Source organism: Novosphingobium sp. HII-3 (genome assembly GCF_002916655.1).
Lineage (GTDB): Bacteria > Pseudomonadota > Alphaproteobacteria > Sphingomonadales > Sphingomonadaceae > Novosphingobium > Novosphingobium panipatense.
On the sequence record NZ_PPSM01000057.1, the window covers coordinates 114511 to 158431 of the forward strand.

Annotated in this window: 40 protein-coding genes, 2 other RNA genes and 3 pseudogenes (1 of these 45 cut by a window edge); 18 read left to right on the forward strand and 27 right to left on the reverse strand. The window is 64.7% G+C overall.

All coding sequences use genetic code 11. The annotated features are described in order from the left end of the window. Positions 1-188, forward strand: the 3' end of a protein-coding gene (locus tag C2R25_RS17005; RefSeq protein ID WP_103730343.1) for an FAD-dependent oxidoreductase. 1117 nt of this gene lie to the left of the window's left edge; only the last 188 of its 1305 coding nucleotides appear in the window; the start codon falls outside the window, past its left edge; its stop codon occupies positions 186-188. A gap of 93 nt (positions 189-281) precedes the next feature. On the opposite strand, the gene dnaN is transcribed toward C2R25_RS17005, so the two are convergent. The 4 genes from dnaN to C2R25_RS17025 all read right to left on the reverse strand — a co-directional run bounded on the left by dnaN (position 282) and on the right by C2R25_RS17025 (position 4345). Then, positions 282-1400, reverse strand: a complete 1119-nt coding sequence (gene dnaN, locus C2R25_RS17010) for a DNA polymerase III subunit beta (RefSeq protein WP_103730344.1) — start codon at positions 1398-1400, stop codon at positions 282-284. A 225-nt stretch (positions 1401-1625) separates the two neighbouring features. Further along, on the reverse strand, positions 1626-2390 hold the full coding sequence (gene fabG / locus C2R25_RS17015) for a 3-oxoacyl-[acyl-carrier-protein] reductase (protein WP_103730345.1): 765 nt from the start codon (positions 2388-2390) through the stop codon (positions 1626-1628). A gap of 80 nt (positions 2391-2470) precedes the next feature. Next, a complete protein-coding gene (gene fabD / locus C2R25_RS17020) occupies positions 2471-3406 on the reverse strand; it encodes an ACP S-malonyltransferase (RefSeq protein WP_103730346.1) in 936 nt (311 codons plus the stop codon). A 117-nt stretch (positions 3407-3523) separates the two neighbouring features. Continuing rightward, positions 3524-4345 carry an LD-carboxypeptidase gene (locus C2R25_RS17025; protein ID WP_103730385.1) on the reverse strand — a complete coding sequence of 274 codons (822 nt, stop codon included), beginning with the start codon at positions 4343-4345 and terminating at the stop codon, positions 3524-3526. Positions 4346-4401: 56 nt separating this feature from the next. Between C2R25_RS17025 and C2R25_RS17030 the strand changes: the two genes are divergently transcribed. Continuing rightward, positions 4402-5814 (forward strand): Mur ligase family protein, encoded by a 1413-nt coding sequence (locus tag C2R25_RS17030; RefSeq protein WP_103730347.1) that lies wholly within the window; start codon positions 4402-4404, stop codon positions 5812-5814. Positions 5815-5824: 10 nt separating this feature from the next. Here the strand turns inward: C2R25_RS17030 and C2R25_RS17035 are convergent, their stop codons facing one another. Together C2R25_RS17035 and C2R25_RS17040 are read right to left on the reverse strand one after the other, a co-directional pair. Beyond that, complete coding sequence (locus tag C2R25_RS17035; protein ID WP_103730348.1) at positions 5825-6769, reverse strand: DUF808 domain-containing protein; 945 nt, start codon at positions 6767-6769, stop codon at positions 5825-5827. A gap of 214 nt (positions 6770-6983) precedes the next feature. Next, positions 6984-9644: a M1 family metallopeptidase gene (locus C2R25_RS17040; RefSeq protein WP_103730349.1), complete on the reverse strand. Its 2661-nt coding sequence runs from the start codon at positions 9642-9644 to the stop codon at positions 6984-6986. Between the two features lie 266 nt (positions 9645-9910). Between C2R25_RS17040 and rpsF the strand changes: the two genes are divergently transcribed. The 4 genes from rpsF (at position 9911) to C2R25_RS17060 (ending at position 12735) form a co-directional block, all read left to right on the forward strand. Then, positions 9911-10273 (forward strand): 30S ribosomal protein S6, encoded by a 363-nt coding sequence (rpsF, locus tag C2R25_RS17045; protein WP_103730350.1) that lies wholly within the window; start codon positions 9911-9913, stop codon positions 10271-10273. A 5-nt stretch (positions 10274-10278) separates the two neighbouring features. Beyond that, positions 10279-10503: a 30S ribosomal protein S18 gene (gene rpsR, locus C2R25_RS17050; protein ID WP_039284546.1), complete on the forward strand. Its 225-nt coding sequence runs from the start codon at positions 10279-10281 to the stop codon at positions 10501-10503. 15 nt (positions 10504-10518) lie between these two features. After that, the gene (rplI, locus tag C2R25_RS17055) at positions 10519-11115 is read left to right on the forward strand and encodes a 50S ribosomal protein L9 (protein ID WP_103730351.1); all 597 of its coding nucleotides are present in this window, start codon (positions 10519-10521) and stop codon (positions 11113-11115) included. 189 nt (positions 11116-11304) lie between these two features. Next, complete coding sequence (locus C2R25_RS17060) at positions 11305-12735, forward strand: AMP nucleosidase (RefSeq protein ID WP_103730386.1); 1431 nt, start codon at positions 11305-11307, stop codon at positions 12733-12735. 105 nt (positions 12736-12840) lie between these two features. Here C2R25_RS17060 and C2R25_RS17065 read toward each other — a convergent pair whose 3' ends face one another. From C2R25_RS17065 to hrpB, 9 genes are all read right to left on the reverse strand, one after another. Further along, positions 12841-14664: a M2 family metallopeptidase gene (locus C2R25_RS17065; RefSeq protein WP_103730387.1), complete on the reverse strand. Its 1824-nt coding sequence runs from the start codon at positions 14662-14664 to the stop codon at positions 12841-12843. An 85-nt stretch (positions 14665-14749) separates the two neighbouring features. After that, entirely contained in the window at positions 14750-15508 is a 759-nt protein-coding gene (locus tag C2R25_RS17070; protein WP_103730352.1) for an alpha/beta fold hydrolase, read from the reverse strand. Between the two features lie 81 nt (positions 15509-15589). After that, positions 15590-16615, reverse strand: a complete 1026-nt coding sequence (locus C2R25_RS17075) for an aspartate-semialdehyde dehydrogenase (RefSeq protein ID WP_103730353.1) — start codon at positions 16613-16615, stop codon at positions 15590-15592. 149 nt (positions 16616-16764) lie between these two features. After that, on the reverse strand, positions 16765-19173 hold the full coding sequence (lon, locus tag C2R25_RS17080; protein WP_255400475.1) for an endopeptidase La: 2409 nt from the start codon (positions 19171-19173) through the stop codon (positions 16765-16767). Positions 19174-19502: 329 nt separating this feature from the next. Next, complete coding sequence (locus tag C2R25_RS17085) at positions 19503-19838, reverse strand: YbaB/EbfC family nucleoid-associated protein (RefSeq protein ID WP_103730354.1); 336 nt, start codon at positions 19836-19838, stop codon at positions 19503-19505. A gap of 1 nt (position 19839) precedes the next feature. Further along, positions 19840-21777, reverse strand: coding sequence for a DNA polymerase III subunit gamma/tau (locus C2R25_RS17090; RefSeq protein WP_103730355.1), 1938 nt, complete (start codon positions 21775-21777; stop codon positions 19840-19842). Positions 21778-21921: 144 nt separating this feature from the next. After that, positions 21922-22018: signal recognition particle sRNA small type (gene ffs / locus C2R25_RS17095), an RNA gene on the reverse strand. Positions 22019-22096: 78 nt separating this feature from the next. Then, positions 22097-22375: an ETC complex I subunit gene (locus C2R25_RS17100; RefSeq protein ID WP_103730356.1), complete on the reverse strand. Its 279-nt coding sequence runs from the start codon at positions 22373-22375 to the stop codon at positions 22097-22099. A gap of 45 nt (positions 22376-22420) precedes the next feature. Next, positions 22421-24874 carry an ATP-dependent helicase HrpB gene (gene hrpB / locus C2R25_RS17105; protein ID WP_103730357.1) on the reverse strand — a complete coding sequence of 818 codons (2454 nt, stop codon included), beginning with the start codon at positions 24872-24874 and terminating at the stop codon, positions 22421-22423. Between the two features lie 164 nt (positions 24875-25038). Between hrpB and C2R25_RS17110 the strand changes: the two genes are divergently transcribed. Beyond that, positions 25039-26985: a bifunctional diguanylate cyclase/phosphodiesterase gene (locus C2R25_RS17110; protein WP_103730389.1), complete on the forward strand. Its 1947-nt coding sequence runs from the start codon at positions 25039-25041 to the stop codon at positions 26983-26985. On the opposite strand, the gene C2R25_RS17115 is transcribed toward C2R25_RS17110, so the two are convergent. Further along, positions 26982-27746 carry a hypothetical protein gene (locus C2R25_RS17115; protein WP_103730358.1) on the reverse strand — a complete coding sequence of 255 codons (765 nt, stop codon included), beginning with the start codon at positions 27744-27746 and terminating at the stop codon, positions 26982-26984. The genes C2R25_RS17110 and C2R25_RS17115 overlap by 4 nt on opposite strands. Positions 27747-27815: 69 nt before the next feature. Continuing rightward, positions 27816-28832, reverse strand: a complete 1017-nt coding sequence (locus C2R25_RS17120; RefSeq protein ID WP_103730359.1) for a polyprenyl synthetase family protein — start codon at positions 28830-28832, stop codon at positions 27816-27818. A 107-nt stretch (positions 28833-28939) separates the two neighbouring features. On the opposite strand from C2R25_RS17120, the gene C2R25_RS17125 reads away from it, so the two are divergent. Then, positions 28940-29254, forward strand: a complete 315-nt coding sequence (locus C2R25_RS17125) for a chorismate mutase (RefSeq protein ID WP_103730360.1) — start codon at positions 28940-28942, stop codon at positions 29252-29254. Positions 29255-29326: 72 nt separating this feature from the next. On the opposite strand, the gene C2R25_RS17130 is transcribed toward C2R25_RS17125, so the two are convergent. The 4 genes from C2R25_RS17130 to C2R25_RS17145 all read right to left on the reverse strand — a co-directional run bounded on the left by C2R25_RS17130 (position 29327) and on the right by C2R25_RS17145 (position 32068). Further along, complete coding sequence (locus C2R25_RS17130; RefSeq protein ID WP_103730361.1) at positions 29327-29530, reverse strand: hypothetical protein; 204 nt, start codon at positions 29528-29530, stop codon at positions 29327-29329. 85 nt (positions 29531-29615) lie between these two features. Continuing rightward, on the reverse strand, positions 29616-30932 hold the full coding sequence (locus tag C2R25_RS17135) for a HAMP domain-containing sensor histidine kinase (protein WP_103730390.1): 1317 nt from the start codon (positions 30930-30932) through the stop codon (positions 29616-29618). A 61-nt stretch (positions 30933-30993) separates the two neighbouring features. Beyond that, the gene (locus tag C2R25_RS17140) at positions 30994-31671 is read right to left on the reverse strand and encodes a response regulator transcription factor (protein WP_103730362.1); all 678 of its coding nucleotides are present in this window, start codon (positions 31669-31671) and stop codon (positions 30994-30996) included. A gap of 91 nt (positions 31672-31762) precedes the next feature. Continuing rightward, on the reverse strand, positions 31763-32068 hold the full coding sequence (locus tag C2R25_RS17145) for a PepSY domain-containing protein (protein WP_103730391.1): 306 nt from the start codon (positions 32066-32068) through the stop codon (positions 31763-31765). 139 nt (positions 32069-32207) lie between these two features. Here C2R25_RS17145 and C2R25_RS21345 point away from each other — a divergent pair. The 5 genes and pseudogenes from C2R25_RS21345 to C2R25_RS17160 form a co-directional block, all read left to right on the forward strand. Further along, positions 32208-32639: pseudogene (locus C2R25_RS21345) on the forward strand (ATP-binding cassette domain-containing protein); the annotation flags it as partial. Further along, positions 32625-33491: pseudogene (locus C2R25_RS21350) on the forward strand (ATP-binding cassette domain-containing protein); the annotation flags it as partial. The pseudogenes C2R25_RS21345 and C2R25_RS21350, both read left to right, overlap by 15 nt. 255 nt (positions 33492-33746) lie before the next feature. Then, complete coding sequence (locus C2R25_RS21355; protein ID WP_369825719.1) at positions 33747-33989, forward strand: ABC transporter C-terminal domain-containing protein; 243 nt, start codon at positions 33747-33749, stop codon at positions 33987-33989. Positions 33990-34066: 77 nt separating this feature from the next. Then, complete coding sequence (locus tag C2R25_RS17155; RefSeq protein WP_103730364.1) at positions 34067-34639, forward strand: helix-turn-helix domain-containing protein; 573 nt, start codon at positions 34067-34069, stop codon at positions 34637-34639. 5 nt (positions 34640-34644) lie between these two features. Beyond that, positions 34645-35874, forward strand: coding sequence for a glycosyltransferase (locus C2R25_RS17160; RefSeq protein WP_103730365.1), 1230 nt, complete (start codon positions 34645-34647; stop codon positions 35872-35874). Positions 35875-35913: 39 nt separating this feature from the next. On the opposite strand, the gene C2R25_RS17165 is transcribed toward C2R25_RS17160, so the two are convergent. Further along, positions 35914-36687 carry an SDR family oxidoreductase gene (locus tag C2R25_RS17165; protein WP_103730366.1) on the reverse strand — a complete coding sequence of 258 codons (774 nt, stop codon included), beginning with the start codon at positions 36685-36687 and terminating at the stop codon, positions 35914-35916. Positions 36688-36776: 89 nt separating this feature from the next. Next, positions 36777-38882 carry a malate synthase G gene (locus tag C2R25_RS17170; protein WP_103730367.1) on the reverse strand — a complete coding sequence of 702 codons (2106 nt, stop codon included), beginning with the start codon at positions 38880-38882 and terminating at the stop codon, positions 36777-36779. A 288-nt stretch (positions 38883-39170) separates the two neighbouring features. On the opposite strand from C2R25_RS17170, the gene C2R25_RS17175 reads away from it, so the two are divergent. After that, a complete protein-coding gene (locus C2R25_RS17175) occupies positions 39171-39488 on the forward strand; it encodes a hypothetical protein (RefSeq protein WP_103730368.1) in 318 nt (105 codons plus the stop codon). An 11-nt stretch (positions 39489-39499) separates the two neighbouring features. Here the strand turns inward: C2R25_RS17175 and ssrA are convergent. Both ssrA and mscL read right to left on the reverse strand, forming a co-directional pair. After that, positions 39500-39904: a transfer-messenger RNA gene (ssrA, locus tag C2R25_RS17180) on the reverse strand. A 5-nt stretch (positions 39905-39909) separates the two neighbouring features. Beyond that, a complete protein-coding gene (gene mscL / locus C2R25_RS17185; protein WP_199183867.1) occupies positions 39910-40374 on the reverse strand; it encodes a large conductance mechanosensitive channel protein MscL in 465 nt (154 codons plus the stop codon). Between the two features lie 177 nt (positions 40375-40551). Between mscL and C2R25_RS17190 the strand changes: the two genes are divergently transcribed. Genes C2R25_RS17190 through C2R25_RS17205 form a run of 4 tightly spaced genes read left to right on the forward strand, consistent with a single transcriptional unit; the run spans position 40552 to position 43203 of the window. After that, complete coding sequence (locus tag C2R25_RS17190; protein ID WP_103730369.1) at positions 40552-41154, forward strand: LemA family protein; 603 nt, start codon at positions 40552-40554, stop codon at positions 41152-41154. Positions 41155-41160: 6 nt separating this feature from the next. Continuing rightward, positions 41161-41973: a YgcG family protein gene (locus C2R25_RS17195; RefSeq protein WP_103730370.1), complete on the forward strand. Its 813-nt coding sequence runs from the start codon at positions 41161-41163 to the stop codon at positions 41971-41973. Position 41974: 1 nt separating this feature from the next. Then, complete coding sequence (locus C2R25_RS17200; protein ID WP_103730371.1) at positions 41975-42658, forward strand: TPM domain-containing protein; 684 nt, start codon at positions 41975-41977, stop codon at positions 42656-42658. After that, on the forward strand, positions 42655-43203 hold the full coding sequence (locus C2R25_RS17205; protein WP_103730372.1) for an NUDIX hydrolase: 549 nt from the start codon (positions 42655-42657) through the stop codon (positions 43201-43203). The genes C2R25_RS17200 and C2R25_RS17205 overlap by 4 nt, the downstream gene beginning before the upstream one ends. A 242-nt stretch (positions 43204-43445) precedes the next feature. Here C2R25_RS17205 and C2R25_RS21075 read toward each other — a convergent pair. Next, positions 43446-43631: pseudogene (locus C2R25_RS21075) on the reverse strand (NAD(P)-binding domain-containing protein); the annotation flags it as partial. 93 nt (positions 43632-43724) lie between these two features. Then, positions 43725-43921, reverse strand: a 197-nt coding sequence (locus tag C2R25_RS17220; RefSeq protein ID WP_233204099.1) for an enoyl-CoA hydratase-related protein, incomplete at its 5' end; no start/stop codon positions are given.

Genomic DNA, 43921 nt, shown 5'->3' on the forward strand with positions numbered 1-43921 from the left:
CCGCTCCCGCCGGGAAGCCCGGACGAAAGGGGTTTGACGAACTCGCGGCCGAGCGCGGCATCCAGGTCGTTCGATTCGCCGACTGGCAGAAGATCGACGAAGCGGAAGTCGCGGCGGCCCGGGCGGGGTCGCCCCGCGAGAAGTTCGTCGCGGTGGAAAAGATGATCGAGGCGGCCGGCCGAGCCTGAGCCTTGTGACCGGCACTTCCTGCCGCTAGCCTACGATGCACAAAGGCCGGAGCTTCCGCCCCGGCCTTGTCATCACTTCGCCTGAATTTGACCTCAGACGCGCATCGGCATCAGCACGTAGAGCGCGGGGCTCTTGTCGTCCTGCCGGATCAGCGTCGGAGCGGCAGCATCGGCGAGGTGCAGTTCAACGGTGTCGCCGTCGATCTGTCCAAGAATGTCCTTGAGGTAGTTCGCGTTGAACCCGATTTCGAACCCGTCGGAGGCATACTGCGCCGGCACTTCTTCCGCCGCCGTACCATTGTCCGGCGAGGTGACCGAAAGCGTCACGCGATCGGTTTCCAGAGCCATTTTCACAGCGCGGGTCTTCTCGGTGGCGATCGTCGCCACGCGGTCCACGCCTTGGAAAAAGGTCTTCGGATCCACCTTCAGGAGCTTGTCATTCGCGGTGGGGATGACTCGGGTGTAGTCCGGGAACGTTCCGTCGATCAGCTTGCTGGTCAGCACGACACCGTTCTCACCGCCAAGCGTGAAGCGGATCTTGCTGGCCGAGAGATCGACCAGCACGTTGGTGTCGAGCGATTCCTCCAGCAGCTTGCGCAGTTCGCCGACGCACTTACGCGGCACGATAACGTCAGGCATGCCTTCCGAGCCATCCGGGCGCGGCAGGGTGAAACGGGCAAGGCGATGGCCATCGGTGGCGGCCGCCTTCAGTTCCTCATCCGTGACATGGAGGAAGATGCCGTTCAGGTAGTAGCGAGTCTCTTCCGTGGAGATCGCGAACCGGGTCCGGTCGATCAGCTGCGCCAGCGTGGCGGCCGGGACTTCGAAGCTGGTGGGCAGTTCGCCCTCGGCGATCATCGGGAAGTCGTCCCGCGGGAGCGTCGGCAGCTGGAAGCGGCTGCGGCCAGCCTTCACCACCATGCGATTGTCCGCCGAGTCCAGGCTGACCTGGCTGCCCTCCGGAAGCTTTCGGGCGATGTCGAACAGCAGGTGCGCCGATACCGTGATCGCTCCCGCCTGCTCAACAGAGACAGCACCGAGCGTCTCGACGACCTGAAGATCAAGGTCCGTTGCCATGATCCTGAGTGAGCCTCCGGCGGAAGCTTCGATCAGGACGTTCGACAGGATCGGGATGGTATTGCGGCGCTCGACGACCGACTGCACATGGGAAAGACAGCGCAGCAGCGTGGAACGTTCGATAGTGGCCTTCATGACAGCCTCAAGTCCCCCTTGGTCGGGCACGGGATGCGGACATCCCTGAAATTCGGACGACTATCTCTAACGGGAGTCGGAAGCGCGGCAAGTTGCAACGAGGGCAGAAACCGCGAATCTGGGGATAAATGAAGGGTTCTTATGGAGAACTTCGGCCTGACGTCCCCGGGCGGGGCTCCGACGCGGTCCTATGCCTTCGCCCGAAGCCCCGCCTGGACGGTCACGTCAGACCATCACCATGCCGCCGTTCACGTGGATGGTCTGGCCGGTGATGTAGCCGGCTTCCTTGCTGGCCAGGAACACGGCAGCGGAGGCGATGTCGTCGCCCTCGCCCATGCGGCCCATGGGGATGCGGCCGTTCAGCGCTTCCTTCTGCGCATCGGGCAGGACCTCGGTCATGGCGGTGCGGATGAAGCCGGGCGCAATGCAGTTCACCGTCACACCGCGGCTGGCGAGCTCCTGCGCAAGGCTCTTGGACATGGCGGTGATGCCGCCCTTCGCCGCGCAGTAGTTCATCTGCCCGGGGTTGCCGGTGGTGCCGACCACGGATGTCACGTTGATGATGCGGCCGAAGCGGGCCTTCATCATCGGCTTGGTGGCGGCGCGCATGAGGCGGAAGGTGGACTCAAGATTGATCCTGATGACCTGGTCCCACTCCTCGTCCTTCATGCGCATGGCAAGATTGTCGCGCGTGATGCCGGCGTTGTTGACGAGGATGTCGATCTTGCCCAGCGATTCCAGCGCAGCCGGAACCAGCTTCTCGACCTGCTCTGCCTCGCCAAGATTGCAGGCGATCGCGACATGGTCGACTTCCTGCAGGTGCTGCGGGGTATGCTCGTCGAGCTCTTCGCGGAAGGCGCGCAGCTTGTCGGCATTCGATCCCGAAATCGCAAGGCGTGCGCCCTGCGCCGCGAGAGCCCGGGCGACGGCCGAACCGATGCCGCCGCTCGCGCCGGTCACCAGAGCAGTCATTCCGTTGAGGTTGAACATGGCAAAACTCCTAGATCGCCATCCGGCGATGCTTCTTCGAACGGCTGGCAGTCCCGGGTCAAGCCCGGGACGCGACGGCTTTACAGGCTCTTCGCCAATTCCTCGATCTCCGCCATCGTCGTGGCGGCGGTGACATCCACCTCTCCGGCCGAGCGCTTGATCATCGGGCCGACGACCTTGCCGCCGATCTCGAAGAAACGCTCCACCCCGGCTTCGCGCATGGCGATCGCGCTCTCACGCCAGCGAACGCGGCCGGTGACCTGCTCAACGAGGAGGCGCTGGACTTCGGCCGGATCGGTCACGACCGAAGCGGTGACGTTGGCGAAGAGCGCCACTCGCAGCGTGCCCGGCGGGGTTGCGGCAAGCGCCTCGGCCATGGCGTCGGCGGCGGGCTGCATCAGCGGGCAGTGGAACGGCGCCGAGACGGGCAGCGCGATGCCGCGCTTGATGCCATGCTCCTTTACGAGCGCAATGGCGCGCTCGATCGCTTCCTTGTGACCGGAGATGACGACCTGGGTGGGATCGTTGTCGTTGGCGACGGTGCAGACCTGATCCTCAGCCGCTGCTTCGGCGAGGGCGGTTGCCTTTTCAATATCGGCGCCGAGCAGCGCCGCCATCGCACCCACGCCCACAGGGACGGCCGCCTGCATTGACTGGCCGCGCAGCTTCAGGAGGCGCGCGGTGTCGGCGAGGCTGAAAGCACCGGCTGCGCAGAGCGCGGTGTATTCACCCAGAGAGTGACCAGCAACGAAGTCCGCCTTGTCTGCAAGGCTGATCCCGCCTTCCTTCTCAAGCACGCGCAGCACCGCAATGGCATTGGCCATGATCGCCGGCTGTGCGTTCTCGGTGAGGGTCAGCTGGTCCTCCGGGCCCTCGGTCATGATCCGAAACAGGCTCTGGCCGAGCGCATCGTCGACCTCCTGGAAAACCTCACGCGCGACGGCGCTCGCCGCGGCGAGTTCCGCACCCATGCCGACCTTCTGGCTGCCCTGTCCGGGGAAAACGAATGCACGCATCTTGCGACCGCTCCTTGCTCAAACGGCGGGCTGGAGCCACGCACCGCTTTTGAAAATTCGAATGTGGCGCGCGGTTATTGACCTTGGCCTTGAACCGCAAGCCCGGAATGCCGTCCTTCAACCGAAAGGCACGATCCGGTTTGCCGCGTCGTGGCCGATATCGGCCGTCCCGAGAAACGGGATCGCATGTCGTTCGCACCAGTACCGGGCTATTTCCTCAACGTCCGCGCCGAACGGGCGATCGTTGTCCGGAACGTCGCTCACTCGCCCGAGGCGCAACCCGGCAATGCCGTTAAGATGAGCCGTGGCATGGAAGAACAGCCGATCTACGGCATAAAGATATTCGGACACCTCCTCCACCATTACGACATGGCTGGCCAATCCGGGCATGAGCCGGGTACCGGACAGCATCGCGAGCGTCATGAGGTTGAAGGCGACCACCGGATGCCGCCCCCGTCCCAGCGAAGGCTCCAGTCCCTCCTGCGCCCCTGAAAGGAAGCCAAGGGCCCGGCGAACGGCATCCTCGCCGCCTTCGCGCCGGATGTCCGCCAACATGGGCCCGTGAACGGGGCGTCCGATCCGCGCACGATAGAGGCCACCCAGAAGATAGCCCGCGTCGGAATAGCCGAGGTACGTCTTTTCTCCGGCCGCATGCTCCATGCGTGCGATCGCGCCTTCCGCCACGCGGCAAGCGCCGTACCCTCCGCGTGCGAACCACACCGCATCGAATTCGGGATCGTTCGCGCAGTCGACCAACGCGTCCAGCCGGCGCTGGTCGGCGCCCGCGAAATGGCCGTCCGCTTCGAAGCACTGCTCGTGGATAACCAGTTCGACCTGCGGGAACTCGGCGGCGGCGAGTTCCCGCACAGCTCGGGCATCCTCTCGCGTTATCGGAGTGGATGGCGCGCAAACGGCTACCCGGATGGAAGAGCGTGTCATGCCGTCCATTCCTATCGAGGTTGTCATGACGGGCAAGGCCGCATACGGCTTGGCCCATGAACGACGCCCGCGACCTCGCCACTCATCCCTGGTTCTTCTGCGGCATCGGCGGCTCGGGCATGTTGCCGCTGGCGCTGATCCTCAAGGGGCATCGTGCCCGTATCGGCGGCTCCGACCGTAGCCGCGATCAGGGCCGCAGCGCCGACAAGTTCGCCTGGCTCGAATCGCTCGGCTTCGAACTTTTCCCGCAGGACGGCAGCGGCATCACCTCGCGCGAACAGGTGCTGGTCGCCTCCGCCGCCGTCGAGGATACCGTTCCCGAGGTCCTTCGGGCCCGGGAGCTGGGCTGCGCACGGATGAGCCGCGCCGAACTGCTCGCCACGCTCTTCAACGCGGCGCCTGAAGGGATCGCCATCGGCGGCACGTCCGGAAAGTCGACCGTCACCGGAATGACCGGGTGGATCATGACCGCCGCCGGCCGCGACCCGACGATCATGAACGGCGCGGTGATGAAGAATTTCGTGCGCGAGGATGCCCCCTTCGCCAGCGCGCGCGTGGGACAGGGCAGCGCCTTCGTTTCCGAGGTCGATGAAAGCGACGGCTCGATCGCGCTCTATCGCCCGAAGGTGGCGGTCCTCGGCAATGTCAGTCTCGATCACAAAAGCCTTGAGGAACTGCGCCAGCTCTTCGGTGATTTCCTTGAGCGCGCAGAGCTTTGCGCCCTTAACCTCGACGATGCCGAGACCAGCGCCCTCGCTGCAAAGGCGCAGGCGTTCATCTCCTTCGGCATCACCTCATCCGAAGCGCAGATCGGCGCCACGGACATCGTTGAAGGCCCAACCTCCCTCACCGCCACGATTGTCGACAAGCGCGATGGCGGCTCTCATGCGCTCACGCTCAAGGTTCCGGGGCGGCACAACCTCTACAACGCCCTCGCCGCCATCGCAGCCGCCAACGCAGCCGGGGTGCCGATCGCCGATGCGGTCGCCGCGCTTACCTCGTTCGAAGGCTTGGCCCGTCGCTTCGACGTCATCGGCACATCGGCTTCCGGCACCGTCGTCATCGACGACTTCGGACACAATCCGGACAAGGTATCCGCAACGCTTGCCACCTTGCGCGCGCATCCCGGCCGGATTATCGCCTTCTTCCAGCCCCACGGTTACGGCCCGTTGCGCCAGATGGGTGCCGAACTGGCCGAGGTTTTCGCCACACGACTGGGCGCGGACGACGTCACGATCCTGTGCGATCCGGTCTACTTCGGCGGAACGGTGGACCGGACGCACGGCAGCGAACGCATCGTGAGGCTGATCGAAAGCCATGGCGGCACGGCCGAATACATGCCGTCCCGCGATGACTGCGCCGCCCGCATCGTACAGATCGCCCGCCCCGGCGACCGCGTGGTCGTCATGGGCGCGCGCGACGACACGCTGACGATCTTCGCCCGCGACCTCCTTGCAGCCCTCGACTGACCGCAGCCGTTCAGTGCGCCTTGCCGCGGGCTTTCGCGACGAGGTGAACCACCAGTGCGACAATCGCGCCGAGGACAAGCCCGACGATCGCTGAAGCCACGGCGTAAGCCAGCCACCCGGTCACTCCTCCAAGCGGGCCGGTGGCCTCGGCAACGGCATGCTGGATTGCGTGGGCGACGTGAGCGGGACCCGGCAATCCAAGCTCCTCCAGGCCGTGCAGGATAATGCCGCCGCCGACCCACAGCATCGCCACGGTTCCGACGCTGCCGAGGAAAGTGAGGACCGCCGGCATCGCCCGCAGCAGCATCCGTCCGGACGCCTGAGCGGCCGAGCCGGGCTTCTTCGCCAGATGCAGGCCCACGTCGTCCATCTTCACGATGAGCGCGACGGCCCCATAGACAGCGGCCGTGATGGCAATGCCCACCAGCGCAAGCGTAACAGCGCGGCCGACCAGCGACTGCTCGCCAATTTCGGCGAGCGCGATGGCCATGATTTCAGCGGAGAGGATGAGGTCGGTCCGCACCGCCCCGGTCACACGCTCTGTCTCGAAGGTGGCGACGTCCTGGATAGGATCTTCCAAGGTCTCCCCGTGCTTCTCGCCACCCAGCTTTTCCATGATCTTCTCTGCGCCTTCGAAGGCGAGATAGAGGCCGCCGATCATCAGGATCGGCGTTATCGCCTGGGGCAGGAAAGCGCTCAGGAGCAGGGCGATCGGCAGCAGGATCAGCAACTTGTTTCGGAACGAGCCCTTGGCGATCTTCCAGATGATCGGCAGCTCACGTTCCGGCGTGAAGCCCGTGACATAGCCCGGCGTCACTGCCGCGTCGTCGATCACCACGCCGGCCGCCTTGGAGCCCGCCTTCGCGACACCCGCTGCAACGTCATCAAGGGATGCGGCCGCGGCTCGGGCTATGACCGCTACGTCGTCAAGCAGGGCAACTAGGCCGGAGGGCATCAGGGAACCTCTTGAAAGTGAACGGAACGGTCGTCAGCCATGCGGGCTAAACGACCGTCGAGCAAGAAAAAGCAGAAGGCGGCTGATGGCTGCACTGCCGGCAGGCGATTCGCTATCACCTTCTAAAGGGCGCAGAACGCAAAGGCCCGGCGACCGTGACGATCGCCGGGCATCGCATGGCATGCTGTTCCGCCGAAAGACGGGACAGCTTCGGTCAGTACCCGGCCTTCGCCAGCCAGGCGTCCACTTCAGGCAGGCGCGTCTGCGCAACCTTGATGCGGTCCTGGATCTTGGCGATCGCCTCGTCCACGGGACGGCGCGAACCGGCGGCAAGACGCTGCTTCGCATAGGCATCGAGCTTGCCGACCATGGCCGGATCGGCGCTCGTCGCGGACAGGCGCGCTACGTAGCGGGTTGCACCCGACACGTCGACGCGGCCCATGACGGCATCGTAGTTCGCCATCACGAAGTCGAACGTCCTTTCCGGATGTTCCGCACCCACCGAGCTGACGATGACGGGGCTGGTCGTCAGCCCCGGCTCATCCGTGAGCGACAGGGCGAGCGCCTTGTCGGCCAGTGCGGGATCGGCCGCCCGGCCGAGGAGCGAATAGAGGGTGGTGCGAACCTGCGCGGAGGTCTCATCCTTCGCCATCGCATGGAGGGCATCCCAGGTGGCGGCATCGGCGTTCTTTGCGACGACGCCAAGGATGGCAACCTTGACCGAAGGATCGATCGCCGCCGGATCAGCGAAACGGCGGCGGGCCTCAGCCACCACCGTCTTTTCGCCAAGATCGCCCAGCACCTCGATGAGCGTTGCGCGCAGTTCGCCCGCCGTCGCAGGCTCATCTGCCTTGGGCGTCCAACCCAGGCCCTTCAGCACCGGCAGAAGGCGCGCCGTTGCGAAGCGGGTCAGGGCCGCCTTGCGCTTCGGATTGGCTTCGGCATAGGGCGCCAACCCTGCGATGACGCTTGCCGCGCGTTCCATCACCTGCGGCGATGCGTCGGCCGGGAGGTTCTTCACCAGGTCCAGCATATCGGCCATCGGCTGATTGCCAGCGTAGCCCAGCGCAACCGCATCGTTGAGGATGCCGAGCTGGTCGACCGGCTTCACCGTTGCGATGTTCTTGGCGATCCCGGCAAAGGTGCGGGGATCATAAAGCACACGGTAGTAGCCGGTCTGGCCTGCATTGACGATCACGGGGCTGCAGCCCGCAACCTGGAGTGCGCCCTTGCCCTGGAGCAGCGTCTCGGCCTGAGCTGTCCCACCGACCTGGGCCACGCGCACTGGCACTCGCCAGGCCAGCGGCTGCTTGCCGGCGCGATCGCGGGTGAACTCGCCCTGCTCCAGCGCCACTGCCGTGGAGCCGGCGTTGCAGGTGGCCGTTACCTTCACCAGCGGAATTCCGGGCTGGAGAGTGAAATCGTGCGCGATTTCGCTGATCGGCTTGCCCGAAGCCTTGTCGATCTCGCGCCACAGGTCGTCGGTTACCGTGTTGGAGTGGCTATAGCGCTTCATGTACGCCTGTACGCCCGCGCGCCACTCGTCGGAACCGGCATAGGCCTCCAGCATCCGAATGACCGCCTCACCCTTGGAGTAGGTGATCGAATCGAAGGCCTGGCTGGCTTCCTCCACCGTCTTGATGGGGTGGATGACCGGATGCGTAGTGACGTAGGCATCCTGACCCATCGCGGACTCGCGAGAGCCGAGCGCGGTCAACTCGGGATGCCATTCCGGATGGAACTTTTCCGTCGCGCGGCTTTCGAGCCAGGAGGCGAAGCCCTCGTTCAGCCAGAGGTCGTCCCACCAGGACATGGTGACGAGATCGCCGAACCACTGGTGCGCCATTTCATGCGCGACGACGGTGAAGATGCGTTCGCGCAGGCTGTTCGACGCGATCTTCGGGTCCAGCAGCATGGCGTTTTCGAAGTAGAAGATGCCGCCCCAGTTCTCCATCGCGGAGAAGAACTGGCTCCGCCCGGGCGCTGCGATATGGTCCAGCTTGGGCAGCGGGTACTTCTCGCCGAAGTACTCGTTCATCCACGGCAGCATGTCGGCCGAGGCTTTCAGCGCATAATCCGCCTGTGCGAGATCGCCGCGCTTGGTCAGGACACCCACTTCGGTGTCGCCTACCATGACGGTCTTGCGCTCGAAGTCGCCCAGGCTGAAGAACAGCAGGTATGTCGACATCCGGGGGCTGGTGCCGAACGTCACCAGCGTCTTGCCCTGCCCCAGATCCTTCCGGCTCTCCACCGGCAGGTTGCCGACAGCAACCTCATCGGTGGGAACGATCGTCTTGAGGCTGAACGTCGCCTTGTAGAACGGCTCGTCCCAGGAAGGCATGAAACGGCGCGCGTCGGAGTTTTCGAACTGCGTGAAAAGTGCGCGCTTCTGCGATCCGTCTGCGGCCTTGTAGTCCAGCGCGAAGAGGCCGAACGCCTGCGTGTTGATCTTGCCCGCATAATCGATCGAGAGCACGTAGCTGCCTGGCGCGACCGGCTTTGTGAACGTGAAGGTCGCCGTCTGCGCCTTGGTGTCCAGCGTGACGGTCGGCGCACCTGCCTTCCTGCCGGTCTTGGTCGTCAAGGCTGCTTTCGCGATGGCCAGGTCGGCCGCATGCAGGGTTATCGTCCTGGTCGCTTCGACCACGTCGATGGTGATCGCAGCCTGCCCCTCGAATGTCATGGCCTGCGCATCGGGGGTAATGGTCAGGTCGTAATGACTGGGACGCACCGCGCGCGGCAACTGAGTCGTCACCGTTTCAGCCGTTGCCCCTTTCGTCGTCGAGGCGTTGCCGACGCCCTGCGCCCCGGCCGACATCGGGAGCGCCACGCTTGCCAGCAGCGCCAGTGCGAAACGACGATATGTTCTTTTCATATAGCTCGACTCTCGACTGAAGGATGTGCCTAGCTAACGCCCTGTCCCTCATGCGCAACATTTTAACGCCATGTGGCAATTTTTTCTTGTTCCCGAGGAGGGGCGCGCGGCGCTTTGCAGAGTCCCGGGTTGCAATCTCCCCCCAATAGGCTAAGGGCGCCCCTTCCTCGAAGTCATGAAACTTCGCGGAACACTGAAGAAAGCCGGAGGGGCCCCGCAATCCCGCGGGTAGCCAGCGATCGGTTAGACAAGATAAGGAAGCTGCCGTGGCTCTATATGAGCACGTGTTCCTGGCGCGCCAGGACCTTAGCCAAGCGCAGGTTGATGCGCTGGCTGCCGCCGCCACCGAGATCGTCGAGTCGAACCAGGGCAAGGTCGTCAAGACCGAGACCTGGGGCCTCAAGAATCTCGCTTACAAGATCAAGCGCAACCGCAAGGCGCACTTCGTGATGCTGAACATCGAAGCTTCGGGCGACGTCGTCGCTGAGCTCGAGCGTCAGACTTCGATCAACGAAGACGTCATCCGCTACGTCACCATCCGCGTTGACGAGCATGAGGAAGGCCCTTCGGTCATGATGCGCAAGAGCGACCGCGAGCGTACGCGCCGTCGCGAACGTGAAGGAGCCTGATCCACATGGCACGTGCATTCTTCCGCCGCCGCAAGTCCTGCCCGTTCTCGGGCAAGAACGCGCCGAAGATCGATTACAAGGACGTTCGTCTGCTCCAGGGCTTCATGTCCGAGCGTGGCAAGATCGTCCCCAGCCGCATCACCGCGGTTTCCGCCAAGAAGCAGCGTGAGCTGAGCCAGGCCATCAAGCGCGCCCGGCACATCGGCCTGCTGCCCTTCATCGTCAAGTAAGGGAGGGACCTACCCATGCAGATCATCCTCCTGGAGCGCATCGAGAAGCTCGGCGCCATCGGCGACGTCGTCTCGGTCAAGGACGGTTACGCTCGTAACTACCTGCTTCCGAACAAGAAGGCCCTTCGCGCCAACGACGCGAACAAGAAGGTCTTCGAAGCCAACCGCGCCAAGATCGAGGCCGACAACGCAGAGCGCCGCACGGCCGCCGAAGCGCAGTCGGGCGACGTCGAAGGCAAGCAGATCGTCCTGATCCGCGCCTCGTCGAACTCGGGCCAGCTCTACGGTTCGGTCTCGGTCCGCGACATCGTCGACGGCCTGAACGAACAGGGCGCGAACGTGTCGAAGCAGATGATCGTGCTTGAGCGCCCGATCAAGACGCTCGGCATCTTCGACGTCAAGGTCAACCTGCACCCTGAAGTGTCGGTCAACGTCAAGGTGAACGTCGCGCGTTCGCCGGACGAAGCCGAACTGCAGTCGCAGGGCGTGGACGTGATGGCCGCGATGTTCGAACAGGACGTCTCGGGCTTCACCGAAGCCTACGACCCGAACGCCGAACCCGGCGAGATCGCGGTCGAGGAAACCGAGGAAGAGGGCGAGGCTCAGGCCTGATCCCTTCCCTTTCGGTACCGAAACGGATCAAGAGCCCTCGCTTCCTCGTGAAGCGGGGGCTTTTCCGTTCCGCCCTCGACAACTGCGGACGGCGGCAGACCGGCGAAGCTCACATGAGGGCGCAGGCGTCAGCACCGCGTCGTACTTTGTCCCTATTGCGCCCCAGTACGGAATGCGTAATAGATGGACATGCAGAACATGAAAGCAACCCTCGCGGAATTGGTCCGCGTATATGAAGCCGCCGTTTCCACTCTCAAGGCCGACATCGCCGCCTTCGTTAAAAACGGCACTCTTCCCCCCGACGATCGCCGCGCTGACCGCCTCTGGACTTACCCTGAGCTGCGCATCACCTATCGCGGTGTCGAACGTGCAGCCCCCGCATCGCGCGCTTTCGGCCGGCTCGAGGCGCCGGGAACCTACGTCACGACGGTCACACGCCCTCACCTCTTCGCCGATTACCTCGAGGAACAGCTCGCGCTGATCGAGGCGGAGTACGAGGTGGAATTCCAGGTGACGCGGTCGGCGCAGGAAATCCCCTTTCCGTATGTCCTTGAAGGGGTGGCGGTCGGTGCCGTCACGCCGCAGGAATTGGCCGCTCACTTCCCCAGTACCGAACTGGCGATGATCGGCGATGAGATCGCGGACGGCACCTTCCAGAGCGGTGAAGGCGAGCCGCATCCTCTGGCGCTGTTCGACGGCCTGCGTACGGACTTCAGCCTTGCGCGCCTTGCGCACTACACCGGCACCAGTCCGGAGCATTGCCAACGCTTCGTCTTGTTCACCAACTACCATCGCTACGTGGACGAGTTCGTCGATTGGGCCGGAAAGCAGGTCGGATCGGACGGCTACGTTGCCTTGTCGGGCGCAGGTGGCCTCTATCTGGACGCGCCGGTCGACAACGCTCGTGCACGCCTCTCCGACACGGCATGGCGTCGGCACCAGATGCCGGCTTACCACCTGATCCGTGAGGATCGCTCGGGCATCACACTGGTCAACATCGGGGTCGGCCCCTCGAATGCGAAGACGATCACCGATCACCTCGCGGTCCTCAGGCCCGAAGCCTGGCTGATGATCGGCCACTGCGGCGGCCTGCGCGACAGCCAGCGCATCGGCGACTACGTGCTGGCGCACGCCTACCTTCGCGACGATCACGTTCTGGATCCGGTCCTGCCGCCGGAGATCCCGCTGCCCGCCATTGCCGAAGTCCAGCAGGCACTGGCACAGGCGGCAGAGATGGTCAGCGGCGGCGGTGGGGCAAACCTCAAGAAGCGCATGCGCACCGGCACCGTCGTCACGACGGACGACCGCAACTGGGAGCTGCGTTACACGGAATCTGCCAAGCGGTTCAGCCTTAGCCGGGCCATCGGCATCGACATGGAAAGCGCCACGATCAGCGCTCAGGGGTATCGCTTCCGCGTCCCTTACGGCACGCTGCTCTGCGTCTCGGACAAGCCGCTTCATGGCGAGCTCAAGCTTCCCGGCCAGGCCAACCGCTTCTACGAGGAAGCGATCGCAAGCCATCTGAAGATCGGTCTCATTTCCTGCGACCTGCTGCGTGAACAGGGCGATCGGCTGCATTCGCGAAAGCTGCGCGCCTTCAACGAACCGCCGTTCCGTTAAGAGCAGAGCCGCTGACAGGAAAAGACCCGCTCCACGAAAGTGAGGCGGGTCTTTTCGCAACCGAGGCCAGTGCGCGGTCAGCGCACGCCGGCCGTTCGGCTGGTGTTACCAGCCGGAAGTCTCGCCCTTGTTCTGGGCGTCCAGCCACTTCTTGAGCGGTGCGAAGTAATCCAGCATCGGCTTGGCGCTCATCTTCGGCGATCCGGTGAAGACCTTGAGCGCTTCGGGCCAGGGCTTCGAACCGCCCATCTCCAGCATGGCATTCAGGCGTTCGCCCACCTTCTCGTCGCCATAGAAGCTGCACCGGTGCAGCGGGCCCTTCCACCCGGCCTGCTTGCACGCGGCCTGGTAGAACTGGAACTGCAGGATGCGCGCGAGGAAGTAGCGGGTGTACGGCGTATTGCCCGGGACGTGGTACTTGGCGCCCGCATCGAACGCGTCATCCGGCCGCGCGGTCGGCGGGGTGATCCCCTGGTAATCCAGCCGCATCTTCGTCCAGGCCTTGTTGTAGTCGGCGGGCTGGATGCTGCCATCGAAGATGTCCCAGCGGTAGCGGTCAATCATCAGCCCGAACGGGAGGAAGGCCACCTTGTCCAGCGCCTGGCGCAGGAGCAGGCCGATATCCTTGTCCGCAGACGGCACCTTCGCTTGATCGAGCAGTCCGATCTGAACGAGGTACTGCGGCGTGATCGACAGGGCCACGAAGTCGCCGATAGCCTCATGGAAGCCGTCATTGGCGCCGCTCTGATAAAGGAACGGCTGCCGGTTATAGGCGCGCTGGTAGTAATTGTGTCCCAGCTCGTGGTGAATGGTAACGAAGTCGTCCGCATTCACCTTGGTGCACATCTTGATGCGGATGTCGTCCTTGTTGTCGACGTTCCAGGCCGAGGCGTGGCAGATCACCTCCCGATCCGCGGGCTTGGTGATCATCGAGCGCGTCCAGAACGTGTCCGGAAGGGGATCGAAGCCGAGCGAGGAGTAAAACCGTTCGCCGGTCTTCACCATGTCGACGGGCGTCCTGTTCTGAGCCTTTAGCAGATCGCCGATGTCGTAGCCCAGGTCACCCGCCCCAGCCGGAGCGACGAGCGGGTAGATATTACCCCACTCCTGCGCCCACATATTGCCGAGCAGGTCCGCGCGGATCGGGCCGGTGCGGGGCTGCACGGCATCGCCGTACTTCTCGTTCAGCTTGCGTCGAACGTAGGTGTGAAGCGCGAGGTAGAGAGGCTTCGTTTCGTTCCAGAGGCGCTGCGTTTCGGCCGCGAAGGCTTCTGGCGTCATGTCGTAGCCCGAGCGCCACATGGCGCCCACGTCCGCGAAGCCGAGCTCCTTCGCGCCCTGATTCGCCATTCCCACCATCTTGACGTAGTCCGCCTTCATCGGCTTGCCGACATTGTCGTGCCAGCTGGTCCACATCTCCGAGAGCTGGGCGGGCGTCCGCTCCGTATTGCCCATTTCGGCTTCGATGTCCGACCCGTTGATCGGCTTCCCGTCCAGCGTGCCCCGACCCTTGCCGTAAGTGGAGGAGAGGCGAGTGGTGATTTCGCTCAGTTCGGCAGCGGCCCCCGGTGAGGAGGAGGCGGGAACGACGATGCTCTGCTGCAGGATGTGCAGCTTGCGCGCCACATCCGCGTCCAGTCCGCCCACTTTGGCGAACTTCGCTGCGTCCACCGCGTACTGCACCTGCTTTTCAGTCATCAGGCCGTTTGCCTTGGCGGCAAGGGCGTCCGTGTCCTCATTGATGTAGGTGGCGTTCACCCAGCTCGCGCGGGCGGTGTCGATGGAAAAGTCGAACAGGTCTTTTTCGGCAGCGGCGACGAACTGGGCAGCACCCTCGGCCGTCAGCGGATATTCTTCGGCGTGTGCCGGCAGAGCGGCAAAGGACAGGCCGGCAGCAAGCGCGGCCAGGGCAATTGAAGCGAACTTCATGATGGGGACCTTCTCGACTTCGTGATGGCCGCAGACTAGCTTCTCGTCCGTGCCGATCAACCGGGCGAGCCGGTTTCCCAAACACTTATTCGAGAAAGTTCGCGATTGCCCGGCCGAAGTCCTTGAAGGTGACCGACGACATATGGTTTCCGGGCACCTGGGCATAAGTGCCCGAAGGAAGCGCTGCGGCCAGTTCGGGTGCGGAACCGTTGTCCTGGTCGTCGGCACCGCAGACACAGAGCGTGGGCATGCCGATCTGCGCCAGGGCCTCCTGCTTCGTGTCGTCGACGGACCCGAGGAGGAGCCGCGCGGCAACCCGGTCGATCTTCATGGACTTCATGAACGCCTGCGCGACGAACGCCTTGTCGCCACGCTCGATGGTGCCGAACCGGTCGATGGCATCCACGAAGTGAGCACTGCGCCTCGCCCAGCCCGACAGGCCGGTAAGCCCCATGCCGCCCAGGACGAGCCTGCGCGGCGTCAGACCGGCCAGCACTCCGCGAACGGCCGTTCGCGCCCCCAGTGAGAACCCGCCGAGGTCATAACTGGAAAGGCCCAACTCAGCGACGACCACCTGAAGGTCGCGCACAAGGACATCGGACGGGTAGGCCGCAGGATCGTGCGGGGCGTCGCTCTCCCCATGTGCCCGCAGGTCAGGCATGATCACGTCGAAGCCGGCGCCGGCGAGAATGGCGGCGTTGCCGAACTTGATCCAGTTCACCTGCGCGCTTGAGAACAGGCCATGGAGGAGCAACAACGGCCGCCCACCCACGTCGCCCGTTCTGTGCACGGCGAGCTTCGCGCCGCCGAAACCCTCAACGAAGGTGGTCTGGATGTCTGTCACGGAAAACTCACTTGCGCGGCGTCATCGGAAACGAAGAAGGCAAAAGGCGGCGGCCCGCAGCGGACTGTACGCCGCGAGCACTCAACCCTTCTGGAGGTGCCGGCGCCCGAGCAACTCGGCAATCTGCACCGCATTGAGCGCCGCGCCCTTGCGAAGGTTGTCCGACACGCACCACAGCGCGAGACCATTCTCCACGGTGGAGTCTTCCCGCACGCGGCTGACATACGTCGCACCATCGCCCACCGCCTCGACCGGGGTGACGTAACCACCGTCCTCCCGCTTGTCGATCAGCATCACGCCCGGAGCCTCGCGCAGGATTTCCTGCGCCTCCTCGGCGCTGATCTCCTCCTCGAACTCGACGTTAAGCGCTTCGGAGTGGCCGACGAACACCGGCACCCGCACGCAAGTGGCCTGGACCTTGATCTTGGGGTCGAGGATCTTTTTCGTCTCGACCACCATCTTCCACTCTTCCTTGGTGGAACCGTCGTCGAGGAAGACGTCGATGTGCGGGATCACGTTGAACGCGATCTGCTTGCTGAACTTGCGCGGCTCCACCTGATCGCCCACGAAGATGGCACGGCTCTGCTCGAACAGTTCGTCCATGCCGCCCTTGCCCGCGCCTGAAACCGACTGGTACGTGGCGACAACGACACGCTTGATCCGCGCCTTGTCGTGCAACGGCTTCAACGCGACGACCATCTGCGCGGTGGAGCAGTTGGGATTGGCGATGATGTTGCGCACGGTGTATCCGTCAATCGCTTCCGGGTTCACTTCCGGCACCACCAGCGGCACGTCCGGGTCCATGCGATAAAGCGAAGAGTTGTCGATCACCACGCAACCCTGCGCTGCGGCTTTCGGAGCATAGACCTTGGTCGCGGCGGATCCGGCGGCGAAAAGAGCCATGTCCCAGCCGGTGAAGTCGAAATGCTCGAGGTTCTTGACCTTGAGCATGCGGCCGGTTTCCCCATACTCGACTTCCGAGCCGACCGAGCGCGAGGACGCGACAGCGGCAATCTCATCGGCCGGAAATTCCCGCTCAGCTAGGATGTTGAGCATTTCGCGCCCGACATTTCCCGTCGCGCCGACGACGACAACCCGGTAACCCATGATCAATTCCTTTGAAAACGCGCCCTGAAGCGACGGGCAAGATTATGCGAGGGTGCTATCCCGCTCCCCCGGTCCGGGCAAGAACCCGGATCCCGGAGCTTCGTCCCGGGGGCGGGCCTTCTCCTTGCAGGAGAAGGCCCGCCAGCCGGTCAGTGTGCAGTCGCAGCCGGCGAATGGGCGTGAGCCGGCGCCGCGGCAAGTTCGTCCGCTTCGGTCCACTCGATCGCGGTGAGCGGTTCCGTCAGCGCCTTGGCGAGAACCTCGTCCACGTGCGCGACGGGAATGATCTCCAGACCCTGCTTCACATTGTCCGGTATCTCAGCGAGATCCTTGCGGTTCTCTTCGGGGATCAGGACCGTGGTGATGCCGCCACGGAGCGCCGCCAGAAGCTTCTCCTTCAGGCCACCGATCGGCAGGACGCGGCCGCGCAGGGTCACTTCACCCGTCATCGCCACGTCCTTGCGGACGGCATTGCCGGTCAGCGTGGAGACGATCGAAGTGACCATGCCGATTCCCGCCGAAGGACCATCCTTGGGCACCGCGCCTTCAGGCAGGTGGATGTGGATGTCCTTCTTGTGAAACACGCTGGGCTTGATGCCATAGGCCGGAGCCCGGGCGCGCACGAAGCTGAACGCGGTCTGGATGGACTCGTTCATGACGTCGCCCAGCTTGCCGGTCGCCTTGATGTTGCCCTTGCCGGGAACGGTGACGCTTTCGATGGTGAGCAGTTCACCGCCCACCTCCGTCCACGCGAGGCCAGTTACGGCGCCGACCTGGTGCTCTTCTTCGCCCACGCCGTGGCGGAACTTGCGCACACCGGCGAACTCCGCCAGATTCTCCGGCGTGATCGTGACCTGCGTAGCCTTACCCTCGAGGATCTGGCGCAGCGACTTGCGGGCCAGGCGCGCGATTTCGCGTTCAAGGGTCCGTACGCCGGCTTCCCGGGTGTAGTAGCGGATGAGATCGCGCAGGCCCGCTTCCGTAAGCGTGAACTCGCTGGCCTTCAGTCCGTGCGCCTCAACCTGTTTGCGGATCAGGTGGCGTTCGGCAATCTCGACCTTCTCGTCCTCGGTGTAACCTTCGAGGCGGATGATCTCCATGCGGTCCAGCAGCGGCTGCGGCAGGTTCAGGCTGTTCGCGGTGCAGACGAACATCACGTCCGACAGATCGATGTCGAGTTCCAGATAGTGGTCCTGGAACTTTGCGTTCTGTTCGGGGTCCAGCACTTCGAGCAGCGCCGACGCCGGATCGCCGCGGAAGTCCTGGCCCAGCTTGTCGATCTCGTCGAGCAGGAACAGCGGGTTGGACTTGCCCGCCTTGCGCAGGTTCGTCACGATCTTGCCCGGCAGCGAGCCGATGTAGGTGCGGCGGTGACCGCGAATCTCGGCCTCGTCGCGCACGCCGCCCAGCGACTGCCGGATGAACTCGCGGCCCGTCGCCTTGGCGATCGACTTGCCCAGCGAGGTCTTGCCGACGCCCGGAGGGCCGACGAGGCACAGGATCGGCCCCTTCAGCTTGTTGGTTCGCGCCTGCACGGCCAGATACTCGACGATGCGGTCCTTGACCTTGTCGAGCGCGTAGTGATCGGCGTCCAGAATCGTCTGCGCTTCGGAAATGTCGCGCTTCAGCTTGCTCTTCTTGCCCCAGGGTAGGCCGAGCAGCACGTCGAGGTAGTTGCGGATGACCGTCGCCTCGGCGCTCATCGGCTGCATCGACTTGAGCTTCTTCAGCTCGGTCGTCGCCTTTTCCTTGGCTTCCTTGGAGAGCTTGGTCTTCTCGATGCGTTCGGCCAGTTCCTGAAGCTCGTTGGCCTCGTCGCCCTCGCCGCCACCCAGCTCGGACTGGATCGCCTTGAGCTGCTCGTTGAGGTAATACTCGCGCTGGGTCTTTTCCATCTGGCGCTTTACGCGGCCGCGAATCTTGCGCTCTACCTGCAGGACACCGAGTTCGCCCTCCATGAACGAGTAGACCATTTCCAGGCGCTTGAGCGGGTCCGTCTCGGAGAGGACCGCCTGCTTGTCGGACACCTTGGCCGAAAGCTGCGCGGCGACAGTATCGGCCAGCTTCGCCGCATCCTCGATGTCGCCCAGCTGTTCGCCCGCGTCCTGGCTCAGCTTCTTGTTGAGCTTGGCGTATTCGTTGAACTGGTCGACGACTGTGCGCATCATCGCCGCGACTTCGGTGCCCTCTGCTTCGGCCGGCTCGATCGGCTCGACGCCGGCCACCAGCATTTCGCCGTCTTCGGTCTGTTCCGGGCGCAGCGTTTCGAGCCGGGCGCGGTCCTGCCCTTCGACAAGCACGCGGACGGTGCCGTCAGGAAGCTTCAGCAGTTGCAGGACACTGGCAATCACACCCGTATCGTACAGGTCATCCCGATCGGGATCGTCGCAACCGGGATCAAGCTGCGCCAGCAGGAAGATGTCCTTGTCGCCCGCCATCGCGGCTTCAAGCGCGGCGACCGATTTTTCACGACCGACAAAGAGGGGCACGACCATGCCCGGAAAAACGACGATGTCACGCAGCGGCAGAAGCGGAAGCAGGTTCAAAGCGGTATCCAGTTCATCACGCACAGGGGACTGCTTGAAGCCTCCCCCGGCTCTTCGGGCAGGATATGGGGTGTTTGAGCAGCCTTGCAATCTCTTCTAGCCGAAAGGAGGTGGAAACCGGTGCGCCCGCTGCAGGTATTTCTGCAGTGCCTTTACGGAAGGCATTCTCCCAACTGGGAAATACGGTCCGTTTTCCTGTACTTGCCTCCATCCCGCGGGACCCCGCTCGTCTCCGGCTCCGCAGCGTACGCCGAGCCCGACAACCGGCATCGCCGGTACGAACAAGCCCGACCCGGACAATGCCGGGCGGGCTCGTCGCATCACAGTCCAGCCCTCAGCGATCAGAAAGGCATCTTGAAGCCCGGCGGCAGGCCCATGCCCTGCTGCGCCTTGGCCATCTCCTCGTTGGCTACGGAGTCGGCCTTCACGCGCGCATCGTTGTAAGCGGCAGCGACAAGGTCCTCCAGGATCGGCTTCTCGCCGGGAACCATCAGGCTATCATCGATCGAAACGCCGATGACCCGCCCCTTGGCCGAACAGCGGATCTTGACCAGGCCGCCGCCCGAAAGCCCTTCCACCTCGATCTGGTCGAGCTTGCCCTGGGTTTCGGTCATCTGCTTCTGGATGGTCTCGGCCGCCTGCTGCGCCGCCTTGATCATCTCTTCCATGGACTTCATCTCAACGTCTCCAACTACGACCGCCGCCGATAGCGACCTGGCGATCATCCTCAATCAGTTCGGCGCCCGGAAAGGCGGCCAGAGCGGCTTCGACCAGCGGCGACGTCCGCAGCGCCTCGGCATCGGCCGCCTTCTTCACTTCCGCTATCTCCACCAGAGTGGGCGCGCCTTCGGCGGACACGCGCTCCACTTGCCAGCGCTCTCCGGTGGCCGCCTGGAGGCCGTTGCGCACCACTCCGACGATATCTTCGTTGAAGCCCGCAGGCTGCGTGTAGCGCAGGAGCCCCGGCGCCAGTTCCACCACGCGGACCTGCATCCGCATGGTATTGGCCGCCGACATTTCTCCGGCATACTCCACGTCGTCGACGAGGGCTTCCCAGCGCGGCGCTACGGCCGCAGACCCGGCGGCGGCGGCTCCAGCGGTTGCCGGCGCGCCGCCTTCAGCCGGCATGGCCGCAGGAGCGGGAGCGCGGGCCGCGATCTCCTCGAGCTTGCGCACGAGGGAACCAGGGTCCGGCATGTCCGAGGCGTGCATGATGCGAAGCAAGGCCATCTGCGCGGCCACCAGCGGATCGGGGGCCGACTTCACTTCGTCGAAGCCCTTCAGCAGCAACTGCCACAAGCGATGAAGCTGTCCTGGGCGAAGCGATTTCGCCCAACCCTCGATCGCTTCGCGTTCCTCGGCCGAATGGGCCTCTGCGGCTCCGCTCACCTGCGCGAGTGTGATACGATGGGTAAGATCCATCACCCCGCGCATGAGCGCGATGGGTTCGACACCCAGCGCGAACTGCCGGGCGACGAGGTCGAGGAGATCGCCCCCCTTGCCCTCGAGGACGGCGGCGATGAGCTTCCTCTGCACGCTTTTGTCGGAAAGCCCGAGCATGTCGCGCACCTTTTCGGCGCGGACACGCCCTTCGCCGTCGAGATCGGCGTGCGCGATCGCCTGGTCGAGGATCGAAAGGCCGTCACGAACAGAGCCTTCCGCTGCCGCCGCCACCATCGACAGCGCCTCGTCCTCCGCCTCGACGCTTTCCATTTGGCAGACGTGAGCGAAATGCCCGGCCAGCATGGGGGCCGGGATTCGACGCAGGTCGAAACGCTGGCAGCGCGACAGCACCGTGACGGGAAGCTTGTCCACTTCGGTCGTCGCGAAGAGAAACTTCACGTGCGCCGGCGGCTCCTCCAGCGTCTTGAGCAACGCATTGAAGGCGTTGCGCGAGAGCATGTGAACTTCGTCGATGATGTAGATCTTGTAGCGCGCGGAAACGGCTGAATAGCGTACCGCCTCAATGATTTCGCGAACGTCGTCGACGCCGGTATGGCTTGCCGCGTCCATTTCGATGACGTCGATGTGCCGGCCCTCGGCAATGGCCGTGCAGGGCTCGCACGCGCCGCAGGGATCGATGGTGGGACCGCCCTGCCCATCCGGCCCGATGCAGTTGAGCGCCTTGGCAATAAGACGCGCGGTCGAGGTCTTGCCGACGCCGCGCACGCCGGTCATCAGGAAGGCGTGGGCAAGCCGATCCCGCTTGATCGCGTTGGCGAGCGTCTGGACCATCGCCTCCTGCCCGATCAGTTCGGCGAAAGTCTGCGGGCGATACTTGCGCGCCAGCACGCGATAAGGCTGCGCCGGGCTGGGCTGGTTTTCCGGAGGCGCTTTCGCTGCGGCCGGAGAGTTCACCTTCCCGTTCGCGGCAGGCATTTCGGTCGCGGTGGGCGGGGGCTCGGTTGCCGGAGCGGCAGGCGACGTCACGGACCCCGGGGGTGCGGGCTCAGGAGATGCGGGCCCGGCACTCACCGGTTCGGCATCGCCGAACATCGACTGCTGCCCGGCCGCTTCGAGTTCGGCAGCACGCGGAGCGGCGTCTTCCCTCTCCCCCGCCAAGTCATCCTCGTCCCAGGGAGGCGTGTCGCCGAACATGTCGCGTGAGTCGTCCATCGTCACCCAAACTAGGGACTGCTCGCCCCGATGTCAGGAGGGAAGCGCCATGTTCCACAGCCTTGACCTCGTCCGCGGCGCAAACCGCAGCGATGCAGCGCCCTTACCTAGGGCGAGCAGCCGCTTTCGATACCGGCAATGTGATGATGAAGGAGCCGAACGACCCGCCGCAACCCGTTGTGGCTGCTTCCTTCCGGACCTGACCAGGTTGGCGAGCGCAAGCGCCCGTCCGACTCCCGATGCGCCCTATGGCGACGCCGATCCGGTTTGTCCACCCCCCGGGGCAACAAACCGGACAGCACCCGGGAGTCCCTGTCCCTTAGCGGAAGTTGTCGGCGTAGGCCTGGATCTTGAGGCGGCGCGGCGGGGTGTGATGAATCTCCGCGTCGATACCGTGACGCTCGGCGTAGGTTTTGGCTTCTTCCACGCTGGGAAAGCGCAGGACGACCTGCTGCTGCGTGTCACCCGAACCGGCCCAGCCCATCAGCGGGTCGGCCTTCTTCGCCTCGGCCGGAGCAAATTCGAGGATCCACTGGTCAAGAAGCGCCTTGCCGGACTGCATGGCGTTCTTCGGGCGTTGATAGATACGTGCGCTCATGAGAAAGGGCTTTGCCCCCGAATCACCGCCGAAATCAAGCGCGAATCACCGGCTGCGGCTCGCTTCGAAGGCATTGCGCGTCTTTAGGGACGGGTCCTCGGCCCAGGGCTCGTCCGGCCACCGGTGCCGCGGGTATCGTCCTTTCATGTCCCGCTGAACGTCCCGCCACGAACCGCGCCAAAAGCCCGGCAGGTCGCGCGTGGTCTGGATGGGGCGACCAGCAGGTGACGTCAGCTTGAGCAGAAGTGGCTGTGCAGGCTGGCCGAAGCCGGGATGACGATCCAGCCCGAACAGCGCCTGGACGCGCACTTCCACAGACGGGCCACCCTCGTCCTCGTAGTCAATGGGATGAGTGGTTCCGGCAGGGCTGCGGAACTCCGCCGGCGCCAGCCGCTCCAGCGCCTGCTGGTCATCCCAGGTGAGGCGGTTGCGCAGCGCCTGCGACACGGCTCCCGGGTCGAGCGCATCGAGCCGGCGCCCGAGGATTGGCCCCAGCCACTCCTCCAGATCGGCAAGCAGCGCTTCCTCCGATAGCGCCTCGATTCCCGCGTAGCGCGCGCGGCGCAGCAAGCCTTGTGCGCCCTTTCCAATAGGGACGACGCTCAGGCCTTTCTGGCGGACACGTTCGATGAGAAAGGCGCGGATGCCGTCCGGATCGGGCGCCGGGTCGGGCCCGCTCGCCAGCGTGATCGATCCCAGCCGCCGCTCCAGACGGGCCTCCACGCGGCCCTCGGCATCGTTCCAGCGCAGAACCGTGCGCCGTGCGATGGCGTCGCCAAGCCAGCTTTCCACCTCCGCCGGCTCCAGCGAAAGGCCGGACAGGATACGAGCCCCTTTCGCTTGGCCCTGCGCATCGCCAATGACCATCCATTCCCGCGCCGCCAGCGGAGAGGCGGGGTCAAGCACGTAGCCTCGCCCGCCCGCGCTCAACCACGTCTCCCCCGAGGAGTCGCGACGTCGGGCGACCATGTCCGGACGGCCCAGAGCGAGGAGTATCCCGGTCGGTACGGCCTGCGCTCCCGCCCCGGCCGGCGCCAGAGCCTGCGCGCGCCGCGCCCAGCCGGCCGCGAGCTTGCGTGACGCCTGTGCCCGGGCCGACCGATCGCCACTCCAGCGCGACAGGCGCTGGGCAAGGTCATCGCTCCGCCCGCCAAGTCCGCGCTCCTGCAGGAGCAGGGCAAGCCGCGCGGCTTCCTCTGCCGCTCCCAGTTCACTGGAGCGCAGGATCATCGCCGCCTGGGCGGGGTCCATCGGCAGCGAGGCCACCTTGCGGCCGAAGGCGGTGATACGTCCCTCGCCGTCCAGTGCGCCCAGCGACAGGAGCCCCTTGCGCGCGGCTTCGAGGGCGGGACCGGGCGGCGGGTCGAGCCAGGCCATCGCCGCCGGGTCCGCTGTGCCCCATTGCGCAAGCGTCAGCGTGAGCGGAGCAAGGTCGCTCGTGAGCATCTCCGGCGGGTCGAATTCGGGACGCCCCGCGTGGGCCGCCTCCTCCCAGAGGCGGTATGCCGTGCCCGGTCCTTGCCGGGCCGCACGACCGGCCCGCTGCGCCGCCGATGCGCGGCTTGCGCGATGCGTCACGAGGCGTGTGACGCCCGCGGCCTTGTCGAACTCCGCCCGGCGCGAAAGCCCGGCATCCACCACGATGGAGACGCCGTCGAGCGTGAGCGAGGTCTCCGCTATCGCGGTCGCGAGCACTATCCGCCGACGCCCCTCCGGATCACGCCGGATCGCAGCCCGCTGCGCCGCCGGTTCGCACTGCCCGTGCAGCGGAAGTACAAGCGCGGAAGGAAGCTTCTGCGCAAGGCTTTCGGCAACGCGCTCGATTTCGCGGACGCCGGGAAGAAAGGCCAGCACGTCGCCCTCCTGCTCCCGCCAGGCCGTGAGCAGCGCGGAGGCCATCGCCTCCTCGATCCGTCTTTCGGGAGCATGACCCAACCAGCGGACGGCAAGGGGCCATGCCTTGCCGGCACTTTCGACGACGGGCGCCCCCTCCCCCAGCAGACGGGCAAAACGGGATCCGTCGATCGTTGCGGACATGACGACGATCCGCAGATCATCGCGCAGTACACTCCGGCTTTCGACGGCCAGGGCAAGCCCGAGATCGCTGTCGAGATGCCGCTCATGCGCCTCGTCGAACAGCACCGCCGAGACGCCTGGCAGTTCCGGATCGGCAAGAATGGTGGAGACGAAGATCGCTTCGGTCATGACCAGCACGCGGGTCCGTGCAGACCGTTTGGCATCCAGGCGGGTGATGTAGCCGATCGTCTCGCCCGCGGCCTCTCCAAGCTGCTCGGCCATGCGCTCCGCGGCGGCGCGGGCAGCGACGCGGCGGGGGGACAGGAGGATGACCGTGCCCGTGCACCAGTCTTCGGCGAGCAACGCCGGGGCAAGCGCGGTCGTCTTGCCGGCACCGGGGGGAGCGATCAGCACCGCGCCGGTATCGGTTCGCAGGGCGGCCAGCAGGTCAGGCAGAACGGCATGTATGGGAAGCGTGCTCACCCGGCGCCTTTAGAACAATCGCGCGACAGACGAAATCGCCCCTTTGCTGTGTTCACTACTTCACACCCTTCAATGTGACTGTGGCATGCACCATTCTTAAACTCTTGATCGGCACACCCGTGTAAAGAAGGGCCGTGGGCCTCCACAAGAAGCAGATCGTAACTATGCCCGCTACTGGCCAACACCCGTTGAGTGTCGCGCAGTATCTGCGCCTCAAGGAACACATTCCGCCACTTTACGGCCTGCTCTGCGTCAACGCCGCTATACTGGCCTTTACACACAGGAACCTTGCGCCGGCGTGGCTGGTCTATGTGGTACCTGCGATGCTCATCTGCGTTTGCCTCATGCGCATGGTGGCCTGGATCCGGCCACTGAACGACGCTGACTTCGATCCTGCGGTCGCCCGTCATCGCCTTCGCCGCACGCACGCCCTGGCCGTGGTGCTCGGCATCACGTTCGTCGCCTGGGCCTTGGGGCTCGATCGGTTCGGCGGGCCTTACCAGCACGGTCATGTCGCCGTGTTCGTGACGGCAACGCTGATGGGGTGCGTCTTCTGCCTGTCCTTCCTGCCGCGTGCCGCCGTTGCCGTCTGCGTCACGACACTGGGCACGTTCTTCATCTATGCCGTCGTAATCGGCGGAGAGGTGCTGATAGCCATCGCGATCAACATAGCCTTGGTCGCGATTGGCATCCTTAAGGTTCTGCGCGATTCGTACGGGTCATTCGTAAACCTCGAAGCCTCGCAGCGCGCGCTTCAAGCCGAACGCCGCCAGGCCCAGGCTTTGGGCGAAGAGAACGCCCGCCTCGCCCAGACCGACGCCCTGACGGGCATGCCCAATCGCCGGTTCTTCTTTGCGACCCTCGAGCGCCTTCTCGAAAGCGCCGGACCCGCGACCGAATTTGGCGTTGGCCTAATCGACCTCGACCGCTTCAAGCCCATCAATGACACTCACGGGCATGCCCATGGGGACCGGCTCCTCCAGGTGCTCGGCGCGCGCATGCAGGCGGCCAGTTCCTCCGACACGATCATCGCGCGGCTCGGCGGCGACGAGTTCGGCCTGATCACAATCGGCGGAGCGGAGGCGACCTCGCGCATCGCGACCGAGTTGTGCCGGGCGATCTGTGAACCGGCGAGCGTCGGGGACACCGTGGTGGCAGTGGGGTGTTCCGCGGGCCTCGCCGTCTATCCCACTATCGGCACCACCGCCAACCTGCTCTTCGACCGGGCGGACTTCGCCCTCTATCATGCGAAGAATCACAAGCGCGGGCAGTGCGTCCTCTTCTCGCAGGAACTGGAGAGGCTGGTCAAAACCGAACAGGCGCTCGATGCGGCGTTGCAGGGTGCGGACCTCAAACAGGAACTGTCCCTCGTCTTCCAGCCGATCGTCGAAACCCAAAACCTCGAAATGATCGGCGTGGAGAGCCTGGCTCGCTGGCACTCGCCGACACTGGGCGCGGTGACTCCCGAGTTGCTGATCGCCTCTGCCGAGCGCGTCGGCCGTGCCCGGGAAGTGACGGTCATGCTGTTCGAGAAGGCTCTGGAGGCTCTCGGCCGTCTGCCGGCACCGCTCCGGCTCTCGTTCAACCTTGCCGGCCACGACATCTGCAACCAGGCCACCATCGACGCCCTGCTGCACCGCATCGATGTTGCCGGATGCGACCCGCAGCGCGTCCTCATCGAAATAACCGAGTCTTCCCTCATCTCCGAGTTCAAGGCCGCCAGTCTCGCGGTCGAGCGCCTTCGCGGCACCGGAATGCGGATCGCGCTCGACGATTTCGGCACAGGTTACTCGAGCCTTTCGGCGCTGCACCAGCTTCCGCTGGATATCGTGAAGATAGATCGCAGCTTCGCCGCGCGTCTGGACGAAGCGGAGGGGCGCAAGCTCAACACGGCAATCCGCCACCTCGCGCGGGCGCTTTCGCTCGACTGCGTGATCGAGGGCATCGAGACCGAAAACCAGCTTGTGAGTGCCCGCGTCGCCGGCTTCACGATGGCGCAGGGTTACTTCATCGCGCGGCCCATGCCGCTGGATGACGTGCTGGACCGCATCGCCCAGCCCGCCCCGTCGCCCCGGCGACTGGTCAGGAGCGGAGGGACCGCCTCTGTCTAGGTGTCCCGCGCCGCGCCGTAATCGATCCGGATGCGCACCCACTCTCCCACCTGTGGCCTGCCGTTGACCCGTGGGGGGATCACGCGAAACTGCCACGCGGCATCGAGCACGGCACGGCCAAACCCGGACCCCCGAGGGGATTCGCCCAGTATCTGGCAGTTCTCCACGCGATTGCGCTCTATCGTCTGGCAGGCGATGGCCCCCCAACCCCGTTGAGGCGCCTTGGCGGGGAGGTATCCAGCGAGTTCGGCGTTCGTCGGCTCCCTGAACCAGTCCGCATTGTGAAGCACCGCGCCGCCCGGACCTTCACCCGGACCGTACGTCGAGCCGCCGCCGCCTTTCGCCAGCTGCGCGTCACCGCTGCCGGAGCGCTTCATGCCCCCGATATCGGACGCGGCCATCTCCGCGCGAGAGAGCTTGAGGAAGCTGAGCGCCGGCTTTTCCGGCTGGGGCACGGGCCGCTCGACCGGCGGGAGCGGCGCTTCCTCGCGGACGTCGTTCTGCCGAGGCTGCTTCTGCTCGACCGCCTTGGCCTTCGCCGCCCGCTCAGGCGCCTTCGCGCCGCTGTCCGCATCGTCCCCCTCGATGTTGAAGGTGACCGGGTTGCGCGCCTTCCTGATCTGAGGTGCCACTGCCGTCTGGTAGATCGCGATCAGCAGTGCGATCACCAGGATCGCCGCTGACAGCAGCGAGGACACAAGACGTTGGCGAGGCGATCCGGGCTGATACCCGATGGCGTCCCGTGCGGCGAAGAATGGCATGGGACGCCTCCATAAGTCAGCCACGCCCCGGCCGCAATCAGAGCTTGGCCTCAGGCTTTCGCGGCGCTGTCAGTACCGGCGCGAAACCGCGAATTCGACGGCTTCGGCCATGGCAGAGCGCGCTTCACCTGCCGGGAAGCCTGCGATGGAATCGATTGCCCGCTGCGCATAGAGGCGCGCCCGATCGCGCGTCGCCTCGACGCAGCCGTGCCTGTTGATGAGTTCGACGGCGTGAGCGAGATCCTCGTCCTCTGTACGGAACCCCGCGATCGCTTCCTCCCAGAACTTGCGCTCCTCGGCCGTCCCGCGCGCATAGGCTAGAATGACCGGCAGGGTCATCTTGCCCTCGCGGAAGTCGTCGCCCTTGTCCTTGCCGGATTCGCCCACCTCAGAATCGTAATCGATGGCGTCATCGACCAGTTGGAATGCGATACCCAGGTTGCGCCCGTAGGCGTCAAGCGCCAGTTCTTCGGCCTCGCTCTTCTCAGCGACGATGGCGGAGATGCGGGTGGCAGCGGCAAACAGCGCGGCGGTCTTGGACCCGATGATCTGGAGGTAATGCTCCTCGCTCGTTTCGATCCGGCGCTGGGCGGTGAGTTGGTCCACTTCGCCTTCGGCTATGATCGAGCTGGCCTTCGAAAAGACCTTGAGCACCTTGAGGCTCCCGTCCTCCACCATGAGTTCGAAAGCACGGGTGAACAGGAAATCGCCGACGAGCACGGTTGCCGGGTTGCCGAAGACGATGTTGGCGGCGGCCTTGCCGCGGCGCATGTCGGACCCGTCAACGACGTCGTCGTGCAGCAAGGTCGCTGTGTGCAGGAATTCGACCGCAGCGGCCAGCTTGTGGTGGCGTGTGCCCTGGTAGCCGCACAGCTCCGCAGCCGCGACCATCAGCATCGGGCGCATGCGCTTGCCTCCGCCCGAGATCAGGTGGCCGGCCAAAGCGGGGATCAACGGGATCTCGCTTTGCATCCGGTCCAGGATGACGGCGTTGACGCTGTTCATGCCCGGCGCGGTAAGCGCCAGCATCGGAGCGAGGGAGGGCTGCTGCCTGCGCGTTTGCAGGGGGACGACATCTGCACTCATCGGCCTGCGCTTTGGGGGCAAGCGCAACGCAACGCAAGAGCAAACGCCATCAAGCGGTGCCCCGACCCGACTGGAAGATGGTACCCAGCCATGCTAGCGCCCCGGTCATGACCCAGCCCTCTCCTTCGCAGAACACTGCCGCCGACCCGGTTCTTGCGGGTTTTCGCGCCAGCATCGACAACATCGACGCGGCGTTGATCCATATCCTGGCCGAACGGTTCCGGATTACGAAAGCGGTGGGGGAATACAAGGCGAAGACAAACCTTCCCGCCTCCGATCCCGGCCGCGAGGAACGGCAGATCGAACGCCTGCGCAAACTGGCGGAGGACGCACATCTGGACCCTGATTTCGGAGAGAAGTTCATCCGCTTCGTGATCGACGAAGTCATTCGCCACCACGAGCGGGCAAAGACCGGGGCCTGATCGCCCCGGTTTGCCGGCAGCCACCGAAGCCCCGCCAGAAAGGGGCCTCCCCGGCCCCTCCCCGACCAGATCTTACTGCTCGACCATGTCCTGAAGGCGGGCCATCAGCGTCTGGATGCGGGTGGCCGCTTCGGTGAAGGTCGTCACATCGTCGCGATTGCCGTTGCCGCGCGCTTCCTTGGCAGATTCGAGGTAACCCTCGAGGTCCACTTCCAGCGCGTCGACCAGCATCTCGATCTCATCCGATGTCAGCGGAACGTTGATGGGCTTGCTCATGATTACTCCTGGTTTCGCTATTAGGCGCAGATAGCCCGCCGTCCCGACACCGCAACCATGCAGCGCCGGTTACCCCCGAAATGCATCAGCGCGCGACCCGGGGCAGCTTCAGGCGCACCAGAAGCCCTCCGAGATCCTCGCTCTCGTCCAGTTCGACCGTCCCGCCGTAGATCTCCACCACGTCCCGGACGATCGCCAGCCCGAGCCCGGTGCCAGGCTTGCCGGTATCGAGGCGTGCGCCGCGATCGAAGATGCGTGTGCGTTCAGCCTCGGGAATACCGACGCCGTCGTCCTCGAACCAGATCTCGCAGAACCGCTCGTCGTTCCCCGCATCCACCGTGACGAAGACGCTGCCGCCTCCGTACTTGGCCGCGTTCTCGATCAGGTTACCCAGCAGCTCTTCCAGATCCTGCTTTTCAAGAGCGACGGTGACGTCGTGATTGCCGTCAAGATCGAAGCGCGTGTGTTCGTAGAGCCGCTCCACCGCCCGCAGCACCGCCTCAAGGCTCGGCCAGACCTCCGCGCGCGACTGGCCGACAGCCCGGCGCCCGACGGCGCGCGCGCGCGCGAGGTGGTGATCCACCTGCCGCCGCATCACCGCCGCTTCGCGGATGACCGTGTCGGCAAGGTCGGGCGCCTGCGCCGTTGCGGCGTTCATAACCACCGTCAGGGGTGTCTTGAGGGCGTGGGCAAGATTGCCCGCATGCGTCCGCGCCTCCTCCGCCTGCCGTTCCGTGTGCGCGAGCAGAGCGTTCAGCTCATCCACCAGCGGCTCGACCTCGCGCGGCAGAGGGTCGTTGACCCGGCTGGCGCCGGTGGTGCGAAGCTTCTGGATTGCGCGGCGGACGTGGCGCAGCGGAAAGAGGCCGTACCACGTCTGCATCCCGGCCATCAGCATGAGCCCGAAGCCAAGCGCGACGAAACTGTACACGAGAATTGAGCGGATCATCTTGATCTGCTCGTCAAGGTCCCGCCGGCTGGCAGCCACGGTGAACATCCACCGGGTCTCACTGCCGGGCAGGATGATCGAACGCTCCATCACCCGAAGCGGCTCGCCCTCGAACTGGAAGCTGTCGAAAACGTGAGTTTCGGCGTCGAAGTGATCGTCCGACACCTCGAGGCTGCGGTCCCACAGGGAGCGGGACGGGAAATCCTCGTGTCCCTTGGCGCGTATCTGCCAGTAGAGACCGGAATTCGGTTCCAGGAAGCGCTGGTCGCCAAGAGGGCGGATGAAGAACACCTCCCCGTCCGGCCCGATCTCCGCCGAGCCGATCATGCCGGTCAGCATATAGCCCAGCTGCTCGTCGAAGTTGCGCGTCACGATGCCGGTGACGGTGTGGTCCAGCGCAAGCCCGCCCGCCAGCAGGAGGAACGATACCCACCCCGCCGCGATCAGCATCATGCGCCGCGCGAGCGATCCCGTGCTGGCGGGACGCCCGGCGGCGGTGTCGTTCGGAGCGGCCTCAGCCGCGGCCGGGTTCTGCGGGGTCGTCGAGACTGTAGCCAAGGCCGCGGATCGTCGTGATGACATCGGCACCCAGCTTCTTGCGGATGCGCGTGACGAAGACCTCGATCGTATTCGAATCGCGGTCGAAATCCTGATCGTAGATATGCTCGATCAGTTCGGTACGGCTGACCACCTTGCCCTTGTGGTGCATCAGGTAGGACAGCAACTTATATTCCTGCGCCGTCAGCTTGACCGGCTCCCCGTCAAGGGTGACGCGGCCCGAACGCGTGTCGAGACGGACCGGGCCTGCGGTCAGCTCGCTCGAGGTGTTGCCCGAAGCGCGGCGGATCAACGCGCGCAGGCGGGCGATCAGTTCCTCTGTCTGGAAGGGCTTTGCGAGGTAGTCGTCAGCGCCGGCGTCAAGCCCGGCGACCTTGTCGGACCAGCTGTCCCGCGCGGTCAACACCAGTACCGGGAACGTCCGCCCTTCGCGGCGCCACATGCCCAGCACGGTCAGCCCGTCAATCTCGGGCAGGCCAAGGTCCAGGATGACAGCGTCATAATCCTCGGTGGAGCCAAGGAAGTGCCCGTCCTCGCCATCGGCGGAGAGATCGACCGCATAGCCGTTCTGCTCCAGCGTGGTCTTGAGCTGGTTGCCCAGGGTGGGCTCATCCTCGACGATCAGGATGCGCAATTTACCGTCCTCCTCACATGAACGGGGTTGAGATGGGCGCAAAGGCTGCAGTGGTCAAGCAACGGAACCCCTGCCGGTTCCCTTCGCGTTCTCAGCGCGACTGTCCGATGATACGCCCGCTGCGCGCGTCGACGTCGACGAAATAGACCTTGCCGTTCTGGATGAACTTGAGCCGGTACGCCATTGCGGCCGGATCGTACTCCGGTCCGAGATACTGCATTCCGGCCATGCGCGGCAGCACCCGGTTTTCAATCTCGCGCGGGGGGAGAACCGTGCCGGCGCGCCGATCGCGGCGCAATTCGCCCTGCTCTCCGCCTGCAGAGGCATGTGCCGGAGCAATCGCGGCAAGCGGGCCAAGCGCTGCAAGCGCGGCGAGAAGAACGGGAAGCGTTTTCATCACGACTTCGGTGCCTAAACTTACAGCGTTGAACAAGTCCTGAATGTTTCACGACGCGGGTATAAAGCTTCGCCATCGGGCTGCACGCCGCCTTCCAAGCGGCTTGCCCTTCCCCCTTCCGTACCTGTAGGGCGCGCCCATGGCACTTGCACCTATTCTCAGTTGGGAAAACCTTGGCCTGATCCAGGGCAACGGCTGGCTCTTTCAAGGGCTCGACATCAACATCGGCCCGCGTGACCGCCTGGCCCTGATCGGGCGCAATGGCGCGGGAAAGACCACGCTCCTCAAGCTGATCGCCGGCCTTGTGGATGCAGATCAGGGCAAGCGGTCCGTGCAGCCCGGCACCCGTGTGGTGACGCTGGAGCAGGATCCGTTCTTCACCGGTTTCGACACGCTGCTCGATTTTGCCATTCATGGCGAGGACGCGCCCGCCCGCCATGAGGTGGAAGCCATCGCCGACCAGCTCGGCATCGACCTCTCCCGCGAAGCGAAGAGCGCGTCTGGTGGTGAACGGCGCCGCGCAGCCCTGTGCCGGGCCCTCGCCTCCGAGCCGGACTTGCTCCTGCTCGACGAGCCGACCAACCACCTCGATCTCGCGGCGATCGACTGGCTCGAATCCTGGCTGCAGCGGTACAATGGCGCCTTCGTGGTCATCAGCCATGACCGCACGTTTCTGACCCGCCTGACCAACGCCACTCTCTGGCTCGACCGCGGATCGCTGCGCCGCAAGGATGTCGGCTTCGGCGGCTATGAGGCGTGGGAAGAGGAGGTCTACGCAGAAGAAGCGCGCGCGGCACAGAAGCTCGACGCGAAGCTCAAGATCGAGGCGCACTGGCTTGAGCGTGGCGTGACCGCCCGCCGCAAGCGCAACCAGGGCCGACTGGCCAAGCTCTGGGAAATGCGCGCCCAGCGTGCGGCCATGGTCGGGCCGCAGGGCGCCGCCAAACTGGCCGTGGTGGCCGACGACAGCAAGACGAAGTCGGTCATCGTGGCTGACAAGGTGACGAAGCGCTTCGGCGACCGTACCGTCATCAAGAACTTCAGTCTGCGCGTCCAGCGTGGCGACCGCATCGGTGTCGTCGGCGCCAATGGCTCGGGCAAAACGACGCTGCTGAAGATCCTTATGGGCGAACTTCAGCCGGACGAGGGCACCGTCACGCTCGCCAACACCCTCGACGCGACGGTTATCGACCAGCAGCGCAGCCGCATGGCTCCGGAAATGCGCATCCGCGACGTGTTGGCCGAAGGCGGAGACTGGATCGACGTTCGCGGTGTCCGCAAGCACATCCAGGGCTACCTCAAGGACTTCCTGTTCGACCCCGGCCTTGTCGAGGCCAAGGTCGGCACCCTGTCCGGCGGTGAGCGCTCGCGCCTCCTGTTCGCGCGGGAATTCGCCACCACCTCCAACCTGTTGGTGCTGGACGAGCCTACCAACGACCTCGATCTCGAGACGCTCGACCTTCTGCAGGAGGTCATCGCCGATTACGACGGCACCGTTCTCATCGTCAGCCACGACCGTGACTTCCTCGACCGCACGGTAAACATCACCCTCGGCCTTGACGGGTCGGGCCATATCGACGTGATCGCGGGCGGCTATGCCGACTGGGAAGCCAAGCGCCGCGAGCGGACGGTGGGCGCAGCGAAGAAGGCGAAGGCGGACGCCGCCCCGCCCCCGCCCATGCCGCCCAGGAAGGCCAAGCTCTCCTACAAGGACCAGCGCGACTACGAGCTGCTGCCCAAGAAGATCGAGGAGCTGGAAGCTGCTATCATCCGTGACGAAGCCGCGCTCTCCGATCCGGCGCTGTACACGCGCGATCCGGCGAAGTTCGCTTCCTTGTCCGACGCCATAGCCAAGGCCCGATCCGACAAGGAAGCGGCGGAGGAGCGCTGGCTGGAACTTGCGGAACTGGTCGAAGGCTGACCCGACAGCGGCGGGCCTTGCCTCCAATCCAGGACTGTACGATACCCACGCCAACCAGATCGGTTACAGGGGCAGACATGATCAACCGCATCCGCGACATCCGTCGCCAGAAGGGCATGACCCTGGCCGACGTGGCCCTGGCGTGTGACCCGCCGACGACGGCGCAGACCATCGGCCGGCTGGAAACCGGGATGCGCAACCTGTCGCTGGTTTGGATGAACCGCATCGCCGCGGCTCTTCAGGTCGAGCCTGAGACGTTGCTGCGCTCCGAAGCTGCGGAGCCTGCCCGGCTGGTTGCGACACTCGGGCACAGGGGCGCCGAGGCCCTCCGCAAGCCGGTGGACGCCGTGCTGCCGAATGCCCTGTCGGCCGATGCCCCGTGGCTGGTGGTCTCCGTCGAAGCGACCGTGGGAGAGTACCGGTCGGGCGATCAGCTCTGGATGCGCCAGTACGCGCCCGAAGCGGCGGCGAACCTGCTCAACCGCGATGTCCTCGTACCTCTTCCCGCGGGCCGCTTCGCCTTTGGACGGCTGACGGAAAGCGGTCCGGGCGCGATCGTGCTCGTTCCGCCCGCCAGCGGGAAAAGCCCCGTCAGCGTCGATCGACCCGCCTGGCTGGCGGTAGCCGAAACGCTCGTTCGCAAGCTCTAGCCGCGATGCACGTCCTTTCGATCTCCACCCTGTTCCCGAACCCGGTGATGCCTTCGTTCGGCGTCTTCGTGGGCAATCAGATGCGGGCCGTGGTCGCCGGTGGAGAAGTCGAGCTGACCATGGTCAGCCCGCTTGGGATCCCGCCTTGGCCGCTTTCGCAGCGCGAGCCTTATGTTCGCCTGAAGACTGTGCCGGAGATGAGCGACAGGACCGGGCTGGCGGTTCATTATCCTCGTTTCACAACCTACCCCAAACTGGGCGGCGACAGCAATCCGGAGCGGATCGCCAGGGCTGTGCTGCCGCTGGCGCGCCGCCTGCATGCCGAACAGCCCTTCGATCTCGTGGATGCGCAGTTCTTCTTTCCCGACGGCCCTGCTGCCGCGATCATCGCACGGGAACTGGCGCTGCCGCTCACGATCAAGTCGCGCGGCGCCGACATTCACTTCTGGGGCCAGCGGCCCCGGGCGCTGCGGCAGATGCTGGACGCTGCCGCGCAGTCGACCGGGATGCTCGCCGTCAGCGCGGCCCTTCGCGAGGACATGATCGCGCTCGGCATGCCGGGAGAACGTATCGCCGTCCACTACACGGGTCTGGACCGCGAGAAGTTCCACCCCATCGAACGCGGCGCGGCACGCGCGCTTGTATCCGCCATGCCGGACCTGGAGATCTGGTCGAAAGGACCGCTGCTGGTCACCCCCGGCGCGCTGATCCCGCGCAAGGGCCAGGCGTTGGTCATCGAGGCGCTGACCCGACTGCCCGATGCCTGCCTCGCGATTGCGGGCACCGGCAAAGATGAAGACCGCCTGAAGGCGCTCGCCCGCCGGTTAGGCGTGGCGAACCGGGTGCAGTTCCTTGGCCTCGTCGACCACGAGATGCTGCCGCACCTTCTCTGCGCGGCGGACGTTCTGGTGCTGCCCTCCTCCAGCGAAGGGCTGGCCAACGTCTGGATCGAGGGGCTGGCCTGCGGGACGCCCATCGTCATCACCGACATTGGCGGCGCGCGGGAGATCGTTCACAGCGAAAGCGCAGGCCGCATCACGGAGCGCACGGCCGAAGCGATCGCAAAGGCCGTGAGCGATATCCTCGCCGCGCCCCCCACGCAGGCGGAAGTGTCGGAGTGCGTCAGCCACTTCTCATGGGCGGTGAACGCCCGCAATCTTGTCCGTTTCTGGAAGGACGTACTGGGCGCCGGCACGGAGCCGGGAGTGGCGGCGGCGTCGGCAGGCGCCGTCTAGCCAACGGATCACCCGCCCCCGCGCCTGCCGCCCGCCGGCTCAGAGGCCCAGTTCGTCGAACATCTTGAGTGATACGCGGTTCAGGTTCTCGAGGATTGCTCGGTGTGTCCCCTCGGCTTCGGCGTTGCGGAAGCCTTTCACACGCTCCACCAGGATTTCCTCGGGCGTGGGGTCCTGCGCAAGGATCGCCATGACCTCGTCGGCGAATTCGGACAGCGGCTGGTACCCTTCCCGCGTGCTCTGTCCCGGAGTGAGTTCGGTCTGGACAGCGGGCGGGGCAAGTTCGATGACTTCCACCCGGCCCCGGAGCATCTCGCGCAGGGATTGAGTGTAGCTATGGATGGCGGCCTTGGTGGCGCTGTAGGTGGCGGTACCCGTCAGCGGCACGAAGGCCAGGCCCGAACTCACGTTGACGATCACCCCGTCACCCCTGGCCACCAGATGCTCGACGAAGCCATCGATCAGGCGGATCGGACCGACCAGATTGGTCGTGATGATGGCTTCCGCAAGCGCTAAGTCACGAGAACGATCGAGGCGCTCATAATGCATGATGCCCGCGTTGTTTACCACGACATTCAGCGCCGGGAAGCGCTCAAGAGCCTCTTCGACGAAGGCGCGCACACCTTCCGCACTCTCCACGTCCAGCACCAGCGCGTGCATGTCGGCCCGACCTTCGCAGGCCGCGTCCAGCGCCTCTTTCCGCCGCCCCGCAACGATGACCGTATTGCCTGCATCGTGGAAACGCTGCGCCAGAGCCTCGCCTATTCCCGAGCCGCCACCGGTAACCAGAATAGTGTTGCCGTGCATCTTCATCGCGGGCCTCCTTGTTTGCCGCTGGCGATGTAGCAACGGCGCGCTGTTGAACAAGGAGGCCAGACGGGAAGAGAGCCGGTGCGGTGCGATCAGGCCGCCTTCTTCTTCAGGCGCCAGGCATGAAGGAGCGGTTCGGTGTATCCGTTCGGCTGCTCCACCCCTTTGAAGACAAGGTCGCACGCCGCCCGGAACGCCAGGCTGGTCTCCCAGTTGCCTGCCATGGGTTCGTAGAGCGGATCAGCGGCATTCTGCTGATCCACCTTGGCAGCCATGCGCTTGAGCGAATCCATCACCTGCTCCTGCGAACACACTCCGTGCAGGAGCCAGTTCGCCATATGCTGGCTGGATATCCGCAGGGTGGCGCGATCTTCCATCAGCCCCACGTCGTCGATGTCCGGTACCTTCGAACAGCCGACGCCCTGATCGATCCAACGCACCACATAGCCCAGCAGGCCCTGTGCGTTGTTGTCCAGCTCCTCGCGGACCTCCTCCTCGGACCAGTTCACGCCGTCAGCCAGCGGAATGGCGAGCAACTGCTCCAGGCCCGGAACATCGTCCGCATTCATCCCCTGACGCAGCCCGAACACGTCAACCTCGTGGTAATGCATGGCGTGGAGCGTGGCTGCCGTCGGAGATGGCACCCAGGCGGTGTTGGCACCCGTGCGGGGGTGACCGATCTTCTGCTCCATCATCTCCCGCATTCGGTCGGGAGCGGCCCACATGCCCTTCCCGATCTGCGCCACTCCGGAAAGCCCGTGCCTGAGCCCGATGGCCACATTGCGCTTTTCATAGGCGGCGATCCACGTGGAGCCCTTGATCGCGCCCTTGCGGATCATCGGCCCGGCGCGCATCGAGGTGTGAATTTCGTCGCCCGTGCGATCCAGGAAGCCTGTGTTGATGAAGACGATGCGGTCCTTGACCGCGTGGATGCAGGCAGCAAGGTTGGCCGAAGTCCGGCGTTCCTCGTCCATGACGCCGACTTTCAGCGTGTTGCGCGGCAACTGCAGCAGGTCCTCGACGGCGTCGAACAGCGCATTGGTGAAGGCGCACTCCTCCGGCCCGTGCATCTTTGGCTTCACGATGTAGATGCTGCCCTCGCGGCTGTTGCCATAGCGCGTCAAGCCGCGGACATCCTGCGCCGAGATGGCACTGGTGATCACGGCGTCCATGATGCCTTCCGGTATCTCGGACCCGTCCGGGAGGAGGATCGCCGGGTTCGTCATGAGATGGCCGACGTTGCGCACGAACAGGAGCGAACGCCCGGACAGGCTCGTCGTCTCTCCATCAGGGGATGTCAAAGTCCTGTCGGCCGCCAGTTCGCGCCTCAGGGTCCTGCCGCCCTTCTCGAAGGTTTCCGTCAGGTCGCCGCGGATAAGGCCGAGCCAATTGGCGTAGGCGGCGACTTTATCCTGCGCGTCCACTGCGGCCACCGAATCCTCAAGGTCCACGATTGTCGTCAGCGCCGCCTCAAGCACGATGTCGGAGATCCCCGCCGCATCGGAGCTGCCGACCGGTGTGGAGCGGTCGAATACCACTTCGATCCGGAGGCCGTTGTTGCTGAACAACAGGCCCTTTTCCGTCGTACCCAGCCCCTGCGCAGGATGAGCAAGCTCCACCGTCTCGCCATTCTTCAGGCTGGCCCACGAACCGGCCTTGAGCGGCACCACGCGATCCAGGAAGGCACGGCCCGCAGCGATCACCGCAGCGCCGCGCACCGGGTCGTAGCCCGGTCCCTGCGCGGGAGCTGCATCCAGCGCGTCTGTGCCATACCATGCGTCGTAAAGACTTCCCCAGCGCGCGTTCGCAGCGTTCAGGAGGAAGCGGGCGTTGAGAACCGGCACGACGAGCTGCGGCCCAGCCATCGTGGCGATTTCGGGATCCACGTTCTGCGTGCCGATGGTGAATGCACCCGGTTCCGGGACAAGGTAGCCGATCTCCCGAAGAAAGGCTTCGTATTCCGCATGATCGATCGGCTTGCCTGCCCGGCCGACGTGCCATGCGTCGATCCGCGACTGAAGTGCATCGCGCCTGTCCAGAAGAGCGCGGTTGCGCGGTGCGAAAGCCGCGACCAGCCCGGCCACGCCTTTCCAGAACGCGCCAGCATCCTGCGCGATTGGCGGAAGCACCTGCTCTTCCACGAATCTCGCAAGGCCCGCATCGACCTGGAGCCCCGAACGATCAACCCTATCCGTCATTGCCTTCCTCACGCTGGTTTGAACCGGACGCATCTCGCGCCGGGCTCACGTACGATACCGATGTGTCCTGGGGAAGGAGATAACCCTATGGCCGAAGCGCGACAGCTTGGCAACGGGTTCAGATATCGTCGGGGAAGGACACCTTCGCCCGCACAAGGCGTCGGAGAAGCTTACAGACCGTAGTCAGTTAGCCACGCGCGATCCCGTAAAGTCTGGATTGGCACGCGTTTTGCTGTATGCTTTAGCTAACGCGCTAACTGTCGCACCAGCCATGCCGAAAGGGTGAAGATGCTTCGAAAGGCCGGCCGCCTCTTTGTCATCAAAAGCAACTGGGAAGCGTACATGATCATCTACGCGCTTGCTTTGGGTGCGGTCGAGCGAGGTAGCGCATACCTCACACAATTTCCGGGCATCGGCGGCAAGCTGCTGTTTCTGGCCTGTACCGGCGCCGTTTTCATGGCTGGTGCCAAGATCCTCGATTGTCTCAAGTACGAGAAGGCCGCTCTCACGCGAAAAAGCGAACGCTTGGCGGAGGCACGCACCGCCGCCGCCCTCTCCGGCCGGAAAGAACCCATCGCACCAGGTAGACATGCACATCAAGCATAGACGGCAAAGGAAGTAGGGCGATTCTGTTGACAGGCTCGCCCCCAGCCCCTGGAATCCGCTTCTGTTACCCGGTGGGTCCAACCGTGTTCTGGCTTTGTAACTTCAGGGCGTTAGCCCCTAGAATTACGCTGCGAGAGCAAGTGCTTCGTTGTCGTTGGCACTTATGAGTTTTGAGCCTTGAACGGGTTACTCAGCCCGGACGAAAACACCGCTTTTCAACACACGTCGATCCTAGTTCGGCCCCGTCATCACTCCTGCGACAACACAGGATGCCCCCTTTCGGGAGACGAGTGATGGTGGAGCCGCCGGGTACCGCCCCCGGGTCCGCTGCGTCTATTGCACGGGGCAATTTATCGTCATAGCCGACCGAAGCCGGCAGGACCCTATATAGTCACTTCGTTCTGAATGTGAAGTGAAAGGCTCAGGCTGATTTTCCCTTCCGCAGTTCCTCGAGGATTTCCTTCAGCGTATTCAGTTGCGGGTCGACCGGCGCCACCGGAGCCTGCTCGGCCATTTCCTGATCCTTTTTCACAGAATCGATCATCTTGTTCACCGACCGGACGAGCAGGAACAGGACCATGGCGATGATAAGGAAGTTGACGATCTGGGTGATGAATTCGCCGTAGCCGATCATCGTTACGCCAGCGCCCTTCAGGGCGGCGTAGTCAGTGACGCTGCCCTTGTAGCCCGGCGGCACGTCTCCCAGCAGGATGAAGTACTTCGAGAAGTCGATGCTTCCGAACGCCCAGCCGATTACCGGCATGATGATGTTCTCCGTCAGCGAGGTCACGATCTTGCCGAAGGCGGCCCCGATCATCACACCAACGGCCAGATCGAGCACGTTCCCTCGCGCGATGAACTTCCTGAATTCGTCAACGATGGGCATCTTGCCAACTCTCCGATAGTCACGTGGCTTCGTGCGTTCTGACACACAACCCGGCCGCTCTCAAACTCTGGCTCGGCTGGCAAGAGGCCGAGCATCCTTGATCCCGAACGCTGGTACGCTATCTACTTCGCGAGGAACACGCCGGTAAGGCCGGCGCGAAGTGGAGGATTGAAGCCGATGCCGCTCATCAACGCCCGTCGGGGTCGCACCGCAATCGCCCTTGCCGCAGCCCTTTCGCTCTCGGCCTGTGGTTTCAATTCGGTCCCGACAAAGCAGGAAGCCGCAAAGGCCAAGTGGGCGGACGTCGAAGCCGCCTTCCAAGAGCGCGCGAATCTCGTGCCCAATCTTGCCGCGGTCGCCAAGGGTGCCGCCGAGCAGGAGAAGTCGATCCTCGTCGGTGTGACCGAGGCCCGCGCCAAGGCAACCTCCATCCAGGTGACCGGCGAAGACCTCAACGATCCGCAGAAGATGGAGCAGTTCCAGCAGGCCCAGGCAAACCTCGGCGCCAGCATCGGGCGGCTCCTCGCAAGCGTCGAGGCCTATCCGGAGATCAAGTCGAACACCAATTACCAGATGCTGCAGAGCCAGCTTGAAGGGCAGGAAAACCGCATTCGGGTCGCCATTCGCGACTACAACGGCGCCGTTCAGGACTACAACACCGAGGTTCGCACCTTTCCCTCGATGATCGGCGCCCGCCTGCGCGGAGCCGAGGTGCTCGTACCCTACAAGTCAGTCACCCCCGGTGCCGAAGCGGCGCCGAGCCTCGAAGGGAAGCTGTAAATCCCCGTGGCCCGCATTCGGGCAGCCGGCGTTGTCGCAGTGCTGGTCCTCGTGGCTCTCCTTTCGGGAGCGACGGGCGCATGGGCGCAGCAGTTTCCAAAGCTCACGGGGCGCGTCGTCGACGCCGCCAACATCATCCCCGATCCCCAGGAACGCGCCCTGACGCAAAGGCTCGAGGCGCTCGAAAAGCAGGCCGGACGGCAACTCGTCGTCGCCACGGTCCCTTCGCTGGACGGGTACGAGATCTCGGATTACGGCTATCGTCTTGGCCGGGCCTGGGGCATTGGCGGCAAGGAGACCAACAGCGGTGCCATCCTTCTCGTCGCCCCGAACGAACGCAAGGTCCGCATCGAGGTCGGCTATGGCCTGGAAGGCACGCTGACGGACGGGCTCTCCTTCCTCATCATCAACAAGGACATCCTGCCGCGCTTCAAGGCCGGAGACATGCCGGGCGGCATCGTCGCCGGCACCGATTCCCTCATCCGGCAACTTACGCTGCCTCCCGATGAAGCGCGCAAGGTCGCTGCCCAGGCCGACACGGCACGCGAAGGCGGCGACGGCGATGTCTCGATGGGGACCGTCGTCTTCATCCTGTTCATCCTGTTCTTCTTCATCCTTCCCCTTCTGCGCTCGACGGGGCGTGGCGGGCGGCGTGGTCGCTATGGCGGCCTGAATACGCCGATCATCTGGTTCCCCGGCGGCTTCGGCGGCGGTGACGACGATCACGGCGGCTGGGGCGGTGGCGGTGGCTGGGGCGGAGGGGGCTTCTCCGGCGGGGGCGGCAGCTTCGGCGGCGGCGGCGCGAGCGGGAGTTGGTAGAATGACGACACCGAATTACCTGGCGGACGATGATCACGCCCGCATCAGTGCCGTCGTAGCCGAGAGCGAACGGCTCAGCTCCGGCGAGATCGTCACCGTCCTCGCCGACCGTTCGGATGGCTACACCGACGTCGCAATGGCCTGGGGCGTACTTGTCGCGCTTCTCGCACTTGGCACAATGGCACTCTTCCCCAGCTTCTACATGGGGCTCTACGATAGCCTGATCGCCGACTGGGGCCATGAGTGGACCCCGCGTATGATCCTGTCGCTCGCGCTGGGCGTGGTCACCATCAAGTTCGCCGCGATGATGCTGCTTCAGCTCTGGCAGCCGGTCAAGTTCTTCCTGATCCCGTCGGCCATTCGCACCACCCGCGTCCACGATCGTGCCATGCGCGCCTTCCGCCTCGGCGCGGAACGCCGCACGACCGGCCGGACGGGCATCCTCATTTACCTGTCCATGCGCGAACACCGTGTCGAAATCCTTGCTGACGAAGCAATTGCACGCAAGGTGGAGCCCGGCGTCTGGGCCGATGCGATCGGCGCGATGCTCTCCGAACTGCGGGCGGGGCGCACGGCCGAGGCAATGATCGCCGGCACCCGCAAGGTCGGTGCCATCCTTGCGCTCCACGTCCCCCGTGAGACCGGCGATGTGAACGAACTTCCTGACAGGCTGATCGAACTATGACCTTTGCCGATCATCATGATGCGGACAAGCCCGTCGAGACGATGTGGGAGGGGCGCTTCATCACCGCCAAGCGTCGCGGCCGGTGGGAGTACGTCGGCCGGTCCCGTGGGATACATGCTGCCGTCGTCCTGGCGATTGATGCGGACGACCACGTCATCCTGGTCGACCAGTTCCGCGTTCCCCTCGGCAAGCGCTGCATCGAGCTGCCGGCCGGACTGGTGGGCGATCACGAAGAGCACGCCGATGAAGACGCGGCCGTAGCGGCCTCCCGCGAGCTTGAAGAGGAAACCGGATACCGCGCCGGACGGATGGAAAAGGTGGGTGAGTTCTATTCGTCACCTGGAATGGTGAGCGAGAGCTTCACCCTGTTTCGCGCCCATGACCTGGTGAAGGTCGGCGATGGCGGCGGCATCGAAAGCGAAGATATTGTGGTCCATCGGATCCCGGTTTCTGGCATAAAGGAGGCGACAGCCCAGTGGCGCGAGCAGGGCTACGCCATCGACGTCAAGATGCTCACCCTCCTCGGGCCGACTTTGCTGCGCTGACGTGCGTACCCGCCCTGGCATTTGTCAGCGCAAGGCCCGCTACGCCACGGAGGAAGCGGCTCTGGACGTCGCGTCGCGTGCGCCATTTCCCTTGCGGCCGTACCGCTGCCCCCTCTGCCGGCGCTATCACCTCACAAGCCGCACGAAAGGAATGAAGCTCCCGCCCTTCGAACAAGAAAGGCGTGCCACGAAGGGCAACTGATTCGCCGGCGCGACCGCTGAGAGGGTCGTGAAGATGGCTCCGTGATCACCGCATCGACACCGGCCACCGCCTCGGAAACGGTGGTGAAGAACGCGCAGCCCTTGTCCTTCGCCCTCGCCGGAGCGTCTGCCGAAAGGTCGAAGGCGTGGACCTGGTGCCCCGCCCCAGCAAGGTTAGCGGCCATGCCACCACCCATGTTGCCAAGGCCGATGAACGCGATCTTCATAGCTTGCTCTTCCGTGTCGCCCGCGTTGCCGCCCCGGTAGCGCCGTTCTCGGTGAGCGCCCTGCGGCGCGTCACCGAAGAAGGCGCGGTACCCTTAGCGGCCCTTCCAGACGCCCGGTCGCTTTTCCACGAACGCGGCCATGCCTTCGGCCTTGTCCTCGGTCGAGGTCAGGACCTGGAACATGCGACGCTCCAGCACGAGGCCGGTGTCCAGCGTCGTCTCGAAGGCGAGGTTGACCATTTCCTTGTTCATCATCGCTGCCAGCGGCGGCATGGCGGCGATCGTCTGCC

Excerpts from the sequence above, each read along its gene's own strand:
- dnaN (WP_103730344.1), bottom strand. The coding sequence starts at position 1,400 with ATGAAGGCCACTATCGAACGTTCCACGCTGCTGCGCTGTCTTTCCCAT.
- fabG (WP_103730345.1), bottom strand. The coding sequence starts at position 2,390 with ATGTTCAACCTCAACGGAATGACTGCTCTGGTGACCGGCGCGAGCGGC.
- fabD (WP_103730346.1), bottom strand. The coding sequence starts at position 3,406 with ATGCGTGCATTCGTTTTCCCCGGACAGGGCAGCCAGAAGGTCGGCATG.
- C2R25_RS17025 (WP_103730385.1), bottom strand. The coding sequence starts at position 4,345 with ATGACACGCTCTTCCATCCGGGTAGCCGTTTGCGCGCCATCCACTCCG.
- C2R25_RS17030 (WP_103730347.1), top strand. The coding sequence starts at position 4,402 with ATGAACGACGCCCGCGACCTCGCCACTCATCCCTGGTTCTTCTGCGGC.
- C2R25_RS17035 (WP_103730348.1), bottom strand. The coding sequence starts at position 6,769 with ATGCCCTCCGGCCTAGTTGCCCTGCTTGACGACGTAGCGGTCATAGCC.
- C2R25_RS17040 (WP_103730349.1), bottom strand. The coding sequence starts at position 9,644 with ATGAAAAGAACATATCGTCGTTTCGCACTGGCGCTGCTGGCAAGCGTG.
- rpsR (WP_039284546.1), top strand. The coding sequence starts at position 10,279 with ATGGCACGTGCATTCTTCCGCCGCCGCAAGTCCTGCCCGTTCTCGGGC.
- rplI (WP_103730351.1), top strand. The coding sequence starts at position 10,519 with ATGCAGATCATCCTCCTGGAGCGCATCGAGAAGCTCGGCGCCATCGGC.
- C2R25_RS17060 (WP_103730386.1), top strand. The coding sequence starts at position 11,305 with ATGCAGAACATGAAAGCAACCCTCGCGGAATTGGTCCGCGTATATGAA.
- C2R25_RS17065 (WP_103730387.1), bottom strand. The coding sequence starts at position 14,664 with ATGAAGTTCGCTTCAATTGCCCTGGCCGCGCTTGCTGCCGGCCTGTCC.
- C2R25_RS17075 (WP_103730353.1), bottom strand. The coding sequence starts at position 16,615 with ATGGGTTACCGGGTTGTCGTCGTCGGCGCGACGGGAAATGTCGGGCGC.
- C2R25_RS17085 (WP_103730354.1), bottom strand. The coding sequence starts at position 19,838 with ATGAAGTCCATGGAAGAGATGATCAAGGCGGCGCAGCAGGCGGCCGAG.
- C2R25_RS17090 (WP_103730355.1), bottom strand. The coding sequence starts at position 21,777 with ATGGACGACTCACGCGACATGTTCGGCGACACGCCTCCCTGGGACGAG.
- C2R25_RS17100 (WP_103730356.1), bottom strand. The coding sequence starts at position 22,375 with ATGAGCGCACGTATCTATCAACGCCCGAAGAACGCCATGCAGTCCGGC.
- C2R25_RS17110 (WP_103730389.1), top strand. The coding sequence starts at position 25,039 with ATGCCCGCTACTGGCCAACACCCGTTGAGTGTCGCGCAGTATCTGCGC.
- C2R25_RS17115 (WP_103730358.1), bottom strand. The coding sequence starts at position 27,746 with ATGCCATTCTTCGCCGCACGGGACGCCATCGGGTATCAGCCCGGATCG.
- C2R25_RS17120 (WP_103730359.1), bottom strand. The coding sequence starts at position 28,832 with ATGAGTGCAGATGTCGTCCCCCTGCAAACGCGCAGGCAGCAGCCCTCC.
- C2R25_RS17125 (WP_103730360.1), top strand. The coding sequence starts at position 28,940 with ATGACCCAGCCCTCTCCTTCGCAGAACACTGCCGCCGACCCGGTTCTT.
- C2R25_RS17130 (WP_103730361.1), bottom strand. The coding sequence starts at position 29,530 with ATGAGCAAGCCCATCAACGTTCCGCTGACATCGGATGAGATCGAGATG.
- C2R25_RS17135 (WP_103730390.1), bottom strand. The coding sequence starts at position 30,932 with ATGATGCTGATCGCGGCGGGGTGGGTATCGTTCCTCCTGCTGGCGGGC.
- C2R25_RS17145 (WP_103730391.1), bottom strand. The coding sequence starts at position 32,068 with ATGAAAACGCTTCCCGTTCTTCTCGCCGCGCTTGCAGCGCTTGGCCCG.
- C2R25_RS21355 (WP_369825719.1), top strand. The coding sequence starts at position 33,747 with ATGCCGCCCAGGAAGGCCAAGCTCTCCTACAAGGACCAGCGCGACTAC.
- C2R25_RS17155 (WP_103730364.1), top strand. The coding sequence starts at position 34,067 with ATGATCAACCGCATCCGCGACATCCGTCGCCAGAAGGGCATGACCCTG.
- C2R25_RS17160 (WP_103730365.1), top strand. The coding sequence starts at position 34,645 with ATGCACGTCCTTTCGATCTCCACCCTGTTCCCGAACCCGGTGATGCCT.
- C2R25_RS17165 (WP_103730366.1), bottom strand. The coding sequence starts at position 36,687 with ATGAAGATGCACGGCAACACTATTCTGGTTACCGGTGGCGGCTCGGGA.
- C2R25_RS17170 (WP_103730367.1), bottom strand. The coding sequence starts at position 38,882 with ATGACGGATAGGGTTGATCGTTCGGGGCTCCAGGTCGATGCGGGCCTT.
- C2R25_RS17175 (WP_103730368.1), top strand. The coding sequence starts at position 39,171 with ATGCTTCGAAAGGCCGGCCGCCTCTTTGTCATCAAAAGCAACTGGGAA.
- mscL (WP_199183867.1), bottom strand. The coding sequence starts at position 40,374 with ATGCCCATCGTTGACGAATTCAGGAAGTTCATCGCGCGAGGGAACGTG.
- C2R25_RS17190 (WP_103730369.1), top strand. The coding sequence starts at position 40,552 with ATGCCGCTCATCAACGCCCGTCGGGGTCGCACCGCAATCGCCCTTGCC.
- C2R25_RS17200 (WP_103730371.1), top strand. The coding sequence starts at position 41,975 with ATGACGACACCGAATTACCTGGCGGACGATGATCACGCCCGCATCAGT.
- C2R25_RS17205 (WP_103730372.1), top strand. The coding sequence starts at position 42,655 with ATGACCTTTGCCGATCATCATGATGCGGACAAGCCCGTCGAGACGATG.